General features: G+C 70.4%; 51 protein-coding genes (1 of these 51 running past the window's edge). 26 read left to right on the top strand and 25 right to left on the bottom strand.

What is annotated here, in order from left to right:
- On the bottom strand, window positions 1–841 hold the 5' portion of the coding sequence (locus tag SOM11_RS06905; protein ID WP_192061258.1) for a carbohydrate ABC transporter permease. 194 nt of this gene lie to the left of the window's left edge; only the first 841 of its 1,035 coding nucleotides appear in the window; the start codon lies at window positions 839–841; the stop codon falls past the left edge of the window.
- A gap of 10 nt (window positions 842–851) precedes the next feature.
- A complete protein-coding gene (locus SOM11_RS06910; RefSeq protein WP_243215254.1) occupies window positions 852–2,138 on the bottom strand; it encodes an ABC transporter substrate-binding protein in 1,287 nt (428 codons plus the stop codon).
- Between the two features lie 148 nt (window positions 2,139–2,286).
- Here SOM11_RS06910 and SOM11_RS06915 point away from each other — a divergent pair, with 148 nt between their 5' ends.
- The 5 genes from SOM11_RS06915 to SOM11_RS06935 all read left to right on the top strand — a co-directional run bounded on the left by SOM11_RS06915 (window position 2,287) and on the right by SOM11_RS06935 (window position 8,269).
- A complete protein-coding gene (locus tag SOM11_RS06915) occupies window positions 2,287–3,303 on the top strand; it encodes a LacI family DNA-binding transcriptional regulator (protein ID WP_192061295.1) in 1,017 nt (338 codons plus the stop codon).
- A gap of 246 nt (window positions 3,304–3,549) precedes the next feature.
- Window positions 3,550–4,572, top strand: coding sequence for a LacI family DNA-binding transcriptional regulator (locus tag SOM11_RS06920; protein ID WP_243216458.1), 1,023 nt, complete (start codon window positions 3,550–3,552; stop codon window positions 4,570–4,572).
- Window positions 4,573–4,712: 140 nt separating this feature from the next.
- Window positions 4,713–6,074: an ABC transporter substrate-binding protein gene (locus tag SOM11_RS06925; protein WP_192061255.1), complete on the top strand. Its 1,362-nt coding sequence runs from the start codon at window positions 4,713–4,715 to the stop codon at window positions 6,072–6,074.
- Between the two features lie 75 nt (window positions 6,075–6,149).
- Complete coding sequence (locus tag SOM11_RS06930; protein WP_192061254.1) at window positions 6,150–7,289, top strand: carbohydrate ABC transporter permease; 1,140 nt, start codon at window positions 6,150–6,152, stop codon at window positions 7,287–7,289.
- Window positions 7,286–8,269 (top strand): carbohydrate ABC transporter permease, encoded by a 984-nt coding sequence (locus tag SOM11_RS06935; protein WP_192061253.1) that lies wholly within the window; start codon window positions 7,286–7,288, stop codon window positions 8,267–8,269. Before SOM11_RS06930 ends, SOM11_RS06935 begins: the two co-directional genes overlap by 4 nt.
- A 223-nt stretch (window positions 8,270–8,492) precedes the next feature.
- On the opposite strand, the gene SOM11_RS06940 is transcribed toward SOM11_RS06935, so the two are convergent.
- Window positions 8,493–9,599, bottom strand: a complete 1,107-nt coding sequence (locus SOM11_RS06940) for a LacI family DNA-binding transcriptional regulator (RefSeq protein WP_320477714.1) — start codon at window positions 9,597–9,599, stop codon at window positions 8,493–8,495.
- A 214-nt stretch (window positions 9,600–9,813) separates the two neighbouring features.
- On the opposite strand from SOM11_RS06940, the gene SOM11_RS06945 reads away from it, so the two are divergent.
- From SOM11_RS06945 to SOM11_RS06970, 6 genes are all read left to right on the top strand, one after another.
- Window positions 9,814–11,052: a sugar ABC transporter substrate-binding protein gene (locus tag SOM11_RS06945; protein ID WP_192061252.1), complete on the top strand. Its 1,239-nt coding sequence runs from the start codon at window positions 9,814–9,816 to the stop codon at window positions 11,050–11,052.
- Window position 11,053: 1 nt separating this feature from the next.
- Window positions 11,054–12,055 carry a sugar ABC transporter permease gene (locus SOM11_RS06950; RefSeq protein WP_320477598.1) on the top strand — a complete coding sequence of 334 codons (1,002 nt, stop codon included), beginning with the start codon at window positions 11,054–11,056 and terminating at the stop codon, window positions 12,053–12,055.
- 130 nt (window positions 12,056–12,185) lie between these two features.
- Window positions 12,186–12,938: a carbohydrate ABC transporter permease gene (locus tag SOM11_RS06955; RefSeq protein WP_371740777.1), complete on the top strand. Its 753-nt coding sequence runs from the start codon at window positions 12,186–12,188 to the stop codon at window positions 12,936–12,938.
- A gap of 32 nt (window positions 12,939–12,970) precedes the next feature.
- Window positions 12,971–13,759: a ThuA domain-containing protein gene (locus tag SOM11_RS06960; RefSeq protein ID WP_320477599.1), complete on the top strand. Its 789-nt coding sequence runs from the start codon at window positions 12,971–12,973 to the stop codon at window positions 13,757–13,759.
- On the top strand, window positions 13,756–14,976 hold the full coding sequence (locus SOM11_RS06965) for a Gfo/Idh/MocA family oxidoreductase (RefSeq protein ID WP_320477600.1): 1,221 nt from the start codon (window positions 13,756–13,758) through the stop codon (window positions 14,974–14,976). The genes SOM11_RS06960 and SOM11_RS06965 overlap by 4 nt, the downstream gene beginning before the upstream one ends.
- Complete coding sequence (locus SOM11_RS06970; protein WP_320477601.1) at window positions 14,973–16,145, top strand: Gfo/Idh/MocA family oxidoreductase; 1,173 nt, start codon at window positions 14,973–14,975, stop codon at window positions 16,143–16,145. Before SOM11_RS06965 ends, SOM11_RS06970 begins: the two co-directional genes overlap by 4 nt.
- A gap of 205 nt (window positions 16,146–16,350) precedes the next feature.
- Here SOM11_RS06970 and SOM11_RS06975 read toward each other — a convergent pair whose 3' ends face one another.
- The 5 genes from SOM11_RS06975 to SOM11_RS06995 form a co-directional block, all read right to left on the bottom strand.
- Window positions 16,351–17,316 carry a carbohydrate ABC transporter permease gene (locus SOM11_RS06975; protein WP_374231407.1) on the bottom strand — a complete coding sequence of 322 codons (966 nt, stop codon included), beginning with the start codon at window positions 17,314–17,316 and terminating at the stop codon, window positions 16,351–16,353.
- Window positions 17,313–18,290 carry a sugar ABC transporter permease gene (locus tag SOM11_RS06980; RefSeq protein ID WP_320477602.1) on the bottom strand — a complete coding sequence of 326 codons (978 nt, stop codon included), beginning with the start codon at window positions 18,288–18,290 and terminating at the stop codon, window positions 17,313–17,315. Before SOM11_RS06980 ends, SOM11_RS06975 begins: the two co-directional genes overlap by 4 nt.
- 86 nt (window positions 18,291–18,376) lie before the next feature.
- Entirely contained in the window at window positions 18,377–19,735 is a 1,359-nt protein-coding gene (locus tag SOM11_RS06985) for an ABC transporter substrate-binding protein (RefSeq protein ID WP_320477603.1), read from the bottom strand.
- 46 nt (window positions 19,736–19,781) lie between these two features.
- Window positions 19,782–21,917, bottom strand: coding sequence for a beta-galactosidase (locus tag SOM11_RS06990; protein ID WP_320477604.1), 2,136 nt, complete (start codon window positions 21,915–21,917; stop codon window positions 19,782–19,784).
- A 252-nt stretch (window positions 21,918–22,169) separates the two neighbouring features.
- Window positions 22,170–23,207 (bottom strand): LacI family DNA-binding transcriptional regulator, encoded by a 1,038-nt coding sequence (locus tag SOM11_RS06995; protein WP_320477605.1) that lies wholly within the window; start codon window positions 23,205–23,207, stop codon window positions 22,170–22,172.
- 192 nt (window positions 23,208–23,399) lie between these two features.
- Between SOM11_RS06995 and SOM11_RS07000 the strand changes: the two genes are divergently transcribed.
- Entirely contained in the window at window positions 23,400–24,548 is a 1,149-nt protein-coding gene (locus SOM11_RS07000) for a nuclease-related domain-containing protein (protein WP_320477606.1), read from the top strand.
- Between the two features lie 75 nt (window positions 24,549–24,623).
- Here SOM11_RS07000 and bla read toward each other — a convergent pair whose 3' ends face one another.
- The 8 genes from bla to SOM11_RS07040 form a co-directional block, all read right to left on the bottom strand.
- The gene (bla, locus tag SOM11_RS07005) at window positions 24,624–25,595 is read right to left on the bottom strand and encodes a class A beta-lactamase (protein WP_320477607.1); all 972 of its coding nucleotides are present in this window, start codon (window positions 25,593–25,595) and stop codon (window positions 24,624–24,626) included.
- 111 nt (window positions 25,596–25,706) lie between these two features.
- Entirely contained in the window at window positions 25,707–26,747 is a 1,041-nt protein-coding gene (locus tag SOM11_RS07010) for a LacI family DNA-binding transcriptional regulator (RefSeq protein WP_320477608.1), read from the bottom strand.
- A gap of 35 nt (window positions 26,748–26,782) precedes the next feature.
- On the bottom strand, window positions 26,783–27,697 hold the full coding sequence (locus SOM11_RS07015; RefSeq protein ID WP_243215152.1) for a carbohydrate ABC transporter permease: 915 nt from the start codon (window positions 27,695–27,697) through the stop codon (window positions 26,783–26,785).
- Window positions 27,697–28,638 (bottom strand): carbohydrate ABC transporter permease, encoded by a 942-nt coding sequence (locus SOM11_RS07020; protein WP_243215153.1) that lies wholly within the window; start codon window positions 28,636–28,638, stop codon window positions 27,697–27,699. The genes SOM11_RS07015 and SOM11_RS07020 overlap by 1 nt, the downstream gene beginning before the upstream one ends.
- A 73-nt stretch (window positions 28,639–28,711) precedes the next feature.
- The gene (locus tag SOM11_RS07025; RefSeq protein ID WP_320477609.1) at window positions 28,712–30,040 is read right to left on the bottom strand and encodes an ABC transporter substrate-binding protein; all 1,329 of its coding nucleotides are present in this window, start codon (window positions 30,038–30,040) and stop codon (window positions 28,712–28,714) included.
- 45 nt (window positions 30,041–30,085) lie between these two features.
- Window positions 30,086–32,224: a glycoside hydrolase family 36 protein gene (locus SOM11_RS07030; protein ID WP_320477610.1), complete on the bottom strand. Its 2,139-nt coding sequence runs from the start codon at window positions 32,222–32,224 to the stop codon at window positions 30,086–30,088.
- Between the two features lie 131 nt (window positions 32,225–32,355).
- Window positions 32,356–35,055, bottom strand: a complete 2,700-nt coding sequence (locus tag SOM11_RS07035) for a CBM35 domain-containing protein (RefSeq protein WP_320477611.1) — start codon at window positions 35,053–35,055, stop codon at window positions 32,356–32,358.
- Window positions 35,056–35,800: 745 nt separating this feature from the next.
- Window positions 35,801–36,508 carry a FadR/GntR family transcriptional regulator gene (locus SOM11_RS07040; RefSeq protein ID WP_320477612.1) on the bottom strand — a complete coding sequence of 236 codons (708 nt, stop codon included), beginning with the start codon at window positions 36,506–36,508 and terminating at the stop codon, window positions 35,801–35,803.
- A gap of 179 nt (window positions 36,509–36,687) precedes the next feature.
- Between SOM11_RS07040 and SOM11_RS07045 the strand changes: the two genes are divergently transcribed.
- The 3 genes from SOM11_RS07045 (at window position 36,688) to SOM11_RS07055 (ending at window position 40,061) form a co-directional block, all read left to right on the top strand.
- Window positions 36,688–38,079 (top strand): GntP family permease, encoded by a 1,392-nt coding sequence (locus SOM11_RS07045; protein WP_192061240.1) that lies wholly within the window; start codon window positions 36,688–36,690, stop codon window positions 38,077–38,079.
- A 109-nt stretch (window positions 38,080–38,188) separates the two neighbouring features.
- On the top strand, window positions 38,189–38,959 hold the full coding sequence (locus SOM11_RS07050) for an SDR family oxidoreductase (protein ID WP_192061239.1): 771 nt from the start codon (window positions 38,189–38,191) through the stop codon (window positions 38,957–38,959).
- 88 nt (window positions 38,960–39,047) lie between these two features.
- A complete protein-coding gene (locus SOM11_RS07055; RefSeq protein ID WP_320477613.1) occupies window positions 39,048–40,061 on the top strand; it encodes a zinc-binding dehydrogenase in 1,014 nt (337 codons plus the stop codon).
- A 110-nt stretch (window positions 40,062–40,171) separates the two neighbouring features.
- Here the strand turns inward: SOM11_RS07055 and SOM11_RS07060 are convergent, their stop codons facing one another.
- A complete protein-coding gene (locus SOM11_RS07060; protein ID WP_320477614.1) occupies window positions 40,172–40,591 on the bottom strand; it encodes a low molecular weight phosphatase family protein in 420 nt (139 codons plus the stop codon).
- Between the two features lie 226 nt (window positions 40,592–40,817).
- On the opposite strand from SOM11_RS07060, the gene SOM11_RS07065 reads away from it, so the two are divergent.
- Window positions 40,818–42,104, top strand: a complete 1,287-nt coding sequence (locus SOM11_RS07065; RefSeq protein WP_320477615.1) for an MFS transporter — start codon at window positions 40,818–40,820, stop codon at window positions 42,102–42,104.
- A gap of 51 nt (window positions 42,105–42,155) precedes the next feature.
- Here SOM11_RS07065 and SOM11_RS07070 read toward each other — a convergent pair whose 3' ends face one another.
- Window positions 42,156–42,506: an ABC transporter permease gene (locus tag SOM11_RS07070; protein ID WP_320477616.1), complete on the bottom strand. Its 351-nt coding sequence runs from the start codon at window positions 42,504–42,506 to the stop codon at window positions 42,156–42,158.
- Window positions 42,507–42,863: 357 nt separating this feature from the next.
- On the opposite strand from SOM11_RS07070, the gene SOM11_RS07075 reads away from it, so the two are divergent.
- From SOM11_RS07075 to SOM11_RS07100, 6 genes are all read left to right on the top strand, one after another.
- Entirely contained in the window at window positions 42,864–43,145 is a 282-nt protein-coding gene (locus SOM11_RS07075) for a lactococcin 972 family bacteriocin (protein ID WP_320477617.1), read from the top strand.
- Window positions 43,146–43,147: 2 nt separating this feature from the next.
- Window positions 43,148–45,073, top strand: a complete 1,926-nt coding sequence (locus SOM11_RS07080; protein ID WP_320477618.1) for a hypothetical protein — start codon at window positions 43,148–43,150, stop codon at window positions 45,071–45,073.
- A complete protein-coding gene (locus SOM11_RS07085; RefSeq protein WP_320477619.1) occupies window positions 45,070–45,759 on the top strand; it encodes an ABC transporter ATP-binding protein in 690 nt (229 codons plus the stop codon). Before SOM11_RS07080 ends, SOM11_RS07085 begins: the two co-directional genes overlap by 4 nt.
- 163 nt (window positions 45,760–45,922) lie before the next feature.
- Window positions 45,923–46,234, top strand: coding sequence for a Dabb family protein (locus tag SOM11_RS07090; protein ID WP_320477620.1), 312 nt, complete (start codon window positions 45,923–45,925; stop codon window positions 46,232–46,234).
- A gap of 141 nt (window positions 46,235–46,375) precedes the next feature.
- Window positions 46,376–46,996 carry a hypothetical protein gene (locus SOM11_RS07095; RefSeq protein WP_320477621.1) on the top strand — a complete coding sequence of 207 codons (621 nt, stop codon included), beginning with the start codon at window positions 46,376–46,378 and terminating at the stop codon, window positions 46,994–46,996.
- Between the two features lie 34 nt (window positions 46,997–47,030).
- Entirely contained in the window at window positions 47,031–47,330 is a 300-nt protein-coding gene (locus tag SOM11_RS07100; protein ID WP_320477622.1) for a hypothetical protein, read from the top strand.
- 127 nt (window positions 47,331–47,457) lie between these two features.
- Here the strand turns inward: SOM11_RS07100 and SOM11_RS07105 are convergent, their stop codons facing one another.
- From SOM11_RS07105 to SOM11_RS07120, 4 genes are all read right to left on the bottom strand, one after another.
- Entirely contained in the window at window positions 47,458–48,513 is a 1,056-nt protein-coding gene (locus tag SOM11_RS07105; RefSeq protein ID WP_320477623.1) for a zinc-dependent alcohol dehydrogenase, read from the bottom strand.
- A gap of 86 nt (window positions 48,514–48,599) precedes the next feature.
- Entirely contained in the window at window positions 48,600–48,869 is a 270-nt protein-coding gene (locus SOM11_RS07110; protein WP_243213677.1) for a hypothetical protein, read from the bottom strand.
- 241 nt (window positions 48,870–49,110) lie between these two features.
- The gene (locus tag SOM11_RS07115; protein ID WP_320477624.1) at window positions 49,111–50,142 is read right to left on the bottom strand and encodes a DUF2510 domain-containing protein; all 1,032 of its coding nucleotides are present in this window, start codon (window positions 50,140–50,142) and stop codon (window positions 49,111–49,113) included.
- Window positions 50,143–50,430: 288 nt separating this feature from the next.
- Window positions 50,431–51,249, bottom strand: coding sequence for a hypothetical protein (locus tag SOM11_RS07120; protein ID WP_320477625.1), 819 nt, complete (start codon window positions 51,247–51,249; stop codon window positions 50,431–50,433).
- Window positions 51,250–51,768: 519 nt separating this feature from the next.
- On the opposite strand from SOM11_RS07120, the gene SOM11_RS07125 reads away from it, so the two are divergent.
- Together SOM11_RS07125 and SOM11_RS07130 are read left to right on the top strand one after the other, a co-directional pair.
- Window positions 51,769–52,296, top strand: coding sequence for a PH domain-containing protein (locus tag SOM11_RS07125; RefSeq protein WP_320477626.1), 528 nt, complete (start codon window positions 51,769–51,771; stop codon window positions 52,294–52,296).
- A gap of 112 nt (window positions 52,297–52,408) precedes the next feature.
- Complete coding sequence (locus SOM11_RS07130; RefSeq protein WP_320477627.1) at window positions 52,409–53,179, top strand: DUF6998 domain-containing protein; 771 nt, start codon at window positions 52,409–52,411, stop codon at window positions 53,177–53,179.
- A gap of 218 nt (window positions 53,180–53,397) precedes the next feature.
- Here SOM11_RS07130 and SOM11_RS07135 read toward each other — a convergent pair whose 3' ends face one another.
- From SOM11_RS07135 to SOM11_RS07145, 3 genes are all read right to left on the bottom strand, one after another.
- Window positions 53,398–54,225: a DUF2268 domain-containing putative Zn-dependent protease gene (locus SOM11_RS07135; RefSeq protein WP_320477628.1), complete on the bottom strand. Its 828-nt coding sequence runs from the start codon at window positions 54,223–54,225 to the stop codon at window positions 53,398–53,400.
- Window positions 54,226–54,316: 91 nt separating this feature from the next.
- Window positions 54,317–54,820 (bottom strand): hypothetical protein, encoded by a 504-nt coding sequence (locus SOM11_RS07140; RefSeq protein ID WP_320477629.1) that lies wholly within the window; start codon window positions 54,818–54,820, stop codon window positions 54,317–54,319.
- A gap of 182 nt (window positions 54,821–55,002) precedes the next feature.
- Window positions 55,003–55,404, bottom strand: coding sequence for a RidA family protein (locus SOM11_RS07145; RefSeq protein ID WP_320477630.1), 402 nt, complete (start codon window positions 55,402–55,404; stop codon window positions 55,003–55,005).
- Window positions 55,405–55,490: 86 nt separating this feature from the next.
- Between SOM11_RS07145 and SOM11_RS07150 the strand changes: the two genes are divergently transcribed.
- Entirely contained in the window at window positions 55,491–55,856 is a 366-nt protein-coding gene (locus SOM11_RS07150; protein ID WP_320477631.1) for a helix-turn-helix domain-containing protein, read from the top strand.
- A gap of 205 nt (window positions 55,857–56,061) precedes the next feature.
- Window positions 56,062–56,799, top strand: a complete 738-nt coding sequence (locus SOM11_RS07155; protein WP_320477632.1) for a hypothetical protein — start codon at window positions 56,062–56,064, stop codon at window positions 56,797–56,799.
- Window position 56,800 lies beyond the last annotated feature (1 nt).

Below are 56,800 nucleotides of genomic sequence, written 5' to 3' on the forward strand. Positions count from 1 at the left end.
CGGCGGTGGCCGCGATGTACTGACCCCAGATGATGTAGACGAGGTCGAACAGCTGCAGCGAGCCTATGATCGACAGGAACGCCCAGATGCGCAGCGTCGGGCCGAGCAGCGGCAGCGTGATGCGGCGCTGGATCTGCCACCAGCTGGCGCCGTCGATGGCCGCGGCCTCGCTGAGCTCCTCGGGGACGCCCTGCAGACCGGCGAGGAACAGGATGACGGCGAAGCCGACGTACTTCCAGGTGATGATGACGAGCAGGGTCCAGATGGCGATGCTCGGGTCGGCGAGCCAGTCCTGCGCGAGCGAGCCGAGGCCGATCTTCGTCAGCATGTCGTTGACGGCGCCGCTGCCCTGGAGCATGAGGCTCCAGCCGGTGCCGACGACGACCTCGCTGATGACGTAGGGCACGAAGATCAGCACGCGGATCAGCGACTGACCGCGGAGCTTCCGGTTCAGCAGCAGCGCCAGACCGATCGCGACCGGGCCCTGCAGCACGAGCGAGAGCACCACGATGGTCGCGTTGTGGCGGAGGGCGTCGAGGAACGCGACGTCCTGGAAGATCGTCAGGTAGTTGCGGAACCCGACGAAGTCGGTCGGCGCCCCGAAGCCCGACCAGCTGAAGAAGCCGTAGTAGGCGGCCATGACGATCGGGAACACCACGAACGCCAGGAACACCACGAGGGCGGGCCCGACGAGCAGGGCGATCTCGAGACCCCGGGCGCCACGCCCCTTCCGGGACACGGCCCGGGAGGCCGCCGGGGGCGATGCGAGCGCATCGCCCCCGGCGGTGGCGTGAGCCCGCGAGGGTGCGGCGGGCCGCACGGAGGGTTCGCGGAGACTCACGATGCGACCCCTACGCCTTCTTGGCGGCGGCGTCGACGGCCTCGACGAACTGCTCGGGCGTGCCGTCGCCCGAGAGCAGGTCGACCACGGCGACGTTCATCGCGTTGCCGACGTTCAGGCCGTAGACGGTGTCGAGCCACTGCGACACGAACGGGGCGTCGTTGTAGGCGGTCAGGACGTCCTGCAGGTAGGGCTCGGTGACCGACTCCTGAGCGACCGTGTTGACCGGAGGCGCGTTGAAGGCCTTGTAGTAGGCCGTCTGGACGTCGGGGGTCGCGAGGTAGTTCAGGAAGTCGACGCACGAGTCGGGAGCATCGGTCGAGCACGAGTACCCGTCGACGCCGCCCATGATGGCGCCGGTCTCGCCGTCGCCGCCCTCGATCTCGGGGAACGGGAACCAGCCCAGGTCGGGCAGCGGCTTCTCGTCGGGGGTCAGCGAGGCGATGACGCCGGGGTTCCAGGCGCCCATCAGCTCCATGCCGGCCTGCTTGTTGGCGATGAGGCCGGCCGAGCTGCCGGCGCCCTGCTGGGCGGCGGTGGTGAGGAAGCCCTCGTTGAACGGCTCGGTGTCACGGAAGTCGGCGAGGTCCTGGGCGGCGTCGACCCAGCACTGGTCGCTGAAGTCGCGGTCGGTCGCGGCCTGCTCGAGCACGTCGCTGCTGCAGGCGCGCAGGGCGAAGAAGAAGTACCAGTGCGCGGCGGGCCAGGCGTCCTTGCCGCCGAGCGCGACGGGCTGCACGTCGGCGTCCTTCAGCTTCGAGACCGCGTCGTCGAGCTCGTCGATCGTGGTCGGCGCCGCGTCGATGCCGGCCTCGGAGAAGAGGTCCTGGCTGTACCAGAAGCCACCGGGCAGCACGGCGACGGGCATCGAGTAGACCTTGCCGTCGACCGAGCCGGCGCCGAAGGTGCCCTCGCTGATGTCGGCTCGGGCGTCGTCCGAGATGCCGTCGCTGATGTCCTTCACCTGGCCGGCCTCGACCATCGCCGAGAGCTTGCCGCCGCCGCGCTGGAGGAACACGTCGGGCGCGTCGCCCGAGTTGAGGGCGGTCTGCAGCTTGCTGTCGAAGTCCTCGTTCTGCACGGTCTGGACGTCGATCGTCACGTCGGGGTTGGCCTCCTCGAAGTCGGCCGCGGCCTTCACCCAGAAGTCCTGCCCGGGGCCGGTGGTCGAGTTCTGCCAGAGGGTGAGCGAGCCGTCGTCGTCTCCCCCGCCTCCTCCGGTGCTGCAGCCGGTCAGCAGTCCCGCTCCGATCAGCAGGGCCGCAGACCCGGCCAGGAGCCGTCGAGATGTGGTCATGGTTCCACCTTTTCCTCTTCGTTGAGCGGCCGTGGTCGGCCGAGCGCGCCGTGCTCCGATGCGCGGCGTCGCCTCAGTGTCGAAAACGGCTGCGCAGGTGTCAAACGTTTTCGAAAACCATTTCGACGTGACTAGGCTGCGGGTCGTGATGACGAGTCGGGTGACCATCCACGACGTGGCGAAGGCCGCCGGCGTCTCGACGGCGACCGTGTCGAAGGCCGTCAACGGGCGGTACGGGGTCTCGCCCCAGGCGATCGAGCGCGTCATGGCCGCGGTCGACGAGCTCGGCTACGAGTCGAGCCTCGTCGCGAGCAGCATGCGCGCCCGGCGCACCGGGGTGATCGGCGTGCTCGTCGCCGACTTCGAGCCGTTCAGCTCGGAGGTGCTGAAGGGCGTCGGCGCGGCCGTCCGCTCGCGCGGCTCGGAGTACGACCTGCTCGCCTACAGCGGCGCCCACCACGGCGAGAACAGCGGGTGGGAGCGCCGGTCGCTCAGCCGGTTGAGCGGCACCCTCATCGACGGGGCCATCCTCGTGACGCCGTCGGTGCTGACGACGACCGTGAGCATCCCGGTCGTGGCCGTCGACCCGCACACCGGTCGCACCGACCTGCCCTCCGTCGAGGCCGACAGCCGCGGCGGGGCCCTGCTCGCCGTCGAGCACCTGCTGGCGCTCGGGCACCGCCGCATCGGGTTCCTGTCGGGGCGACCCGACCTGCGCTCGGCGTCGCTGCGCGAGGCCGGCTACGTGCAGGCGCTGCGGGCGGCGGGCATCACGCGCGACCCCTGCCTGACCCGGCACGGCGACTTCGAGCTGACGACGGCGCGGCAGGCCGCCCGCTCGCTGCTGACCCAGGCCGACCGGCCGACCGCCGTGTTCGCGACGAACGACCTGTCGGCGATCGCGCTGCTGCGCACGGCGCTCGAGCTCGGGCTGCGCGTGCCGGACGACCTCAGCATCGTCGGCTTCGACGACATCCCCGAGGCGTCGCGCGAGTCGCCGCCGCTGACCACCGTGCAGCAGCCGATGCAGCGGCTCGGGAGCGCGGCGGCGGGCATGCTCTTCACGATGCTCGACGGGGGCGCGCCGACGACGCCCGAGGTGCAGCTGCCGACGCGCCTGGTCGTGCGCGGCACGACCGCCCCGCCGGCCGCGCGCGGCGCCTGACCCCGCACCGGCCGCGCGCCGCACCTGCCGCCGGCGAACCATGAACCGCGTTCGCGAAGATGAACCGCGATAGAACGCAGTTCATCTTCGCGAACGCGGTTCATCGGCAGGAGGCACCGGCAGGAGGCGCGGTGCCGGGCTCGCGGGCCGCACCGGCTACGATCCACGAAGGGCACCCGGGTGCTCGGACGACGTCGTCCTCTCCTTCGAGCGACGCGTGAGGCGTGACGAGGCGAGGTGCGGGCCGTGGCGGCGACGAGAGACGATGTGGCGCGGCTCGCCGGGGTGTCGGCCAGCACCGTCTCGTACGCGATCAGCGGTCGCCGCACGATCTCGGCCAGCACGCGCCAGCGGGTCGAGCAGGCCATGGCCGATCTCAGCTACACGCCCAACGCGTTCGCCCGCGGGCTCGCCGGGTCGCGCGGCGGGATCCTCGCGCTGCACTACCCGTACAGCCGTCGGGGCGTGACGTCGTCGGAGTTCGAGTACGTCGCCGCGGCCACCGACCGGGCGCGCGAACGCGGCTACCACCTCCTCCTCTGGTCGCATCCGATCAACGACGTCGACGGGCTCGGCAGCCTCGTCAGCGAGGGGCTCGTCGACGGGGTCATCCTGATGGAGCTGACGGCGAGCGACGCTCGGGTCGCGGTGCTGACCGACTCGGGCGTGCCGTTCAGCAACATCGGCCGACCCGACGACGCCGACGGGCTGTGGTTCGTCGACGCCGACTACGAGTCGCTCGGGCGGATGGCCGTCGACCATCTGGCCGATCTCGGGCACGAGCGGGTGTTCTTCCTCAGTCAGATCATCGCGTCGCCCGAGCGGGGCTCGGGTCCGCTCGACCGCGCGACCAGCGCCCTGCAGCGACCCGCCGCCGAGCGCGGGCTGCGACTCGAGACGCATCTCGCCGAGAACTCGGTGCCCGGTGGCCGCGCGGCGTTCGAGGTGTTCGACGGGCTGCCGAGTCGACCGACCGCCGTGCTCGCGTTCAACGAGACGGCCCTCGCCGGCTTCGTGCAGTCGGCCGCCGCGGCCGGGCGGTCGATCCCCCGCGACATCAGCGTCGTCGCGCTCAGCATCGGCGACCTCGCGGCGGAGATGACGTCGCCCCCGCTGACGACGGTCAGCCCGCCCGGCATCCGGATCGCGGCGGCCGCCGTCGACGATCTCGTCGACCGCATCGAGGGGCGCCGGCTCGATGCGCCACACGTGTTGATCGCGCCCCGATTGACGGTGCGAGGCAGCTCCGCACCCGTTACGAGCCCGTGACCTGAGCGACCCTCGATGCGGTTGCGCGCCTCCTGAGGCTGTGTGAAGATCGTCGTCGACGCGCGTCGACGACGACGTGTCGCGGAGACCGGCTGACAGCACGACCGGTCGCCTGTCTTGCACTCAATGAGGAGAAACCAATGCGAGCATCCCTGCACCGTCGGATCACAGGCCCTCTGGCCATCCTGGCGGCATCCAGCTTCCTGATGGTCGGCTGCTCCGGCACCGCCGACCCCAACGACCCGAACGCGGGCGGCAGCGGCGGCGGCGCCGAGGTCGGCACGGCCGACGGCGTCGTGAACATCTACGGCACCATCAACGGCGACGAGGCGACCCTGCTCGAAGAGAGCTGGGCCGACTGGGAGACCGAGAACGACATCGACATCAAGTACACGGGCGACAAGGAGTTCGAGAAGCAGATCGGCATCAAGGTCCAGGGCGGCGACACCCCCGACCTCGCGATCTTCCCGCAGCCCGGTCTGCTCGCCGACACCGTGTCGTCCGGCAAGGTGCAGGAGCTCCCCGAAGAGGCTCTCGCCAACGTGAAGGACGGCTGGTCCGAAGACTGGCAGAAGTACGGCCAGGTCGACGGCACCCAATACGGCGCCCCCCTGATGGCCAGCGTCAAGGGCTACGTCTGGTACTCGCCCGCCAAGTTCGAGGAGTGGGGCGTCGAGGTCCCCAAGACCTACGACGAGCTCGTCGAGGTCTCGAAGACCATCCAGGAGAAGAGCGGCGAAGCACCCTGGTGCGCCGGCTTCAACTCGGGTGAGGCGTCCGGCTGGCCGGGCACCGACTGGATCGAGGACCTCGTGCTGCGCGAGGCCGGCCCCGACGCCTACGACTCGTGGGTCTCGGGCGACACCGAGTTCACCGACCCCGACATCAAGGCCGCGTTCGACTCGGTCGGCACCATCCTGCAGGACCCCTCGATGGTCAACGCCGGCTACGGCGACGTCAAGTCGATCAACTCGACCGCCTTCGGCGACGTCGCGACCAACGTCGCGAACGGCAGCTGCGCACTGACCCACCAGGCCTCGTTCTTCGAGGGCTTCCTGACCGCGGCGAACAACGCCGACGGCCAGCCCGCCACGGTCGCCGAAGACGGCGACGTGTGGGCGTTCCTCACCCCGCCGATGGAGGAGGGCGACCCCGCCGCCGTCACCGGTGGCGGCGAGTTCGTCGCCGCGTTCTCGAACGACGACGACACCGCCAAGGTGCAGGCGTACCTCGCCAGCGCCGACTGGGCCAACAGCCGCGTCTCGCTCGGTGGAGTCATCTCGGCCAACCAGGGCCTCGACCCCGAGAACGCCGGCAGCGACCTGCTGAAGAGCGCCGTCGAGATCCTGCAGGGCACCGACACCACCTTCCGCTTCGACGGCTCCGACCTGATGCCCAAGTCGGTCGGCTCGGACTCGTTCTGGAAGGGCATGGTCGACTGGATCGACGGCTCGGACACCGAGACGGTCCTCGAAGAGATCCAGGCCGGCTACACCTCCTAGTCGCCCGACAGTCAGGGGTCGCCGCTCGTCGGCGGCCCCTGACCCGTACCCTCACCCGTACCCGAAAGGACAGCGATGTCCAGTTTCTTCCAGTGGCTGGCGGGGATCCCGCCGCTCGCTCAGATCCCCCTGATCCTGCTCGCCTTCACGGCCCTGGTCGGCATCGTGCTGGTCTTCGTCGAATTCGCGCCCCGTCGCGGCCGCCTGTACACGATCCTCCGCCTCGCCGTCTGCGTGCTCGTGCCCGTCGGGGTGCTCTTCGCCTTCGGCCTCTACAACTCGGTCATGTGGGTCGCCGTCATCGCCGCCGTCCTCGGCGGCGGGCTGTTCCTGCTCGACTACCGCTCGAAGCGCGGCGCCGGCTACTCGCTGCAGCTCATCGGGTTCATGGCCCCCGCGGTCTTCTTCCTGATCATCGGTCTGATCTACCCGACCATCACGACCGCCGGTCAGGCGTTCATGAAGAACGACGGGTCGGGCTTCGCCGGCATCGACAACTTCATCTGGGTCTTCACCAGCCCCGACGGCCTGACCGCCTTCGGCAACACGCTGATCTGGGTGCTGCTGGCCCCGATCACCGCGACCGCCATCGGTCTCGCCTACGCCGTCTTCATCGACAAGAGCCGCGGCGAGAAGTTCCTCAAGCTGCTGGTCTTCATGCCGATGGCGATCTCGTTCGTCGGTGCGTCGATCATCTTCAAGTTCTTCTACGACATCCGTCAGGGCGAGCAGATCGGTCTGCTGAACGGCATCCTCGTCGCGTTCGGCGGGCAGCCGGTCGACTGGCTCGGGTTCGAGCCGTGGAACACCCTGCTGCTCGTGATCGTGCTCATCTGGACCCAGGCCGGCTTCGCCATGACGGTGCTCTCGGCCGCGATCAAGGGCGTGCCCGCCGAGCAGCTCGAGGCCGCGTCGCTCGACGGGACGAACGGGTTCCAGGCCTTCCGCCACATCACGGTGCCGGGCATCCGGACGACGATCATCGTCGTGCTCACGACGATCTCGATCGCGTCGCTGAAGGTCTACGACATCGTCTCGGCCATGACCGGCGGTCGCAACGATACGACCATCCTCGCGTTCGAGATGGTGCGACAGTTCCAGCTCGGCAGCCGCACCGGCTACAGCTCGGCACTCGCCGTGATCCTGTTCATCCTCGTGCTGCCGATCGTCATCTACAACGCCCGTCAGATCCAGAAGCAGAGGGAGATCCGATGACCGCCACCCCCACCCCGGTCGGTGTCGCCGTCACCCCGGGCACCGAGAGTCAGCTGAAGCGCGGCGTCGCGAAGATCGAGAGCTCGAGCGGCAAGCTGAAGAAGGGCACGACCAGCCGGGGCGCCACCATCGCCGCGCTGATCATCGCCGTGATCTGGACCCTCCCCACCGCCGGTCTGTTCATCTCGTCGTTCCGCCCCGCGAACGACATCAAGACCACCGGCTGGTGGACGGTCTTCGCGAACCCCGGCTTCACGCTCGACAACTACGTCAACGCGCTGAACTCGGGCGACAGCCTCACCCTCGGCAAGGCGTTCCTCAACTCGCTGGTCATCACGCTGCCCGCGGCGCTGATCCCGATCACGATCGCGAGCCTCGCGGCCTACGCCTTCGCCTGGATCGACTTCAAGGGTCGCAACACGATGTTCGTGCTGGTCTTCGCCCTGCAGATCGTGCCGATCCAGATGGCGCTCGTGCCGCTGCTGCGTCTGTTCTCGGACGGTCTGCGGATCGGCGGGCTGTACATCCTGCCGGGGCTCGGGGTGAACGGGCTCGACGGCTCGTTCGCCAAGGTGTGGATCGCGCACACGATCTTCGCCCTGCCGCTGGCGATCTTCATGCTGCACAACTTCATCAGCGAGATCCCGGCCGAGGTCATCGAGGCCGCGCGCATGGACGGTGCGGGGCACGGGCAGGTGTTCTTCCGCATCGTGCTGCCGCTGTCGATGCCGGCCATCGCCTCCTTCGGCATCTTCCAGTTCCTGTGGGTGTGGAACGACCTGCTCGTGGCGACGGTGTTCACGTCGGGGCAGGGGTTGCCGATCACGAAGGCCCTGCAAGACCTGTCCGGGTCGTACGGCCAGTCGTGGGAGCTGCTGACCGCCGGCGCGTTCATCTCGATCATCGTGCCGCTGATCGTGTTCTTCGCGCTGCAGCGCTTCTTCGTGCGCGGGCTGCTGGCCGGGGCGACGAAGGGCTGACCGCCTGCGGGAGCCGAGGAGGCGCGGGTCGACCGACCCGCGCCTCCTGCGTTCCCGGGGCGCGCACCATGAACCGCGTTCGCGAAGATGAACTGCGTTGTATCGCGGTTCATCTTCGCGAACGCGGTTCTTCGCGCGGGCGGACGCGAGGGCGGGGCGGAGGCGGGGCGGGGCGGGTGCGGGGCGCGGCGGAGGCGGGGCCGGGCAGGGCGGGCGCGGGAGCCTAGGAGGCGCGGGGCGCGGGGGCGGGCGCACTCGAGCCCGCGACGTGCAGCACGCACGGCAGCAGCACCTGCGTCAGCTCGCCAGCAGCAATACCAGCACCAGCACCAGCACCAGCAGCAGCCCCAGAACCCGCACCCGTAGCAGCAGCAGCAGCACCGGCACCGGCACCGGCACCGGCGTCGAGCCGCGCGACGAGCGCCTCGACCGCCAAGCGCGCCATCTCGGCTCCCGGCGCGTCGAGCGTCGTCATCGTGGGCTCGGTCGCGGCTCCGGCCGCCCGTGACGACGCCAGCAGCACCACCGAGACGTCGCGCGGCACCTCGCGCCCGGTCGCCGCGAGGCCGCTCTGCAGCCCGCCGGTCGCGTCGTCCTTGAGCATCAGCACCCCGGTGACGTCCGGCAGCGCCTCGACGAGATCGTGGGCGGCCTGCCGCCCGCCGACCGCCGACTGCCCGCTCGTGACGACGGCCGAGCGGAGTCCGCGGCGGGCCGTCGATGCTCGGAACGCGTCCTCCGTGCGGGCGGTGGGTCCGTACCCGACGATCGGGGTCCCCGCGAAGTCCTCGACCACGAGGCCGATGCTGCGGTGCCCCAGCGACTGGAGATGATCGAGGGCCTGTTCCACCGCCTCCTCGAAGTCCATGTCGACGTAGGGCACCCGGTCGTTCTGCGACGTGCGCCCCATCGACACGAACGGCAGATCGAGCTCGAGCAGCGCCTCCACGCGCGAGTCGTGCAGCTGCACCTCCATCACGAGCACCCCGTCGAACAGCCGCCCCGACACGAGCTCGCGCACGTCGTCGTCCGTCTGCCCGGTGGGCCAGAGCACGAGGTGGTAGCCGAGCTCGGAGGCGCGCGTGGCGGCGCTCATGAACATGTGGAGGGCGATGCCGCCGAGACGCTGCTCGAGCGCCGGGAACAGCAGGGCGATGATGCGCGTCCGCTTACTGGCCAGGGCCCGCGCGACGACGTTGTTCGTGTAGCCGAGCTCTCCCATGGCGTCGGTCACCCGCCGGTGCACCCCCGCCGACACGCTGCGCGACCCGTTCACCACGAACGACACCGTGGCGATCGACACCCCCGCCCGTGCGGCCACCTCTCGCATGGTCGCCACGACTCTCCTTCGCTCGACACCAGGCTAGTGCGGCGGACCCGCAGCGCAGACATCGGACGGATCCGTGTTAACCGCTTTACATGTAAAGCGGTTAACTGCTAGCTTCCCTGCAACGGAGCAGCGACGTCGCACTCCGCCTCTCGGGTCGACCCCCGCGTGGCCGACGTCGCCGGCCGCCCACCAGTCACCGAGAGAGAGCTGAGCAATGAAGCCCGCATCGATCCGCACCAGAACCCTCACCGCGACGGCCCTCGTCGCCGTCGTCCCCCTCGTCCTCGCCGGGTGCACCGGCGGCGGAGGCGGAGGCGCGTCCTCCGGAGGCTCGGTCGACAAGATCACCGTCGTCGACTACTACGGCGAGAACGACGAGAAGGTCATCACGACGTTCCTCGACCAGTGCGGCACCGAGAACGGCGTCGAGATCGAGCGCACCATGGTGCCCGGCGGGTCGCTCATCCAGCGGGTGCTGCAGCAGGCGTCGTCGCGCACCCTGCCCGACGTGCTGATGCTCGACAACCCCGACCTCGCGCAGATCGCCGAGACGGGCGCGCTCACCCCGCTGTCGCAGTTCGGGCTCGACGCCGACGGCTACGCCGAGGGCGTCGTGCAGTCGGGCACCTACGACGGCGAGCTCTACGGCCTCGCGCCGACCGTCAACACGATCGCGCTGTTCTACAACAAGCAGGCCCTGGCCGACGCCGGGGTCGAGCCGCCGACCACGTGGGACGAGCTCGAGACCGCCGCCGCGACCCTCACCTCGGGCGACCGGTACGGCATGGCCGTCGACGCCAACGCGACCTACGAGGGCACCTGGCAGTTCCTGCCCTTCATGTGGTCGAACGGCGGCGACGAGAAGGACATCGCGACGCCCGAGACCGCCGAGGCGCTGCAGCTCTGGACGGACCTCGTCGCCGACGGCTCCATGTCGAAGAGCGTCGTCAACTGGACCCAGGCCGACGTGAACGACCAGTTCATGGCCGGCAAGACGGCGATGATGGTGAATGGCCCGTGGCAGCTGCCCGCCCTGAACGCCCAGACCGCCGTCGAGTACGGCGTGACGACGATCCCGGTCAAAGACGCCTCCGACACCGCGGTCGCCCCGCTCGGCGGCGAGGTGTGGACGGTGCCGCAGACCGGCGACGAGGCCCGTCAGGCCGTCGCCGCGAAGGTCGTCGAGTGCATGAACTCCGACGAGAACCAGCTCGCCATGGCCGAGCAGCGCAACACGATCCCCTCGAAGACGAGCGTCGCGGACACCTACGCCGAGCAGCAGCCCGAGCAGGAGGCGTTCGTCACCCTGGTCGCGGGCGCCCGGTCGCGCACGGCGGAGCTCGGTGCCGACTGGCCCGCCGCCGCCACGGCCATCTACACCGCCGTGCAGGCCGCGCTGACCGGCCAGGCCTCACCCGCCGAGGCACTCGACGACGCGCAGCCGAGCGAGTGACATGACCACCGCCTCCTCGATCGGCACCCGCCCGGTCGCCGGCGACGAGACCCCGGTCTCGCGTCGGCGGCCCGGCCGCGGCGATCCCGGCCCCTCGGGCCGCCGCACGACCCGCCGCAGCACGGCCCGCCGCTGGGAGCGCGTCTCGCAGCTGCTGTTCGTGCTGCCGGCCGCGCTGTTCATCGTCCTGTTCTTCGGCTACCCCGTGGTCAAGAACCTGATCATGAGCTTCCAGGCGTACACGACCACCACGTTCTACACGGGCGAGGCGCCCTGGGTCGGCTTCGCCAACTACGCCCAGGTGCTCGGCTCGCAGCTCTTCGGCACGGCCCTGCTCAACACGGCGCTCTTCACGATCGGCTCGATCGTCGGGCAGTTCGTCATCGGGCTGCTGTTCGCCCTGTTCTTCCGCCGGGCCTTCCCGCTGAACGGCGTGCTGCGGTCGCTCCTGCTGCTGCCCTGGCTGCTGCCGCTGATCGTCTCGAGCGCGATCTGGAAGTGGATCCTCGACCAGGACTCGGGCGTGCTGAACCAGTTCCTCGGGACGTTCGGCATCCCGGCCGTGCCGTGGCTGACCAGCCCGAGCGTGGCCCTGCTGACCGTGGTGCTCGTCAACATCTGGATCGGCATCCCGTTCAACACGACCATCCTCTACGGCGGTCTGCAGGACATCCCCACCGAGCTCTACGAGGCGGCATCGCTCGACGGCGCCACCGGCTTCAAGGGCTTCCGTCACGTCACCTGGCCGCTGCTGCGACCGGTGGTCAGCGTGGTGCTCGTGCTCGGGGTCGTCTACACGATCAAGGTGCTCGACATCATCCTCGGGCTGACGAACGGCGGGCCGGCGAACGCGACGCAGACCATCGCGACGCAGTCGTACAGCCTGTCGTTCCAGCAGTTCGACTTCGGGTCGGGGGCGGCGCTCAGCAACGTGCTGATCGTCATCTCGGCCGTGTTCGCCGTCGTGTACCTGCGACTCAACCGGAAGGCCGTCGATGAGTGAGACAGCCCTGCGAGTCCCGAGCACCGGGGCCGTCGATCGTCGCGGCGCCGCACGCCGCCGACCGCTCTCGCGCCCCGAGGGGCCGAAGAAGTACCTGCTCAGCGCGATCGGCGTGCTGCTGCTCGCCGGGATGCTGTTCCCCGTCTACTGGATGGTCAACATCTCGCTGCAACCCGCCGGGTCGGCCATCGAGGCCTCCTGGTTCCCGTTCGAGGCGCAGTTCGGCGGGTACGCCCAGGCGCTGGCCGACCAGGGCGGCAACCTGGTCACGAGCCTCGTGATCGCACTCGGCAGCGTCGTGCTCAGCCTCGCGATCGCGACCCCCGCCTCCTACGCTCTGGCGCAGTTCAAGGTCAGAGGGGTCAACGCGGTGCTGTTCGCGATCCTGATCTCGCAGATGATCCCGGGCATCGTCGTCGCGAACGCGCTCTACGCCGCGTACAACGACGTCGGGCTGCTGAACACGATCCCGGGGCTGATCCTGGCCGACTCGACGGCGGGGGTGCCGTTCGCGATCCTGATCATGCGGGCGTTCATGCTGAACATCCCGCCGTCGGTCATCGAGGCGGCGAAGGTCGACGGGGCCGGCGACTTCAGGGCGTTCCGCAGCATCGTGCTGCCGATCAGCCGCAACGCGATGATCACCGCGGGTCTCTTCACGTTCCTGTTCACCTGGAGCGACTTCCTGATGGCGCTGACCCTGACGACGACCACCGACATCCGGCCGATCACGCTCGGCATCTACCAGTACATCGGCACCTACACGGCCGACTGGTCGACCGTGATGGCCGCCGCCGTGCTCGCGTCGCTGCCCGCCATCGTGCTGCTGCTCGCCGCGCAGAAGTTCATCGCCGCCGGTGCCACCGGCGGGGCCGTCAAGTGACGACGGCGCACATCCGAGAGAGAGGCAACACCATGACCACGAACACCACCGCACCCCTGCGGGTCACCGTCTGGGGCGAGAACGTCCACGAGAAGGTCGAGCAGCACGTCGCCGACCGCTACCCCGACGGGATGCACGGGGCGATCGCCGCCGGCGTCGGCGAGAACCTGCCCGAGGCCGTCGTCCGCATCGCGACGATGGACCAGCCCGAGCACGGCCTCACCGAGGAGCTGCTGGCCGACACCGACGTGCTCACCTGGTGGGGTCACGCGGCGCACGGCGACGTCGACGACGAGATCGTCGAGCGGGTGCACCGCCACGTGCTCGCCGGCATGGGGCTGATCGTGCTGCACTCCGGCCACTGGTCGAAGATCTTCACGAAGCTGATGGGCACGACCTGCACGCTCCGCTGGCGCAGCGAGCACGACCAGGAGCTCGTCTGGACGGTCAACCCGCAGCACCCGATCACCCGCGGCGTGCCGAACCCGATCGTGATCCCCGAACAGGAGATGTACGGCGAGTACTTCGACGTGCCGACGCCCGACGAGCTGATCTTCATCTCGGGCTTCACCGGCGGCGAGGTGTTCCGCAGCGGCATGACCTACCGCCGCGGCTTCGGCAAGATCTTCTTCTTCTCGCCCGGCGACCAGGACTTCCCGGTGTACTTCCACCCCGACGTCCGCCGCGTCATCTCGAACGCCGCCGAGTGGGCCCGCCCCGAGCGCGAACGGGCCACGCCGACGCTGCTCCGCTACGACCTCGGCGAGTACTTCGACGGCAAGGACTACTCGGGCCCGATCGAGGAGCCGGCCGACGCATGAGCGCCCCGATCCCCGTGGACGAGACCACCGCCTCCGGCGGCTTCCGCCGCGTCGACCGCCGAGGAGGCGCGCTGCGGGTCGTGCAGGTCGGCGCCGGCGAGATGGGGCGGGCCTGGCTCCGCACCGTCGCCGACTCCCCCGACGTCGAGCTGGTCGGCATCGTCGACCTCGATCTCGACGCCGCCCGCGCCGGGGCGCAGCACGCCGGTCTGCCCGATCTGCCGGTCGACCGCGACCTCGCCGCCCTCGTGGCCCGGGTCTCGCCCGACGCCGTGCTCGACGTGACCGTGCCGGTGGCGCACCACCCGGTGACGATGCAGGCGCTCCGCCTGGGCCTGCCGGTGCTCGGCGAGAAGCCGGCCGCGCAGAGCGTCGCCGAGGCGCTGTCGCTGACGGCCGCCGCCGAGGTGACGGGCGAGCTGTTCATGGTGTCGCAGTCGCGCCGCTACAACGACCAGCTGGTGGCGCTGAAGGCGCACGCCGAGCTGCTCGGCGACGTGGGCATGGTGTCGACGTCGTTCGCGAAGGCGCCGCACTTCGGCGGGTTCCGCGAGCAGATGGACGACGTGCTGCTGCTCGACATGGCGATCCACGCGTTCGACTCGGCGCGCTACCTGATCGGTCGCGACCCGGTGTCGGTGTGGTGCGACTCGTGGAACCCCTCGTGGTCGTGGTACCGGGGAGACGCGGCGGCGAGCGCCGTGATCGGCTTCGAGGGCGGTGTCCGCTACAGCTACGACGGCTCGTGGTGCAGCCCCGGCGTCGAGACCTCGTGGAACGGCGCCTGGCGCGTCTCGGGCTCGGGCGGCACGGCGCTCTGGTCGGGCGACGACGAGCCGGTCAGCGAGATCGACGGCGCCCCCGGGGCCCCCGAGGCGCGACCGACCGTGGGTGTCGAGATCGCGGGCTCGCTCGCGGCGTTCGCCCGGGCCCTCCGCACCGGCGAGCGCCCCGACGGCGAGGTGCACGGCAACGTGATGAGCCTCGTGATGGTCGAGGCGGCGATCCGGTCGACGCGCACGGGCGAGCGCGTGCTGGTCGACGACGTGCTCGAGCAGGCGCACCGCGAGGCGGTCTCGGTCGAGCGCGACCCCGAGGTGAAGGCGCGTCTCGAGTCGTGGGCGTCGGTGCGCGCGGCCCTGCAGGGCGGGGCGGGCGGGGTCGACGCGACCCGCGCCTCCTCGGCTCCGGAGCGGGAACGGCAGGAGGCGCGGTGACCGGGCAGGGCGCCCTCCGCTTCGCCCTCGTGGGTCACGGGTTCATGGGTGCGGCGCATTCGCAGGCCCTCCGTGTCGCGCCCGCGTTCTTCGACCTGCCGCTGGCGCCCGTGATGGCGACCCTGGTCGGTCGCGACGTCGCGGCCACCCGCGCGGCGGCCGAGCGGTGGGGGTGGGAGTCGACGGCGTCCGACTGGCGCGACGCGGTCGACGACCCCGACATCGACGTGATCGACATCTGCTCGCCCGGCTCGACGCACGTCGACATCGCGGTGGCCGCGCTCGAAGCGGGCAAGCACGTGCTCTGCGAGAAGCCGCTGGCCAACACGGTCGCCGAGGCCGAGCGCATGGCGTCGGCCGCGGCCGCCGCCGCCGAGCGCGGCGTGTTCGCGATGGTCGGCTTCTCGTACCGGCGGGTGCCGGCCGTGACCCTGGCGCGCGACATCGTGGCGGCGGGGCGCATCGGCGAGGTGCGTCAGGTGCGGGCGCAGTACCTGCAGGACTGGCTGATCGACGAGACCGACCCGATGACCTGGCGACTCGACAAGGCGGTCGCGGGCTCGGGCGCCCTCGGCGACATCGGGGCCCACGCGGTCGACGCGGCGCAGTTCGTGACCGGTCGGCGTCTCACCGACGTGTCGGGCACGCTGCACACCTTCGTGACCGAGCGGCCGCTGGTCGACGAGACCGTCGTCACCTCGGGTCTCGGCGGGGTCGCGGGGTCGGAGCGCGGCCGGGTGACGGTCGACGACGCAGCCTGGTTCACGGCCCGACTCGAAGGAGGCGCGATCGCCTCGATCGAGGCCTCCCGGTTCGCGACGGGTCGCAAGAACGCCTTCCGACTCGAGGTCTCGGGCTCGCGGGGCGCCGTGGCGTTCGACCTCGAGCGTCCGAACGAGCTCGAGGTGCTCGAGGTCGACGGGCCCGAGTCCGGGTTCCGCCGCGTGCTCGTGACCGAGCCGCAGCACCCGTACGTGGACGCGTGGTGGCCGGCCGGGCACGGGCTCGGGTGGGAGCACGCGTTCACGCACCAGCTGCGCGATCTCGCGGTGGCGCTGGCCGCCGGCGCGCAGCCGGCCCCGTCGTTCGCCGACGGCCTGCAGGTGCAGCGCGTGCTGGCCGCGGTCGAGGCGTCGGACGCCGCGGACTCCGTCTGGCTGCCTGTCTGACCCGACCCGCGCCTCCTGCGTTCTCGGGGCGGGTGCGCCATGAACCGCGTTCGCGAAGATGAACCGCGTTGTATCGCAGTTCATCTTCGCGAACGCGGTTCTTCGCGTGGGGGGCAGGGCAGGAGGCGCGGGGCGCGGAGCGGGGGGCGCGGAGCGAGGGGCGGGGCAGGAGGGGCGGGGCAGGAGCCTGCCCCGCCGTCCGCCGCTACCCCTTCACCCCGCCGGCGCTCAGGCCCGACTGCCAGAACCGCTGCAGGAACAGGAACGCCACCACGAGCGGCAGGATCGACACGAACGACCCGGTCAGCACCGTCGAGAACAGCACCTGGGCGCCGCCGCCGCCGGTCGCCGCCTGCTGCCACTGCGCCAGGCCGACCGTCGCCGGGAACAGGCTCGGGTCGTTCAGCATGATCAGCGGCAGGAAGTAGTTGTTCCAGGTCGAGACCAGCGCGAACAGCAGCACCGTGACGATGCCCGGGGCGAGCAGTCGCGACGAGATCGTCAGGAAGATCCGCAGCTCGCCGGCCCCGTCGATGCGCGCGGCCTCGAGCAGGCTGTCGTCGACGGCCTCGCTCGCGTAGACGCGCATCAGGTAGACGCCGAACGGGCTGACGAGCGACGGCAGGATGATCGCCCACGGGGTGTCGACCAGGTTCGCCGCGCTGAACAGCAGGTACGTCGGGATGGCGAGCGCCGTCAGCGGCACCATGACCGCCCCGAGGATCAGCCCGAAGACGAACGACCGGCCCCTGAAGACGTACTTCGCCAGCGAGTACCCGCACATGGTGGCGAGCAGCGCCGCCCCCACCGAGCTGACCACGGCGTAGAGCACCGTGTTGCCCATCCACTGCAGGAAGATGCCGTCCTGGAAGGTGAACAGCTGCGCCACGTTGTCGCCGAGCGCGAAGCTGCGTCCGAATGCCAGACCGAACGTGCTGAAGATGTCGCCGTTCGTCTTCGTCGCCTGGATCGCGAGCCAGACCAGCGGCAGCAGGAAGTACGCCAGCGTGATCCAGAGGATCACGGTCAGGATCGGCGTCTTGCGCTGGGAGCGCTCGACGCGACGTCGGGGGCGTCGCCGACCCGCGCCTCCTGCGCTCTGCAGTCGGCGGGCCGGACGGTCGACGGCCGTGGCTCCGGCGGTGTCGACGGGTGCGGGTGCGATCGTCACGACAGTCGCTCCTTGCGTGAGGTGGCGAGCTGCACCACGTAGCTGATGATCATGATGAGGAACCCGAGCAGGAACGCGATGGCCGCCGCGTAGTTGACGTCCTGATTGCGGAACGCGACGTTGTACGCGTAGAGGTTCGGCGTGAAGTCCGAGCCGATCGCGTTCGGGGCGATGCTGTAGAGCAGGTTCGGCTCGTTGAAGAGCTGGAACGACCCGATCACCGAGAAGATCACCGTCAGCAGGATCGCCGAGCGGATCGCGGGGATCTTGATGCTCCACGCCACCCGCCAGGGCCCGGCGCCGTCGATCTCGGCGGCCTCGTACATCTCGGTCGGCACGCTGCGGAGGGCCGCGTACAGCACGATCATGTTGTAGCCGATGAACTCCCAGCTGACGATGTTCATCGTGCTGCCGAGCACGTTCTGCGGCGACAGCAGGTCGGGTGCGGGCAGGCCGACGCCGGTCAGCACCTGGGCGATCAGCCCCGACTCGCGGCCGTAGAGGTAGCCCCACATGAGCGTCGCGACGACGCCGGGCACGGCGTACGGCACGAAGATCGCGAGGCGGACGAACTTGCTGCCCGCGACGCGACCGGTGTCGAGCGCAAGGGCGACGAACAGGGCGATCACGAGCATGATCGGCACCTGCACGAACAGGAACAGCGCGACGCGGCCGAGACCGGCCCAGAAGCTCGGGTCGTTCAGGGCCCGCTCGTAGTTGGCGAGCCCGGAGAAGACCTGCCCGCCGACGAGCTGCGAGGTGAAGGTGCTGAGGTACCCGGCGTAGCCGAGCGGCACGAGGAACATCGCCGCGAAGACGAGCAGGAACGGGATGGCGAGCGCCCAGGCGGCGATCAGCTGGGGTCGGTGCAGCGTGCTGCGACGACGCGGGGTCGGCGTGCGGGCCGAGGAGGCGCGGGTCGCGTCTCGACGAGCACTCGCGGAGGCGGGGGTGGGGGTGACGGAGGTGGACATCGGGGCTCCTTGCCGGGCCGGGGGCACCGCCCGTCGCCGCCGCCCGCCCGGGGGCGGCCGACGTCGACGGACGGTGCCCGTGAGCACTACTGGACGGTGAAGCCCTGCTGCTTCGCGTAGGCGGTGACGTCGTCCTGCCACGCCGTGAGGGCGGCGGACATGTCGTCGTGGTCGGCGATGGCCTTGCCGAGGGTGTCGTTGAAGCTCGAGTAGACGTAGTCCATGAACGGCAGCCACTGGAAGTCGGTGCTGACCGTGTCCGAGACGCCGGCGAAGAGCTCGTTGACCTTCTGGCCGCCGTAGAACTCGCTGGCCGTGCCGGTGAAGTCGCTGCTCGAGAGGGTGTCGGTCGTCGTCGGGAACAGGAACTGCTCGTTCGCGAAGGCGAGGGTCGACTCGGGGTCGCTGTTGAGGAACTTGCTGAACTCGGCGGCCACGATCGGGTTCTGCGTGCCCGTGATCACGGCGTCGGACGATCCGCCCCAGTTGCCCGAGACGTCGTCGCCGGCCTCCCACTGGGGGATCTTCGCGGCGGTCCACTTGCCGCTGGTGTTCGCGGCCGTGCCCTGCAGGAACACCGGCCCCCAGGCGGCGGTCTGCCAGCTGGCGTACTTGCCGGACGAGAAGCCCTGGTACCAGGAGTCCGTGAAGTCGGCGTCGGTCGAGACGAGGTCCTTGTCGATGAGGTCCTGCCAGAACGTGACGACCTTCTGCGTCTCGGCCGAGTCGAGGTCGATGCCGACGGTCTTGTCGCCGTCGTACGAGAACGGCTTGGCGCCGGCCTGCCAGAAGAGCCCGACGACCTGACCGGGGTCGTTGCCCGGCAGGTTCGACATGTACGAGCCGGTCTCGTCCTTCACGGTCTGCGCCTGCTCGGCGAACTCGTCCCAGGTGGCGGGCGGGGCGGTGATGCCGGCCTGCTCGTAGATGTCCGAGCGGTAGAGGTTGCCGAGCGGCCCGGAGTCCTGCGGCACCGACCAGACGCCGCTGTCGTCGGCGACCTGGTTCCAGACCCACTCGACGTACTTCGACTCCAGCTCCGCGCCTCCGTACGGGGTCAGGTCGACGAGGCTGTCCGTCTGACGGAACGACGGGATGTACTGGTACTCGATCTGCGCCACGTCGGGGGCGCCCTTGCCGGCCTTCAGAGCCGTGCGCAGCTTGGGGTACTGCACGGTGCCCGTGCCGACGTTGACGACGTCGACGGTGATCTTCGGGTACTTCGCCTCGAAGAGGTCGACCTCCTTCTGGATGTCGGGCACCCAGGTCCAGAAGGTGATGGTCGTCTCGGTGTCCATCGCCGCGTCGATGTCGGCCTGCGAGACGGGGGCGGTGGTCTCGCCGCCGCCACCGCCTCCTCCGCCGCCGGGGGCGCACGCGGTCAGCGCGAACGCCGACACGAGAGCCAGGGACACGAGCGCCTTTGCTGTGTTCTTCCGCTTCATGGTCTTCTCTTTCGGGGTGTGCGGCGTCTCGGGCGAGACGCCGGGTTCAGGGGGTGGAGGTCGTGGCCACGTGCTCGAACACGTGGGCCGATCGGGGGGTGAGGGTCAGGGTGCGACCGGCCTCGAGCACGTCGCCGGTCTCGAGATCGCGGACGGCGCGGGGTGCGGTCACGGCGGCCTCGTGGGCCGACCAGTTCGACACGAAGGCCAGGTCGGGCCCGTCGGGGCGCGACCCGGTGGTGACGGTGACGGCGTCCGTCGCCGCCCAGTCGCGGGCCGCCGTCCGCGGCACGAGCCAGCGGGCGATGCTCCGCGACAGCTCGGGGTTCGGCACGGTGGCGACGTAGGTGACGCGACCGGCCCCGGAGGCGCGGGTCGTCATCACCGCGTCGGCCCCGATCTCGGTGGCCGGGAACCGCACCAGCACCTCGGCGTCGTCGACCTTCAGCACGTCGGCCCAGCGGGTGCCGGCCGAGCCGGGCTCGAGGGCGAGACCGTCGGCGGGGCCGGCGGTGAGGACCTCGAGGGGCTCGTCGAGGTTCGTGTACTCCTCGTACCAGACGCCTGCGGGGCCCGAGAGCCGGGCGGGGGCGACGTCGCGCCGCGCCCTCGCGAGCTGGTCGCCGTACGCGGTGCGGACGCCGAGCACGAGGTGACCCCCGGCCTCGGCGTAGGCGGAGAGCGCGTCGAGCGTCTCGTCGTCGACGACGTACAGACCGGGCACGACGAGCACGGGGTGCTCGGCCGCGACCGCCGCGGGGCCCGTCGAGTCGGCGGTCATGGCGGCGACGAACTGCTCGACGTGCTGGATGCGCACCTGGGCGCCGGACTCGGCGAGACCCCGGTAGTGCGAGTCGAAGAGGTGCAGGTACGAGTCGGGGTCGGGGTCGCCGTTCGGCAGGGCCAGGGGCGGGTAGCCCTCGAACGACCACTTCGTGTCGGTGGACCAGAGCATGAGCACGTCGGCGGCCGGCGTGAATCCGTCCACCGCGCCTCCTACCGCCCCGAGGGTCGCACCGAGGGCCGCGACCTCGCGGTGGATGCGGCCGGGTCGCTGGCTGTGCGGCAGCACGCCGCCCCAGTAGGTCTCGACGCCGAAGTGCAGCGTGTGCCAGTGCCAGTACTCGACCATGCGGGCTCCGCGGGCGACGAGCGCGAGCGCGGCCTGCTTGATCTGCCCGTCGAACGGCGGGTGGTTCTGCCACGGGCCGCCGATCGACTGCGCGTTGGTCTCGGTCACCAGGAACGACGACTGCGCCGACGAGAACGCCCGGTCGCCCCACTGGTGCAGGGCCCAGACGCCGGTGTGCCACCAGCCGGCCTCGCGGGGGATCTCGACGCCGCGGGTCAGACCGTCCTGCATCTTGTAATAGGGGTTGCCGGCGGTCACGTCGAGGCTCTTCACGAGCCGGTCGTCGGCGACCTGCGGGCGGGCGTACGAGATGCAGGTGGTGACGAACTGGTCGTCGCGGGCGTACTCGCGCACGACGTCGGCCTGCCAGGCGATCAGCTCGTCGGCGAGCTCGCCCTGGAACCGGCGCCACTCGAGGTCGTACTGCGGCTGCACGTTGCCGTCGGGGCGCCAGAGCTGCGACCACTCGGTGATGCGGTGCGACCAGTAGACGAGGCCCCACTCGTCGTTCAGGCTCTCGACCGTGCCGTACCGGCGCTGCAGCCAGGCGACGAACCGCTGGAAGACCTGCTCGTTGCGGGGCAGCTCGTTGCCGGGCTCGTTGTCGACCTGCCAGCCGATCACGGCGGGGTGGTCGGCGTACCGGGCGGCGACGCGACGGACGACGCGCTCGGCGTAGAAGCGGTAGGCGGGGTGGCTTTGGTCCATCTCCTGGCGGGCGCCCCAGCCGGCCCGGACCCCGGAGGTGCGCTCGGCCGCGATCTCGGGGTGCAGCACCTGCAGCCACGGCGGCACGGCGTAGGTGGGCGTGCCGAGCACGACCGAGATGCCGCGGGCGTGGGCGCCGTCGAGCACGGGCTGCAGCCAGTCGAGGTCGAACTCGCCCTCGCGGGGCTCCCACGTCGACCAGACCGACTCGCCCACGCGGATGACGGTGAAGCCGGCCTCGACCATCAGGTCGAGATCGCGGTCGAGGGTGCCCGCCTGCTGGTACTCGGCGTAGTAGGCGGCCCCGAAGAGGACCCCGGAGTGGCGTGGTGCTGACGTCATCGTCGACCTGTCTGCTCGTGCGGATCGGCGTCGATCCGCGGATGCTGGCGTGCTGGTGGTGCATGATGGTCGGCCGATGTTGTCGATAACATCGGCGTTGATGAGGAAGCTAGTCGAGCCGCCGACGTCGCGCAAGTGGCAATCGAGCGGCGTGACCCGACCGTGATGCGGCGGTGGGTGCAAGGGCCGTCAGCGGCCGGCGCGGGGCCGTCTACGGCCGGTGCCGAGGCGTCCGCGGCCGGTGCCGGTGCCTCAGGCGCGGGGCGGAGCCGTGGAGGCGCGGGTCACCAACGCCGGCGTCGGCACGTGGATCACGGGGTCGGTCTCGCGCCCTTCGATGCGGTCGATCAGCGAGGTGACGACGAGCACGCCCTCCTGCGCGAAGTCCAGGTCGACCGTCGTGAGCGGCGGGACCATGTAGCGCGCCTCCGGGGCGTCGTCGTTGCCGACGACGCTGACGTCGCCGGGCACGGAGACGCCGGCCTCGGCGAGCGCCGCGAGCAGACCCATCGCCATGGTGTCGTTCGCGACCGCGACGGCGGTGGCGCCTCCGTCGGGGGCACGACCCGCGCCTCCTCCGCTCTCGAGGGCGCCCTCGGCGAGCAGGAGGCGGGCCGCGGCGAAGCCCGACTCGGCCGACCAGTCGCCCGCGGTGCTCGCGACGACCTCGCCTCCCCCGGCCGTGAAGGCGGCGGTGAAGCCCTCCTGACGCTCCCGGGCGACGAGCCACTGCTCGGGCCCGGCGACGTAGGCGGCCCGGCGGTGCCCGAGCTCGATCAGATGCTCGGCGGCGACGCGGCCGGCCCGGATGCCGAGCGACTCGCCGGTGCCGTCGACGACGAGACCGAAGTCGCGGCCCACGGGCATCGAGATGTCGCGCTGCGCGATGGCGGTGCGGGCGATCGCGGTCTGGGCCATGAGCACGAGCCCGGCGATCTGCTGACTGAGCACGAGGTCGAGGGCTTCGCGGACGCTGCCCTCGTCGCTGCCGTCCATCGTGACGATGTCGGTGACGTAGCCGAGGTCGCGCGCGGCCTCGGTGGCGCTGGCGATCGTGCGGGCAGGGCCCGACAGGTGCATGTTGTCGGCGAGCAGGGCGATGCGGTTGGTGCGCTTTAGCCGGAGGAACCTCGCGGCGCTGTTCGGCCGGTACTCGAGCTCGGCCAGGGCCGACTCGACCTTGGCGCGGGTCTCGGGCCGGATCCCCTCGAAGCCGCGGAGGAACCGGCTGACCGTCTGATGCGACACCCCCGCACGGGACGCCACGTCGTAGATCGTGGCGTCGGGCATGCCCCGAGGTTAGCCTGCGCCGAGACCCCGGGATGTCGCTGAGACCCCCGTGCGCGCGAAGGGGTCTCAGCCACTCCCCGGGGTCTCGCGGCCTACGCGATCAGCAGGCGCGACGACGCGCGAGCAGGCCGACCTCGGTCCGGCCCGGCGAGGGACGACCCGCGCCGCGCCTCCTCGTGATGTGCTGGCCTCATGCTCTCCGATCAGACCCTCCCGTGGATCATCGCCGCCGCACTGCTCGTCGTCGTCATCGCCGTCGTCGTGGTGCTGCTGGTGCTGCGACGCCGCCTCACGCAGGCCCGCAGGGCCGCAGACGAGCAGGCCCGCCAGGCCCGTGCCGAGCAGGACGCCCGCGACGCCCACCACGACACCCGCATGGCGCGCACGACCGCCGAGCACACCCGCGAGAAGGAGGCCCTCGCGACCGAGCTCGGCACCGAGAACAAGCGGCTGGCCGACGAGAAGCAGGCCGCCCTCGACGAGGCCGAGCAGACCCGGGCCATGCTGTCGACGGGCCTGAAGTACGAGGCGACGTCGCGCGAGCTGATCGCCGCGGCCTGCCGTGCGGCCGGCGCGGACGTCGTGCTGCTGACCAACGTGGTGTTCGTGCCCGCCGCGAGCAGCGCCTCCGGCAGGTTCGTCGCGCAGGTCGACCACGTGCTGGTCGGCGAGACCGGGGCGATGGTGGTCGAGAACAAGGGCTGGCGCGGCATCGTGTTCGACGGTCGGCGTCCGAGCAGCGTGTTCCCGGCGTTCGGGGGGCTCTTCGACGAGAGCACGATGTCGCCGCCGTTCGCCCTGCAGGTGGTCGACGACTCGCCCACCGTGCTGACCGTGCGGTCGCACCTCGGCACGAAGTCGCCGGCGTCGCAGGTGCGGCGCCAGGCGAACAGGCTGTCCGACCGGGTGCACGAGTCGATCGACGCGAGGCTGTGGTTCGACACCTGCGTGCTGTACTCGCACCCGAAGGCGACGGTCTTCGCCGTCGATCAGGACCGCAGTGAAGGAGGCGCGGCCACGCAGATCGTGTCGACCCCGACCCAGCTCGAGGCCGTCGTGCGCGAGCTGATCTCGCGTCCGACCAAGAAGCTGTCTCAGGCGCGCGTCGAGGACGTCACGGCGCTGCTCGCCTCGTACGGGGCCGACGTGCTCCGCTTCGGCGCGTTCGCCGAGGAGGCGCGGGTCGCGTCGGCCGCGTCGGCCGCGTCGGCCCCGGCACCGACCCCCGAGCAGGCCCCGGCCATGACCTCGGACCCGGTCTCGGGCACGGCTTCGGACACGGCACCGGCCGCCGACACGGACACGGCCTCCGCTGAGGCCTCCGACCGGACCCAGGCCTAGGCCTAGGCCTAGGCCCGGCGTCTAGCCCAGCTGGTCCGCCTAGCCGAGCTGGTCCAGCTGGTCCAGCTGGCCCAGCTAGCCGAATTCGGCCAGCACCGCGGCGGCGACCCGGGCGACGAGCGCGTCGTCGTAGGCGACCTCGGGGTCGTTCCTCGCCGTCAGGACGGTGAGCACGATGGGGTCGCGGCCCGGGGGCGTGACGACGGCGACGTCGTTGCGGATGCCTCCCGCGCCTCCTGATTTGTCGACGACCGTCCAGCCCTCGGGGGCGCCGGCTCGGACGAGGGCGTCGCCCGTGGCGTTGCCGCTCGCCCAGTCGAGCAGGAGGGCGCGGTCGACGGGCGCCAGATTCTCTTCGCTGGCGAGGGCGGCGAGGTCGGCCGTGAAGGCGCTCGGGGTGGTCGTGTCGTCGGTGCTGCCGGGTTCGATCGTGTTGAGGTCGGGTTCGCGGTTCACGACCTCGGTGGTGCTGTCGCCGAGCTGCTCGAGGGCCTCGTCGAGCCCTGCGGGGCCGCCGATCCGGTCGAGCACGAGGTTGAGCGCGGTGTTGTCGCTCTGGCGCACGGCGGCCTCGGCCAGCGACGACAGGCTCATGCCCTCGTCGACATACTGGCTGGTCACGGGTGAGTAGCCGGCGGCCGAGACATCGGCGGCCGTCCAGGTGACGACCTCGTCGCGCTGATCGGCGGGCACCTGCTGGAGGAACGCCGCGGCCGCGAGCACCTTGATGGTCGACGCGTAGCCGAACCGCTCGTCCGCCCGGTAGTCGAGGGTGGTGCCCGATCCGGTGTCGAGGGCGCTGACGCCGACGCGGGCGTCGAACTCGGTCTCGAGAGCGCCGAGCGCGGCCGAGGCGTCGGCGGTCGGCGCCGTGGCGGCCGTGGTGGCCGTGGGTGCGGGCGTCGCGGATGCCGGAGCCGAGGAGGCGCGGGTCGCCTCCCCCGCATCACCCTGCGTCGCCCCGGTGGTGCAGCCGGTCACCCCGGCGACGACGATCGCGGCGGAGGCGAGCACGGCGGTGGTCGGGGTCGCTGTTCGGCGTCTCATACCCGCCATGGTGCTACACGCCGCTCCCTCCCCGCCCCACGCCCCTGAATCACAACGCGCCGCGGCCCACCCCGCCCCCGCGGCGTGTCGTGACTCCTCGACCCGGGCTCCTCAGCCTCGGGCGGCCCCGCCGCGCGCGGCACCCGGCGCACCGACGCTCTCGCGCAGCACCACCACCGCCTGGTCGGTCGTGAGCCGCGGCGTCTCGCCGCCCGCCATGAGCTGCTGCAGCTGGCCGAAGGCGCGCGACCCGAGGCCGGCGAAGTCCTGGCGAGCGGTCGTGATCGACGGCGAGAACAGCTCGGAGATGGGGTGGTCGTCGAACCCGGCGACGCTGACGTCGTCGGGCACCCGCAGCCCTTCGTCGGCGAGGCCGCGGATGACGCCCATCGCGATCTCGTCGTTGCCGCAGAAGACGGCCGTCACCGTCGGGTCGGCGGCCAGCTCGCGCCCGACCGCGCGACCGGAGAGCGGCTCCCACGACGAGTCGATGATCTCGGGCACCGGCACTCCGGCGTCGATCAGCGCGTTGCGCCACCCGGTGGTGCGGCCGTCCTCCTTGCCCGAGGGCGGCACCCGCACGTGGTGCACGGTCGAGTGCCCCAGCTCGAGCAGGTGCGCGGTCAGCGCGTACGAGCCGGTCATCTCGTCGATGACGGCCTGCGGCACACCGGTCGCGATCTCGCCCGAGATGGCCACCGTCGCGAGCGACGCGGGCACGGCGGCGAGTGCGGCGACGCCCTCGGGGTCGAACTTCAGCACGACGACACCGGCGACGGGCTGCTGCAGCGCGAGGTCGACGGCGGCGTGCACCGACTCGGCCTCGGTCGAGTCGATGACGGTGATGCTGACCAGGTAGCCCGAGGCCCGGGCGCTGACCTCGACGCCGCGGATCGTCTCGGCGTAACCGTAATGAGAGGTGTCGCCGGCCAGGACGGCGATGACCCGCGATCTGCCGTTGACCAGCGCCCGGGCCGACGCGTTGGGCCGGTAGCCGAGCTCGACGATCGCCTGCTCCACCCGTCGCGTCTTGTCGGCGCTGACCTTAGCCGCGCCGGTGAGCACCCGTGACACGGTCGGAGCCGAGACGCCGGCGAGCCGCGCGACGTCGTCGATGTTGGCGGGGCGCTGGTCCGCTGCGGGGCTCGGCATGATCGTCTCACCATAGGGCGATCCGACCAGACCCGTCATTTGACGGCGCCGCTGGTGATGCCCGAGATGATCTTGCGCTGCATCACCATGAACGTGACCAGCAGCGGCAGGCTCATCACGATGATGTAGGCGAAGATCAGGTGCCAGTTCTGCAGGTACAACCCGCTGCTCGCCACCTGGTAGAGGTTCAACGGCAGGGTGTCGAGGCGCCCGCCGATGACGAACAGCGCGTAGAACACGTCGTTCCAGACGTAGAGGCAGATCAGGATCGTCGCCGTCGCGAGAGTCGGTCCGAGCAGCGGCAGGATGATCCGCACGAACACCCGCACCGGCCCGGCGCCGTCGACTCGCGCGGCCTCCTCCAGCTCGACCGGGATGGTGCGCACGAAGCCGGTGACGAAGAACACCACCGTCGACAGGTACATGCCCATGTAGACGCCGATCATGCCGAGCGCGGTGCCGGCGAGGCCGATCTGGCGCAGCAGCAGCACGATGGTGACGACGGCGGGCGGCAGCACGATGCCGCTGATCGCCAACGCGTAGACGATCGCCATCGCCCGGCTCGAGCGTCGGGCGAGCACCCACGAGGCCATCGAGCCGAGCAGCAGCACCCCGAGCACCGACGGCACCATGACGAGCAGGCTGCCGAAGAACGCCGGCACCATGCGGCCGTCGCCGAACACGGTGGCGATGTTCTCGAACAGCTGCCAGTCCGTGGGCAGGGCGAGGTTGGGGCTGAACGCCTCCGCCTGGTCCTTCCCGGCCGTGACGACGACCATCCAGAACGGCACGCCGAGGAGGGCCACGACGAGCGCGAGCGCGACCAGGGGCTGCACCACGCGGCGACGGGGCCGTCGACGACGCGACGCGGGCGGCCTCGAGGAGGTGCGGCGCACCTCCTCGGAGTCCGTGACGGTCGGAGCCGGGGTCGCGATGCTGGAGACGCTCATCAGAGGACGTCCTCTCTCTTGCGGAGGAACCGGATCAGGGGGAACGCCAGCACGGCCACCATGACGAACAGCATCAGGCTCATGGTCGTGGCCTGGGCGAAGAGCCCCTGCCCGAAGGTGCGGAAGATGAAGATGTTGAGCAGCTCGGTCGTGCCGCCGGGGCCGCCCTCGGTGGTCGCCTGCACGACGTCGAAGCCGTTCATGGATCCGAGGAGGGACGTGGCGACGTTGAAGGTCACGGCCGGCGCCAGCAGCGGGAACCGGATCGTGCGGAAGGTCTGCCACCAGCTCGCCCCGTCGAGGCGCGACGCCTCGAGGACGTCCTGGTCGATCGTCTTGAGACCGGCGAGGTAGATGAGCATCGAGAGACCCATCCACTTCCAGGCGTGGATGAGCGCGACGACGACGATCGTCCACGAGGTGCTGCCGAGCCACGCGGTGGTGACCTCGGTGCCCGTGACGGCGCTCAGCACGGCGTTGAGGGCCCCGTCGGGTTTGAGCAGCGCCTGGAAGATGTAGCCGACGGCGAGCGCCGACATCACGACGGGCACGAAGAAGGCGACCCGGGCGAAGCGGTTGACGCGGGTGTCGGCCTCGAGCACGAGAGCGAGGATCAGCCCGAAGACGTTCTGGAAGACCGCGACGAGCACGGCGTAGACGAGCGTCACGCGCAGCCCGGAGACGAGGGCGCCGTTGGCGAAGAGCGAGGTGAAGTTGTCGACGCCGACGAACGAGATCTGCGACGAGAAGCTGGACCAGTTCGTGAAGGCGTAGACGAAGTTGAAGACGGTCGGCACGAAGAAGAAGACGACGAGCACGGCGAGCGCCGGGACGATGAACCATGCGGGGTGGTCCTGTCGCCGGCCGCCGGGGCGGCGGGGCGCGGTTCCGCTGCGCAGCGCCGGGACGGCCGTGCGGCGAGCGGTGATCGGGGCGGTCATGGGGGCTCCAGTCGCGAAGGGGGTGGGGGCCCGGCGGGGCGGCTGGTGAGGCCGCCCCGCCCGGGCGGGTGGGTCAGAAGTCGGTCGAGCCCTGGGCCTTGGCCAGCTCGGCGAACTGCTGCTGCGTGGCTTCGGCGACCTGCTCCGGCGTCTTCGTGCCCTGGATCATGTCGGCCAGGTTGATGTACAGGTCGGGGTTGGCGACCGCGAGGGCCTGCATCGAGCCGACCGCGTCCGGGACGGACTCCGCCGACGCGAGCAGCGCCTCCGGAACCGTCTCGGGGGTGTCGACGCCCTGCATGAGCGAGACCGTCTCCTGGTCGTCGACGAAGCCCTGGTAGCCCTCGCCCATCCAGTACGAGAGGAACTGACGCGAGGCGGCCTCCTGGGCGTCGTCGCCCGTGTCGAAGGCGACGACGGCGTTGGCCTGGTCGGGGATGAACGTGCCGACGTTGCCCGAGGGCGAGATCGGGAAGAACCCGATCTTCTCGTTCAGCTCGGCGGTGTCGGCCTTGGCCTGCAGCTGGCCGAAGAACGAGTTGACCTGCATGACCATCGCGGCGTCGCCGGCGAGCAGGGCGTCGCCCTGGTCCTCGAAGGTGGCCGTGGCGATGTCGTCGTTGAACAGGCCCTCGTCGATGAGGCCCTGGTACTCGTCGATCGCGCCCTGGATGGTCGGGTCGGTGAAGGTCTCCTCGTTGGTGTTCACGCGATCCCAGAGGCCGTCCGCTGCGGCGTCGGCCAGCTGCACCTGCACCCACCACTGCGTGGCCCAGCGGTCGCCGCCCATCTCGTGGAAGGGGGTGACGCCGTCGGCCTTCAGGTCGCGTGCGGTGGCGAGCAGCTCGTCGAGGTCGCCGGGGGTCTCGGTGACGCCGGCCTCGGCGAGCACCTGCTTGTTGTAGTAGACGCCCTCGACCGCGGGCACCGTCACGAGGGCGGCGTACCGGGTGTCGTCGAGGAGGCCGGTGATGTCGGCGTAGTTGGCGTCGTAGTTGCCGAGCCAGGGGGCGCCGTCGAGCGGCTGCAGGTTGGTGCGCGCGTTGAGGGCGGTGAGACTCGACTCGGTCGGCTGCCAGAACGCGATGTCGGGCTTGTCGCCGGTGGCGACGCGGGTCTGCACGCCCTGCTCGTAGGGGTCGGGGATGGTCTCGACCTCGACGGTGGCGCCGGTGAGCGCCTCGAAGCCCTCGATGACGCTGTCGGCCGTCTCGGCGGTGCTCTGGGCGGCCCAGACCGTCAGGGTCGTGCCGGTCAGGTCGGCGTCCTGCTCGGGCCAGCTGACGGGGCCTCCGGCGGACGACCCGCCGCCGGCTCCGGGGTCGCTGCAGCCCGCCAGCGAAAGGGTGAGGGTCGCGACGGCGGCCGCGGCCACCGCGCTCTTCTTCCAGGTGATCTTCATCGGTCGGTCCTTAGGAGAATGGTGCTGTGTGTGTGGGGGAGGGTCTCACGCCGAGGGGCGCGGCGTGAGGGCGAACGTGCGGGCGCCGACGGTCTCGGCGGTCGAACGGACGGTCAGGATGCCCGTGGCGGTGTTCCAGGTGGTCTGCCACGGGGTGAGACTGCGGGGGAACACGACGTCGACGTCGACGTCGGTGCCGCGCAGGGCGGGGAACGCGAGCTCGTGCTCGCCGGCGGTCTCGTCGCGGTCCCAGACCGAGACGAGCACGCGGCGGTCGGCGGTCAGCGCGAGGGCGACCCATCGGTCGTCCCAGGTCGGGAGGCCCTTCGGCCAGGTCGGCACGGCCACGACGAGGTCGGGGCGCACCTCTCGGGCCGCCGCGACGGCCTCTCGGACGAGGTCGAGCCGGGCGTCGTCCATCCGGTTCAGGTAGCCCGACAGGAAGAACCGGCCGAGCAGGCTGGTCACGAGGCAGAAGGCCGACTGCTCGGCCGTCATCGACGGCTGCGGGTAGGCCCAGCTCGCGGCCTGCTCGGGCAGGATCGACAGCGGTGCCGCGGAGGCGATAGGCGGGTAGAGCAGGTAGTCCTGCTGGTCCGAGGTCGACTGGGCCTGCACTCGCGAGAGCATCGCCTGGTCGGCGCGCATGGCCCCCGACGAGCACGCCTCGAGCACGAGGGCGGGGTGCCGGTCGAGCACGCCGTCGAGCCAGTCGAGCACGGCGCGCGAGTGGCCGAGCAGCCCGGCGCCGGCGCTCGGCGCGTCGACGTCGGTGCCCGCCCCGGGGTCGGTGTTGTAGTCGAGCTTGAAGTAGCCGACGCCGAAGTCCCGGACGAGTCGGTCGACGACCTCGTCGAGGTGGGCCCGGGCGGCCGGGTGCCGCAGGTCGAGGTGGAGGCGCTCCTGCTCCTGCACGCGGTGGCCGCGGCGCTGGAGGAACGCCTCGGGCGGCAGCGTCGACGCGACGGGGCTGAGCACGCCGACCGACTCGGGCTCGAGCCAGAGCCCGGGCACCATGCCGTGCGAGCGGATGCGGTCGGTGACCTCGGCGAGGCCGCCCGAGAAGCGCACGGTCGAGGGCTGCCAGGCGCCGACGCTCGGCCACCAGTCGCCGCCGTCGTCGTACCAGCCGGCGTCGATGCAGAACACCTCGGCCCCGGCGGCCGCGGCGGCGTCGACGAGCGGCAGCAGCTTGTCGGTGGTCGGGTCGCCGTCGAGGGTGTTCATGTAGTCGTTGAAGACGATGGCGGGTCGCGCGTCGTCGGGGTGCGCACGGCGGGTGGCCCGTCGGTGACGGGTCAACTCGGCGGTCGCGGCCTCGAGGTCGATTCCGAGGGCGACCGTGGCGGGCACCGTCGTGAACGACTCCCCCGGCGCGAGCGGCTGCACCCACTGGTGGTCGACGTCGGTCGGGCCCGAGAGGGCGACGAACGCGTCGTCGACGTGCTCGCCGACCTCCCAGCGCCACGGGCCGTTGTTCTCGATCTGCCAGAGCCAGGCGACCCCGCGCTCGACCGAGGCGACCCCGCCCAGCGGCAATGCGCCTCCGGTCGACCAGGTGCCCTGCGAGATCTGCTTGACGGCGGATCGCGGGCTGTGCCCGGTCAGCTGCTGGGCCAGCACGGGGAGGTCGTCGCGCAGCCGGGTCTCGGACCAGCGCCCCTCGCCGAGCCAGTCGTTGCGGCCGCGCAGCAGCGTCCAGTCGTCGACTCCCCCGGGCCGCCCGGCGGTGCCGCCGAGCCCCTGCACCCACGAGGTGACCGACTGCAGGTCGAGGGCGCGGTCGCCGGTGTTCTCGACCGTCGTCGTGACCGAGAAGGAGGCGCGGGCCGACGATCGCAGGTGCAGAACGACCCGCAGACCCTCGTCCGACGCCGAGACGAGGTCGAGTCCATCGTCGTCGATGCGTCGGACCTCGATCAGTCGCAGGGTCGACCCGAGCTCGGTGTGCACGAGACGCGACCCGACCAGGGTGCGGCCGCGACCGGCGGCGAGGATCTCGGTGATCGGGACGACCGCCTCCACCCGGGTGTCGACCGTGTCGGTCGTGGCTCGCACCAGGTGCAACGGCTCGTCGCCGTGGGCGAACTCGAGCGTGAGGCCGGGGGTCGCCCAGCGCACGATCGCTTCGGGGGCCGTCGGCACCTCGTCGTCGCGCGACGTCAGGAGGCGGTCGAGAGTCATGGGGTGTCCTTTCGTTCCCGAGTCATCGGGACGGGGCCGGCCGACGACGGGCGGGTCGTCGGCCGGCACGGGCGGTCGTGCTGCGGGGTCGTGCTGCGGGGTGGGGCTGGCGCGCGGGGCTGCGGGGCTGGTCAGCGAGCCGTCGTGGTCGGCGTCCCGACGCTCTGCTTGGCGAGCGTCACGGTGTCGATGTCGGGCGCCCACGCGGTGGTGTTGCCGAGGGTGATGGCACCGCTCGCGGTGGTGAGACGGAGGGGCTGCGCGTAGTCCCAGAAGCTGGTCCAGGCGTAGTTGTGGCGGACCGTGACCCGTTCGCGGGTGCCGCCCGCCTCGGTCACGTCGACGAAACGGCTGATCACCTGCGGGTTGTAGTTGATCGAGGCGCTCTTGTCGGCGTTGGCGGCCGAGAGCGTCAGCACGTAGTCGCCGGCTCCGAGCCCCGCCGGTCGGGCGAGGGTGGCGGTGTTGCCGGCGCCGTTGCCGAGGCTGCCGAGCACGGAGACCGCGCCCTGCGCGTCGGCCGAGCCGTTCGAGCCGGTCGTCGCCGGCAGTGTGCGGACGATCGTGCCGCCGGCCCGGGTCAGCGACTCGGCCTGCACCTTCACGGCGTTGCCCTGCGCCGTGTCGGCCGTGCGCTGGGCTGCGCCGCGGGTGCTGGTCACATCGGTGACGACGGCGCCGGTCGACGACGTGACGCCGATCTCGTTGACGCCCTGGGTCAGCCAGACGCGCACCGTCGTCGTCCACGCCCCGGCTGCCGAGACGCTGCCGGCCGGGATCGCCTTGTCGCCCACGGTCAGGCCGACGGCCGACGCCCTGGTCGTCGTGTACCGGACGGCGACGTCGTGATATCCGCTCTCGGTGGCCGCGACGAAGAACGAGGCGCCGGCCGCGCCCGACAGTCGCGCGCCTCCGTTCCCGGCGGCCGGCGTCTGTCCGTAGACGAGCTGAGCTCCGGAGGTGAGTCGCGCCTCGGTGGCGGGGTAGGTGGTGGGCTCGCCGTCGGTCGCGTCGCGCAGTTCGAACCGGTCGAGGGTGATGTCGCTGCCAGGCAGTCTCGTCTGGCCGTCGCGGCTCGCCCGGAGCGACAGCGAGTGGGTGCCGGCCTTCAGAGGCACGAGCACGTCGGTGCTGCCACGGTAGGTGTGCGAGAGATCGGCCGAGTACTTGACGAGCTGGTCGAAGCCTCCGTCGACGAACAGGGCGTGCTGACCGGGGGCCTGGTCGGCGCCGGCGAGCACCGAGAGCCGGTACGTGCCGTCGCGCGGCACCGTGACGTTCCATGTGGCGCTCGAGCCGACCTGGTTGAAGCTGCCGACGTCGCGTCCGCCCGAGGCCATGAACGACCACTCGCGGGCAGGGTCCTGGGTGTAGGCCGTGGCGTTCGCGAGCGTGGCGTTCTCGGCCTCGACGCTGCTGACGAGACGGGTGTCGACGGCGGGTCGCTGGGCGAGCGGCTTGGTGATCTGCACCTCGTAGGCGGCGTACCGGTCGTTGTTCGGGATCGTCACCGTGGCGGCGCCGGATGCCAAGGAGGCGCGGGTCGACACGATCACGGGGGGCTGGCCCGAGAGACCCTCGGCCCCGTTCAGCCGGGCCGCGCGGACGACCACGTCGACGCTCGAGCCGAACGTGGCCGAGTCGAGGCCGGTCAGGTCGAGCTGCACGTCGGAGGAGCCTCCGCCGACGAGCACGGTGGCCTCGCGGTCGGCGTCGTCGCGGGCGGCGATGGCCTGCACGGTGTCGGCGGCGTCCGCCTGCGGCGGGGTCACCTTGACCGTCTCACTGCCGGCCAGGTCGCCGTACCACTTGAACATCCACCAGCCGCCGTTGGCGCCGTTGCTTCGGGCCGAGTTGTCCGAGAGGTTGCCGGCGTAGTTCCAGTAGGCGGTCTGGGCGTCGACCTTCTGCTCTTCGAACATGGAGAACCACTGGATCAGCTGGCCGGGCACGCCCATGTCGCGGAGCATCCCGTACTCGGTGATGTTGACCGGGATGTCGGCGATGCCGAGGTCGGCGAGGATCCTCTTGTACTCGGCGTTGTGGCCGCGGAAGGTCGCGAGGTTCTGCGTGCCGAGCTCGTGCCAGATGAACACGTCGGGCAGCTGGCGCTTCTGCTTCGCGTAGGCGAGGAAGTCGCGGCTGCGGTCGGCGTGCCAGCCGGCGTCGCCGGGGCCTCCGACCTTCGCCGCGCCGAGGCCGTGGGCGGTGTAGATCTTCTGGATCTCGACGTAGGCCGCCGACCAGTCGGCGAGGAACTGCGTCTTCTGCGTGCTCCAGTTCGGGTACCAGTTGCCGGCGTCGGGCTCGTTGAACGGGATGAACACGTACTTCTCGGGGTGGGCCGAGTTCGACGCGATCGACTCGACGACCTGGCGGAGGATCGGCAGATAGTCCCACTCGCCGTCGCCGTTCGCGTCGGCGGGGCGCTGCCCGCCGTTGTAGGCCCAGTCGGGGTACATGTCCTGTGCGTAGACGTAGAGGTCCTGGCCGCCGGCCGCGAAGAAGTCGGACTCGACGTCGAGGGCGTCGCCGTTCGGGTGCTGGGCGCCCTGCGGGGGTTTCTGCGAGGTGTTCGTGACACGTGCGCCCTCGAGCACGGCGGGCGAGGGCGAGCCGTCGTCGCCGAGGCCGTAGAGGGTTCCGGTGGCGCCGCCGCGGAAGTCGCCGGTCGTGGTGCCGAAGTCGACGGCGACGCGGCTGGTGGCGGCCTCCGCCGAGGTGGGGGCGACGAGCAGCTGAGAGCCCGAGAGGGCGATGGCCACGGCACCGACGGCGGCGGTGCAGCCGAGCAGGGCACGGCGGGCGGGAGTCAGGGAGAAGAGCGACAACGGAGGTACTCCTTCGTACTTCGTCGATACCGCGATCACGTCGGTGTGAAATCGCTATCACGAAGCATGCACGGGCCGTCCGGCGTTTGCAAGCGTTTTCACGAAAACCCTTTCACGTCGATTCCCGTCCGTTGCCGCGCCTCCCCCGCCTCCCCCGCCTCCCCTCCGTCGCCGCGCCTCCCCCGTGTCCCCGCCTCCCCTCCGTCGCCGCGCCTCCCCCGTGTCCCCGCCTCCCCCGTCGCCGCGCCTCCCCCGTGTCCCCGCCTCCCCCGTCGCCTCGGGCTAGCCGGCGGCCGCCCCGGGCCCGCCGCGCAGCCAGCCCGCCCGCACCCGCGCGCACCCCGCCACGCGTTCGACACCCCGCCACCGAATCCCGTGGCGGCGTGTCGACTCGGTGGCGTCAAGCCGCCCGCCCCCACCCCCGCCTGACCCGCCCCCGCGCGGAGCCCCACGCCCCACCACCACGCCAGAAGATGGACACGACGCCACGCTTAAACCGGGCGTCGTGTCCACGTCCTGGCGTCGTACCCGCCCCACACCGCACCCGCCCGCACCCCGCCACACGTTCGACACCCCGCCACCGAATCCCGTGGCGTCGTGTCGAGTCGGTGGCGGCGAGCCGCCCTACGCCCCACCACCCCGCCAGAAGATGGACACGACGCCACGCTTAAACCCGGCGTCGTGTCCACATCCCGGCGTCGTACCCGCCCACCGCCGCCGCCCACCGCCGCAGCCGCGACACCCGTCAGGCGCCCTCGACCTCGTCGCTGACGAGCGACAGGTGGGTGCGCGAGTGCTCCCGCGCCGCGCCTCCTTCGCCTGCGGCGATCGCCCGTGCCGCGGCGAGGTGGGCGTCGAGCGTGCCGGCTGCCGGGACGGCCGGGGTCAGCCCGAGCTCGTGCCGCCCCTGCAGGATCTCGCGCACGGGGGCGGCGAGCTCGCCGTAGAGCACGTTGCCGCTGGCGACGAGCAGCAGGGTGTGGAACCGGATGTCGGCCGCGAGGTACTCCGCCGAGTCTCCGCGGGCGGCGCTGCCGAGGCGGTGCAGCTCGGTCGCGTGCTCCACCAGGGCGATGCGCTGGGCGTCCGAGGCGTGCACCGCCGCGAGCGCCGCGGCGGCCGGTTCGAGCGCCGCGCGCAGCTCCATCAGCTCGACGAGCTGCTGCCGGTGCAGGGGGCCGGCGAGGGTCCAGCGGATGAGCTGCACGTCGAGCACCCGCCAGTCGGCGCGCGGCAGCACGGTGATGCCGACGCGGCGGCGCGACTGCACCATGCTCAGCGATTCGAGCACGCGGACGGCCTCGCGCGCGGTGGTCCGCGAGACGCCGTAGTCGCGTCCGAGGCGGGCGAGCGTCAGCACCGCGCCGGGCTCCAGGCGGCCGGCCGCGATCGTGCCGCCGAGGGCGTGCAGCAGCTGCGCGTGTGCGCCCTCGCGGGCGGGTGGTGACGTCATCGTGACCATCCTGGCGTGCACCTCCTGAGTCGATGGGGTTGCAAAAGTACTACTTTTGGTGGCAACCTACGGACACCGAGGAGGCGCGCGACAGACCCCTCGCAGACGCACCACCCGAAAGACCCCGAGCTCACACCCCGCAGCCGACAGGCGCACCGGATTCGACGGAGAACCCCACCATGGACGACTGGACCCAGACCCTCGACGCGGGACCTCTTCTCGCCATAGCAGCGGGGTCGATCGCACTGATCCTGATCCTGGTGATCAAGTTCAAGCTGCACGCCTTCCTCACGCTGGTCATCGTGGCCGCGCTCACCGCCCTCGTCACCGGCATCCCCACCGGTGCGATCGCCGATCTGCTCGTCACGAGCTTCGGCACGACGCTCGGCTCGGTCGCCCTGCTCGTCGGGCTCGGCGCGATGCTCGGCCGCCTCGTCGAGTCGTCGGGCGGCGCCCGGGTGCTGGCCGACCGCATGGTCGACGTCTTCGGCGAGAAGCGGGCGCCGTTCGCGCTCGGCCTCGCGTCGCTGATCATGGGGTTCCCGATCTTCTTCGACGCGGGTCTGATCGTCATGCTGCCGATCGTGTTCGCCGTCGCCCGCCGCATGGGCGGCAAGTCGATGCTGCTCTACGGCATCAGCGCCGCCGCGGCCTTCTCGGTGATGCACGTGTTCCTGCCGCCGCACCCGGGCCCCGTCTCGGCGACCGAGCTGCTCGGCGCCAACCTCGGCATCGTGCTGCTCGCCGGTCTCGTGATCGTGTTCCCCGTCTGGTACGTCTCGGGTTACCTGTGGGCCAAGGCCGTCAACAAGCGCATCCCGCTGCCCGTGCTGTCGCTCTTCGGCAGCGAGAAGGACGACGTCCAGGCCGCGAACCCGCCCAAGGCCAGCACCGTGATCGCCGTGCTCGCCGTGCCCCTCGTGCTCATCCTGCTCAACACGGGCCTCAGCTCGCTCGGCTCCGTCGGCATCGTCGACCCCGAGGCCGGCTGGGTCCAGGCCCTCGTCCTCGTCGGCACGAGCGGCATCGCGCTGCTCATCTCGGTGCTCGTCGCCGCCATCGTGCTCGGTCGTGCCCGCGGCGTCACCGGCAGCGCCCTCGAGAAGGTGCTCGACAGCGCGCTCGGCCCGATCTGCTCGGTCGTGCTGATCACCGGCGCCGGCGGCATGTTCGGCGGGGTGCTGCGCGCCTCGGGCATCGGCGACGCCCTCGCCGACGTGCTCGGCGACCTCGGTCTGCCGGTCATCGTGGCCGCGTGGGTCATCGCCGCGATCCTGCGACTCGCGCAGGGTTCGGCGACCGTCGCGCTGGTCACCGCCGCCGGCCTGGTGGCGCCCGCCGTCGCCCTCGCCGACCTCAACGCCGTCCAGCTCGCCGCCGTCGTGCTCGCCACCGCGGCCGGTTCGGTCTTCGCCGGTCACGTCAACGACTCGGGCTTCTGGCTCGTCGGTCGCCTGATGGGCATGGACGTCAAGACCACCCTGCGCGTCTGGACCCTGCAGCAGGCCATCGAGTCGGTGCTCGGCTTCGCCGCCGCACTGCTGGTGTTCGCGGTCGGCTCGCTGATCTGACCCGGCCCGTCGGGTCGACCGGACACTCCCGGTCGACCCGGCCCGCGCCTCCTGCGCCGCGCCTCCCGCGCCTCCCGCCCCTCCCGTCGCACCCTCACGAAGGAGTCTCATGTCATCCCCGCTCTTCGACCTCACCGGGCGCCTGGCGCTCGTGACCGGCTCCTCCCGGGGGCTCGGCCGGTCGCTCGCCACCGCGCTGGCCGACTCCGGGGCGCGGGTGATCGTGCACGGCCGCGACGAGTCCGCAGTCGATGCGACGCGAGACGCGATCGAGCAGTCGACGGGCACCCGTCCGGCGGCGGCCGTCTTCGACGTGACCGACGCGAAGGCCGTCGAGGAGGCGGTGGCCGGCATCGTCGCGGAGCACGGCGTCCCCGACATCCTCGTCAACAACGCCGGCGTGCAGAAGCGCGCGCCGTTCACCGAGTTCGCCGTCGAGGACTGGGACGCCGTCATGGCGACCAACCTGTCGAGCGTCTTCTACGTGTCGCGCTTCGTGGCGCCCGGCATGGTCGAGCGCGGCTCGGGCAAGATCATCAACATCGCGAGCGTCCAGTCGATGCTCGCGCGCCAGACCATCGCGCCGTACTCGGCGAGCAAGGGCGGCGTGGCGCAGCTGAGCCGCGGCATGGCCGCCGACCTCGCGCGGCACAACGTGCAGGTCAACACGCTCTCGCCCGGGTACTTCGCGACCGAGATGAACACGGCGCTCTGGCAGGACGAGACCTTCGACGCCTGGCTGCGCCAGCGGACGCCCGCTCAGCGCTGGGGCCGCATCGAAGAGCTGCAGGGCACGCTCATCTACCTGTCGTCGGCCGCGAGCGACTTCGTCTCGGGGCAGAACATCTTCGTCGACGGCGGCATGACCAGCGTCGTCTGAGTCCGGGCCGGGCTGCGGGCGGTCTCGCGCCGCGCCTCCTCGGCTCCTCCCCTGCTCCGTGCCCCCGCAGACCCCAGAGAGAACCAGCATGAAGACCATCCAGATCGATTCCGCCCATGTCCTGACCGAGCGCGAGGTGGCGATGCCCGAGCCCGCCGAGGGGGAGGTGCGGATCCGGGTCGACTACGTCGGCATCTGCGGGTCCGACCTGCACTACTACTTCGAGGGTGCCAACGGTGCGTTCGTCGTCGAGGAGCCTCTCGCCCCCGGCCACGAGCTCTCGGGCCGGGTCGACGTCGACCCGAGCGGGCGTCTCGCGCCGGGCACCCCGGTGACCGTGCACCCCGCCCGCTTCGGCGCGGACGAGCCCGGTCTCGAGAACGCTCCGCACCTGCGGCGCGGGGGGTCGTACCTCGGCAGCGCGTCGACGCATCCGCACACTCAGGGCGCGCTGAGCGAGTACCTCGTGGTCGACGCCGGCATGATCCGCGTGCTGCCCGAGGGTCTGCCGCTGCAGCGTGCGGCGCTGGCCGAGCCGCTGGCGGTGGGGCTGCACGCTCTGACCCGCGTCGGTGATGTGACGGGCGCGCGGGTGCTCGTCTCGGGTGCCGGGCCGATCGGTCTGCTCGCGGCGGCGGCGGCGAAGGCCCGCGGTGCGGCGAGCGTGACCGTGGTCGACCTGCTGCCGGGGCCGCTGAGCCGGGCGCTGGCGATCGGCGCCGACGAGGCCCTGCGACTCGGGGTCGACGAGGTGCCGGCGGACTCGTTCGACGTGGTGCTCGAGTGCTCGGGTGCGGCGAAGGCGGTCAGCGCGGCGTTCGTCGCCGCACGCCGTCAGGGCACGGTGGCGCAGGTCGGCATGATGCCGAACGAGGAGCGCCCGGTGAACCTCGCGCCGGCCATCTCGAAGGAGCTGTCGGTGCTCGGGGTGTTCCGCTTCGTCGACGAGATCGACGAGGCCGTGCGGATCCTGGCGTCGACGCCCTCGCTCGAGGCGGTCGTGACGCACGTGATCGGCACCGATGCCGCCGAGCACGCGTTCGACGTGGCGAAGGACTCGTCGGTGAGCGGCAAGGTGCTGCTCGCCGCCTGGCCCGAGTAGGGCTGTGGGGTGCGCTCCACTCCCCCTCCCCCTCCCGTCTAAGAGTCACGACACGCCGCGAGCCCCCTGAGGCGCGGGGCGTGTCGTGACTCCTCGAGCCGCGGCGCCGCCTACGCGTCGCGCAGAAGCCGCGCGTGCAGCTCCTCGACGCGGCCGCGGATGTCGTCGCGCACCAGCCGCATGCGCTCCATCCCCTCGATGCCGCGGAGCGACGGCTCGTCGGTGATCCAGGTCTCGACGGGGGTGCCGGCGGGGTCCTCGACCCGTGCCTCCTCGCCGAGGACGACGATCAGGTCGGCGTCGCGCACCATCTCGTCGGTGATCGCCTTGGGCTGTTCGCCGTCGAGCGAGATGCCGAGCTCGCCGAGCGACTCGACCGACTGGGCGTTGAGAGCGCTGCCCGGTGCGGTGCCCGCCGACTCGACGTGCACCGCGTCGCCGGCGACGTGTCGCATGAGGCCTGCGGCCATCTGCGACTTGCCGCCGTTCTTCCGGCAGACGAACAGGACCGAGGGAGCCGTCGAAGTCATGAGCTCACAGTAGGCCGCAGCCCCCGAGGAGGCGCGCCCCGCCTCCCCCAGGCCCGCCCCGTCCACGAGTCGAGACACGCCGCGCCTCCCCCACTCCCCGCGGCGAGTCGTGACTCCTCGACGCCCCGGCACCATCCCCTCCCCACCCGGCTAGACAAAAGCGCACGTTATCACTACCGTCGAGGCGGACAGCCCGCCACCGCAGCAGCACAGACGGATACGACGAATGACGACGACGGCAGACCCCCCACGCCCCACCGCCCCTCTCCGCGGCACGGGCTTCTTCCGACTCTGGATCGGCGACTTCGTGTCGAACACGGGCTCCTCGATGATCACGTTCATCGTCCCCGTGATCGGCGTGACGGTGCTGGGTCTCTCGGCTGTCCAGGTCAGCTGGGTCGTGGCGGCGGGTCTCGCCGCCCCCTTGTTCGTCGCGCTCTCGGCAGGCGTCGTGGCCGACCGCGCCGACAGGACGCTCCTGCTGCACCTCTGCAACATCGGTCGCCTGGCGGCGTTCGTCCTGGTGCTGGTCCTCCTGCTGGCCGGGAGCCTGACCTGGCCGATCCTCGCGCTCGTCCTGTTCGTCGTCGGGGCGCTCACCCTGCTGTACGAGAGCGCCATGGCGGCAGCCATCCCGGCGGTGGTGCCCGCGAGGAGTCTCGTCCGCGCGAATTCCTGGATCGAGGGCGGCCTGTCCGTGACGGAGTCCGCCGGGCCCGCAGGAGCCGGTGCGCTCCTGTCCGCGCTCGGCGCGCCGTTCATCGTGGCGATCAACGCGGCCACGTATCTGTTCAGCTCGATCATGCTCGTCGGGCTGCCTCTGGGGCGCCGACCCGACGTCGACGAGGCCGCGACCTCGCAAAGAGGCATCCTCCGCGAGCATCTCGCCGAGATCGCGCTGGGCTTCCGCCTCATCTGGAGGCAGGCCCCGCAGCGTGTCGTGCTCCTGGCGGCGACCGTCTACAACTTCTTCGACTCCTGGATCCTCGCCGTCTTCGCGGTCTACGCCCTGCAGATCCTCGACATGTCCCCGACGCTCCTCGGCCTCGTCTTCGTCCTCCCGGTCGTCGTGGGCATCGTCGGCTCGGTGTTCGCCGATCGCGTCACGCGAGCCGCGGGGCTGGGCAAGACCCTCACCGCCTCATTCGGCCTCATCGCCGTGGCCGGCCTCGCGCTGCCCCTCGCCGGGCTGACATCGGGTGTGCCCGCGGCCGTCATCGTGTCCGTCGTCTTCGCCGTCTTCGAGATCTGCATCGTCATCAACCTGATCATCGGTCGAACGATGCGTCAGGCGCTCTTCCCCGCTCAGCATCTGTCGAAGGTCGCCGGCACGGCTCGCTTCGTGTCGTGGGGCGTCGACCCGGTGGGGGCCCTCGCGGGGGGTGCCGTCGCGGGCCTCCTCGGGCTGCAGGCGTCCGTCGCGATCGGGAGCGCCGGCTTCGTCGTCTGCGCCCTGATCTGCCTGTCGAGCCCCGCGTTGCGAGCCTTCCGGGCGCTGCCGGCCGACGCCTAGCCGAGGAGGCGCGGGTCACCCCGGCGGGCGGCCTCGCCTCCCCGAGACCCGTCAGCCGCGGATCGCGCTGGCAGGGTTCGCCCGAGCGGCCACCAGAGCCGGGTAGGTGGCCGACAGCACGCCGGTGACGCACCCCGCCACGAGTCCGACGACGACGATCCGGATGTCGAGCGTCGGCGTCCACCGCTGTGCCGCGCAGACGATCAGCACGCCGCAGAGTCCCGTCACACCTCCCGCGACGCCGCCGGCCGCCCCGATGATGAGGCCCTCGAGGGTGAACATGCGCCAGACCGACGACCGGCTCGCCCCGAGCGCCCGTCGCAGGGCGATCTCCGGTGCCCTCGCCTGAACGGACAGGTACATCGCGGTCGCGGCGCTGAGCGACGCCAAGGCGAGGAGCACCCACGACGGAGCCCGGTCGGCGCGCGTCCGCGGTACGGACGCGCGGTCAGCGAGTCAGGGCGACTATTCGCCGTGTTCTCGATGATCCGCTCGGAAACGAGGCGCTTCAGGCTCACATCGTCGCAAGGGCTCAAATATCAATTTGTATTTTTCAGACACAGAAGTTATTAATGACGGACGTGCAATTTAATGAGACGATGGTCGGGCTGCTCCAATTCCTGGACAGCTTGATCGAATGGAGTCTCAGTAATGGGTAAATTCGCCACTCGAAAGAGAACGACGGTGCGGCTCGTCGCAGGCCTCGCAGCAGCGTTCACGCTCACGGCTGGCATCGTCACGCCTGCCAATTCAGCTCCGATGGCGCCCGTCGCCGTCTCAGCGGAAAGGTCAGGGTCCGCTGACGCCGACGCTCCCACCACCCGCGCATCCACCTACGTCGGGGGCGGATACTGGCAGTACGGAACGACATCGTCGACCGTCTACTCCAAGTACCAGCACGCATCTCGTTCGCACCACTCGACGGCCTGTACCAAAGACCGCCTGTGCGCGCGCTCGGGCTGGAAGAACCCGGGAGTCCTCGCAACCGCCGCGCGAAGCAAGAGCAAGGGCGGCAACACCGCGTTCTGGGACGTCGGCTGACCATGCGCTTCGCTGCCACGACCGTCCTGGCGGTCGTGGCAGCGATGTTCCTCTCTGGTGCCCTCGCCCTTCAAACTCTCGCCGCGTACGAGAGCTACGGCAGCTCGGCGGCAGGACCGACGTTCGTCATCGGAGGGCTGCCGGCCGGGCCGAACGCGGACGAATCGGCGGCTCGGATCTCCTCTATCGCGCAGCGCCTCGACGTCGACGTGCTCCTCACCGCGGCCGACCCCCAGAACCCCGACACGACGACCAGGCTCATCTCCTTCAGGGGCACGGTCGAACTCCCGGTGACCCCCTGGCTTCGCTACACGATCGAACCGGTCACCGACGCGGCTCCGAGTGACCTCCGCGGCTACTACACGACCAGCGCGACAGGCCCTCTGTACGACAGGCTCCTCGACGAGCTGTCGGCCGCGGGTTTCGAGACCCAGCGCGTCCACATCTCGCTCGCGAGCTCCCTCGCCTTCGTGACCAGCACCTCCTCGGCTCTGCTGCTCCTCGGCACGACACTTGCGATCCTCGTCTCGACCGCTCTGCACGAGAACGCCCGACGCTCGAAAGCCGACGCCCTGCGGGTCCTGACCGGCTGGACGGCGCTGCGGATCAGGCAGCGTCGTCTCGTCGAGATCGCGACGATGACCGCGGTCATCGTCGCGATCCATGTCGTCGTGGCGATCTGCGCGTGGGGATTCATCGGCCGGTTCAGATCGCCCGAGGTCGTCCTTCCACTCATCGCCGGCGCTCTGGTCCCCACCGGCTTCGTCATCGTCGTCCACGCCCTCGTGAGCGCAGCCCCGACTCCCGGTCGGGTCTTCGAGGCGCGGTCAGGAGGCGCGTCTCGTCGAACGGAGCAGATCGCACCGCTCGGTCTCCGACTCGCGGCGGTGGCCCTGCTCACGGTCGCCCTCTCTGTCGGAGCCACCGCTCAGGCGACCTCGCTCCGCATCGAATCGTGGGCCCGCTCGCATCTCGACACGGCCGACCGGTTCGGGATGGGGGTCGGCGTGGCAGGGGTGACCGAACCAGCGTTCGACGACGCTCTCGGACCGCTCGCGCGTGAGGAGCTCGCGGCAGGTCGCGCGACGCTGTCGGACGCCGGAATGCTGCCCGCCGTCCTCATCACCCTGTCAGATCCGCCGTCCACGCTGACGTCCGCGGGCCACTCGACACATGTCGTCTCCCTGGAGACGGGGGCCGAGGAGACCGATGCGGCCGCGATCCAGGCCGCCTTCGATGAGACGCTCGCACCGAGTTGGACGGTGGCCGGCGACGCGCCCCCGCCCTACATCCATGCCAGAGCGACCGTCTCGTCCGCCCCGACGGTCGCCGAGCGTGCGGCGGTCCCGCTGGATGACGGCGAGCTGCCCCTCGAGGCGGTGCTGACAGTGCCCCTCGATCTCCTGCCCGACACGATGCTGGCTATCTCGGCGATGAACGGGTACGTGCTCTTCGATGATCCATCAGAGATCGAATCACGACTGCACGACGCGGGTGCGGGCGGACTGATCACCGCGTGGCAACGATCCGGTGACGAGTTCGCACAGGCCTCGAAGGAGGCCGCCGCCGACGGTCGTCTGGCGTTGACAGCAGCCGCCGGAAGCCTTGCCACGGTCCTCACCGGCGTGGCCGCCTCTGCGTCAGCCTTCTGTCGACGACGGATGAACGAGGTCCGCGTGCTGAAACTCAGCGGAAGACGCCCGTGGATGATCGACCTGCCCTTCACAGCCTCCACCACACTCGCTACGGCAGGGGTCGCGACCCTCGCCGGCCTGGTGTTCCCGAGCGTCACGCCCGGCATCACCGGGCTGATCATCGCCGCTGTCGTCATCGTCGATCTGGCGACGACGACCACGACCATCGCCCTCACGCGAGGTCGCACCTGGTCACGAGTGCTACGGCGCTCCCGAGAGAAGTTGGTCCTATGACACCGTCGACCACGATCGAGAACGACCCCCGGCTCCGGGTGTCCGACCTCTCACTCACGAGAGGCGGGCGACTCCTCTGGACGGATCTGTCGTTCTCGGCCGAGTCCGGCTCCGCTGTCGCCGTGGTCGGGCCGAACGGTAGCGGCAAGTCCTCGTTGCTCGCCTGCCTGACCGGTCTCGTGCGGCCGACCACCGGGTCGGTCGCGTTCGAAGGGAGAGCCGTGAGTGAACACTCGACACGGGACCAGAGGGCGTTCCTGCGGGACGTCTGCGGTGTCCTGCTGCAAGACGGCAACGTCGTCCCCGAGTGGACGGTGACGCAGAACGTGACCGTCGTCCGCCCGACGGGGGTCTCCGCCGCAGAGCGTCGGAGCCGGACGCGGGCCGCCCTCGACACGATGGCCCTCGACCATCAGGCCGACGTCAGGGCGTCGACACTCAGCGGAGGCGAGCGTCAGCGACTCGCCGTCGCGCGCCTCCTGACCCAGCGGCCCGCGCTGGTCGTCGCCGACGAGCCCACGTCCGCCCTCGACACGGCGGGCACCGTGCGGGTGCTCGATGCACTCGACACGCTCCGCGAATCGGGCTCGATCGTGGTGGTCGCCACGCACGATCCAGCCGTCGTCCACTGGTCGACGCGCCGAGTCGAGCTCGGGATGGCGACGCGCTCAGGCGTCGGTGGCTGACGAGCACCGAGCCCGCACCCCGCCCGCCACGACGCCAGGAGATGGACACGACGCCAGCCTTAAACCCGGCGTCGTGTCCACAACCTGGCGTCGTAGCCGGCCCCGCGTGCCAGGATCGACCAGACGTCGCGGTCGGCGGCGTCACCGACGTGAGGATGCGCGCATGACCGTGACGGACGAGCTGGTGCACGTGGTCCTGGTCGAGTGGGCCGACGGGGCGCCGACCGATGTGGCCGAGCAGGCGTCGCGCCTCTCGCGCGAGCACCTCCCCCGCATCGACGGCGTGCTCTCCGTGTCGAGCGGCGAGAGCGTCGGCGGCGAGCGCCTCGAGGCCAGGTTCGAGTGGATGCTCGTCGTGCGGTTCCGCGATCGGGCCGCGCTCGACGGCTATCTGCCGCACCCGTCGCATCAGCCGGTGTCGGCGTACCTGCGCGACGCGTCGGCGCGGGTGGTCGTGTTCGACATCGCGGCGTAGCGTCGTCGACCCGCGGTGCCCCAGCCCAGGAGGCGCAGGTCGCGCCTCCCCCACGGGTGCATGACCCCGCGCGCCGCCTCGCCGGCCTGACAGGATGGGAGGGGTGCGGCGTCCACCGCCGCCCGCTCCGGGGGACCACGAATGCCAGACCTGACGCGAGAAGAACTGGTCGCGCTGCGCGACGCCGAGAAGCTGCGCCTGAAGATCTTCGAGGACCACGGCAACGTGATGGACACGGTCGTCGTGACCGGTGACGACTACGTCGGCTACCGCGTCTGGGCGACCGACGAGCGAGCCGCGGTCTGGGGTGGGACGAGTCTCTACGCGTTCGAGTCCGCCGCCCTGAAGGACGCGCTCACGCGAGCCCGAGCGGGCCGATGGCTCGACTTCTGGCGACTCAGACGCGGGGTCGACCGACGAGCCGAGTCGTTCGCCGAGCGAGGCGGTGCCCTCGAGGCGGGTCTCCGCGGGACCCTGCTCCGCCCGAGCGCCGACTGGCTCGAGAACGACGACGGCCCGACGTTCTACGACGTGTTCACCTCGCCCGCCACCGACGAGCACGGCTTCCTCACCGACCACATCGGCGTCCTCCTGTGCTCGCGCGTCGGGGACTGGACGGCCACCACACCCCGTGAGGTCGACTACGGCCGCTTCCCCACGCGAGACGAGGCCCTCACCGCCCTGCTCGACGCCGCCGGCGGGTCTCCCCCTCGAGGAGTCGACACACGCCGCGTGCCCGACCACCCCCGTGGCGTGTCGTGACTCCTCGACGCACCGACGCCGAGGTGCGGCGATCGTGACCGAGCCCGCGAGCGCCGCTCTCGACGCGCGGCTCGATCAGCAGCGAGACCCCGCGCGGGGGCGGACGCGTCGTCTGATCGCCGGGTTGATCGGCAGCCTGCTGACGGGAGACGGGGCCGCGGCGACCGGGGGCGTCGACCTGGTCGTGACGCGCCGCGACACGGGACGCGAGGTCCTCCGCACCGGGGCGGGCACGCTCGAGGAGGCCGATCGGCTCCTCGCCACGGTGCGGAACGACCTCGAGACCAAGAGCGTCGCCGAGTTCGCGCGCGAGTGGCGCCTCCTCGAGTCCTGAGCCCCAGGGCCCCTCACCCTCGACCCCAGCCGAGGAGGCGCGGGTCACCCCCCGAGGCGATCGAAGTGCCCCGAAACGCGCCCCCAACCCACCTCTACCCCCGCATTGAGTCACCTAGATGACGACGTCACCCGTTCGGCGCGACCAGCACCTTCGCGTGCCGGGTCTTCCCGCCATCGAGCTCCGCCAGCAGCCCCGGCAGCTCGTCGAGCCCGACCGTCCCCGTGATCAGCGGCCCCGCATCGACCGACCCGTCCGCGAGCGCCCGCATCGCGCCGACGAAGTCCGAGTGCGTGTACGCGAGGCTGCCGACGACGGTGAGCTCCCGGCTCTGCCAGTCGCCGTACGAGACCTCCGAGGTGGTCATCGGGTAGCCGAGCAGGGCGAGGGTGCCTCCGCGGCGGACCAGCTCGGCGCTCGGCTGGAAGAGGGGCGCTGCGCCCGTGCATTCGTAGAGCACGTCGGCGCCGAGGCCGTCGGTGAGCGCGAGCACGCGCGACTCGAATGCGGCGCCCGGCTCGTGGACGTCGGTGAATTCGAGCCGGCGGGCGGTCTCGCGCCGCGCCTCCATCGGCTCGACGATCACGACGGCTCCGGCACCCGAGTGGCGGGCGTGCTGCGCGGTGAGCAGGCCGATCGGGCCGGCGCCCTGGATCACGACGACGTCGCCGAGGCGCTGGCCGGCGCGGCGGACGGCGTGGAACGTGACGGCGGTGGGTTCGACGAGTCCGAGCTGCTTGTCGGTGAGGCCGTCGAGGGCGCGCTGCACGCGGCGTTCGTCGACGGTGACGTGCTCGGCGAAGGCGCCGTGCGAGGGGGCGCCGTCCGATACGCCGTTGGCTTCGGCGAAGGCGGTGTCGCAGTGGTCGGGGTGTCCGGCTCGGCACATGGCGCAGCTGCCGCAGGGCGGGCCGACGCTGGCGACGACGCGGTCTCCCCCGGCGACGGTGGTGACGCCGGGGCCGGCGGCGACCACGGTGCCGGTCCATTCGTGGCCGAACACCGCCGGAGGGATCAGCCCGCCCGACGCCCACCCGTGAGTATCGGTCGCGCACACGCCCGTGTACCGGATCCGCACGACGACCTGCCGCTCCCCCGGAGCCTCGAGCTCAGCGTCGGCGAAGGCGACCGATCGCTCGGCATCGACGGTGACGAAACGTGTGCGGGCAGGCAGCTCAGTCATGCCCTCCAAACTATCCCTAGCCGACACCTGTCGCCCTACCCAGGAGGCGCGGGTCGGGCCGACGAGACATCGCCCCGTCCGGGTGGTCACGGTCGAGCATCCTCCCCCACGGCCCGGACGGCCTCGCTGATGGTGGTGCCCGGGTGGGATCGGCGATAGGCCCGGACCGCGGCGGCGTCGACCTCTTGTGCGTGGCCTGTCGACGGGTGTCCCAGGAGGCGCGTGCCGGTCGAGAAGGCGGAGCCCAGTGCGGCCACGATCAGGAGCATCCCCACGGTGCTGTCGCCGGTGAAGAAGACGACCAGGGCGATCGCCGTCAGGGCGACGGGAGCGAGCGCCCGCAGCCAGTTCGTCATGAGAGACTCCCCGGGTGACTGCGGGTGCCCGTCTCGTCACAGGTCATCGTTCTGCGTCCTCCGCGGTGGGATCCGTGTGTCGTTCGGCTCACTCCGAAGACGGTAGAACACGCCCGACGAGCGATGCGACCCGTTGGACCAGATGCTCAGCGATCTCCCCCGGGCGACGGAGTTCCGCGTGAGCGGATCGTGGTCACCGCGTGAAGGCGATCACAGCCGCCTCGGCGGCATTCTCGATCAGCTAGAACGCGACGTACTCGCCGTTGTCGTGGAGCAGGAACGACTGTGCGCTCTCCGGCACGATGTATGCCGTGTACCCGGTGAAGGACGTGCCGGGATACAGCGTGGGGCCATCGTCCATCGACGGCATTCCGTCGCCGAAGATGATGTACTCGCCGTCGTACTGGTTGCCCTCGGGTGTCGCCAGCGAAAGGTCGTACGACGCCAGGGACGGCTCGACGCCGTCGGGGTCGATCCCCGTCATGACGAGTTCTGTGACGACGTACTTGAAGCCTGCCGGAGCTTCGCTGTTGAACATGTTCCACTGCATGACGAGCGCATTGGCGTTCGCGTCGACGATCCGCGCGGTCAGGCTGTACTTCTCGCCGCCGAAGAGCCCCGTGGCGACGTAAGGCTGAGGAGAGGGATTCTCGATGGTGCCGCTGGCGGCGGCTGCCTCGCTCACCGCGGGCTCGGGCTCCGGCTCGGCTGCCTCGGCCACAGGAGCTTCCTCCGCCGATTCCGCCTCCGCCGCTTCGGTGACAGGCGGTTCCTCCGTCGGCTCCGCGGCGGGGCTGACTTCCGACGTGGCGTCGGCGGAGTCGGTCACGTCTGCTGCTGTAGGGGTCGTGCTCGGGCCAGCCAGTCCGACGGTCGTCGCGATGATTCCGGTGAGCAGGGCGACGCTGCCGAGAGCGAGTCCCGTGATCGCCAGGCCCTTCGGCTGCCTTCTCACCAGCGCCAGGATGGCCAAGGTAACGCCTGCCAGAGCCAACAGGAGACCGAGAACGGGAACGAGGCCCGTCAGAAAGGCTGCGATGCCGATGATCAGGGCTGCGATCGCGATGCCCCGGGCTCGAGACCCCAGGGGGGCTTGCGGGGCTTGGATCGGCTCAGCGAGCGTCGTCTGTTCCGCCTGGAGACTCGGCATAGGCGTCGTCGGCGCATCCGCAGCGGTCGGGCCGGCGTCCTGCCAGCCTTGTCCGTCCCAGTAGCGCATCTCGTTGTTGGCGTGGGGTGCTGGATACCATCCGGCGGGAGTTTCCTGGGGCATGGTTCGATCTTTCGGGTCGTGTCGAAGTGGCAATGCCACTACATCGAGCGTGGGGAGATGAAAGACCACGGGGGCACGCGGCGAGTGCACGCGAGAACGTCCCCCCGGAGGTCCGAGACAGCAACGCGGAGGCCTCTGGGTTGACCCGACGCTGTCTGCTCTGCCTAAAGATAAGGCAAACGCGAGCAAATCTCGTGACCCCATTTCGCGCCCCGAGCTGACCGGCCCCGCTGGGGTCACGGGTCGGGTGATCCTTCGACAGGGTCACCCCGTGGCCCGAGGCCCAGATCAGTGCCGCGGCGCCGCCCGCAGCGCCGCGTTCAGCTGAGCAGCCACGTGCGTCGCAGAGGTCTGCATCTTCCAATACAGCCCGCCCTGCGACGACATCTCCAGCTGCCCGTAGAGCATGACCGAGCGCTCGGGGTTGTTCGAGTAGCGACGGTCGGGTCCGCCTTTGACGTTGACGTACTGCCACGTCCGGTCGACCTTCTGCGCGTCGCGGGGCGCCGCCCCGGCCGCCTCGATGAAGCGTGTGGTCGTGGCACCACTGAAGAGGTCGCCGTATGCGACGTCGGCGTAGTGCCGGCCGTCTTTGACGAGTATCCGGTCGGGGAGGAAGTGCAGGCTCGTACTGCCTGCCGTGATGGTCGGCACCGTGATGTTGGTCGCGAGATGACGCGGAGCGTCGAAGCTCACGCCCGCCACGATTCGATTGATCAGATTCGCGGCGCCGGCGTTGGTCTTGTGTTGGCGGGTGGTCACGACCTGCCCCGACTCGAGCACGCGCCAGATCCTCTGCGAGCCGGCGGCGATCTTCGTCGTATCGATCAGCGACTCGAACCAGCGCTCGTCCGCTCCGTCGACGTCGTAGAAGACGACCACGCGGCTCTTGACCTGGTCCCGCAGCAGGAAGAACACGAGCGCCGCCGCTGCGGCAGCCGAGAGCGCCCATCCCCACGGCGCCAGCACGAGCCCTGCCACGAAGAGCAGTGCGGCGATGACCCAGAGCCACGACCGGTGACCGGCGGCGCTGTTGAGCTGCTCGACGATGTCACCCCGCCCCGTCGGCACGAGCTCGTGGATGGTGGCCCCGGTGACGTCCTTCATCTCGACCTGCGCCGGCGCAGTCGACCCCCGAGGAGGCGCGGGTCGCCTCGACCGCTCCGCCCTGGCACGTGTGGTCCGATACGTCAGGCCCCCGGCGTCCATCGTCACGTAGTTGACGCGTGGCGCTGCGCCTGTGCCAGAACCCGGCAAAACTGTGCTGACGCCAACTGCGGTCTTGCGGGCAACGAAGCGGAACGGCCCCGTTCTGATGTCCTCGCGTATGTAGATGCCCACGCGTTCAGACAGCCGGAATCTGGAAGAACGTGCGCCCAGTCTGGATGCCGCACGTCTTGCTGCGTGGTGGTGAGCTCATTGACACCCATCAAGCCTAGGAGCGATCCTCACCTCTTACAGCCCCAGTTCGGGCACGTTCGCTCATCGTCTCGCTTAGTCGCCATCTGCGCGGCCACGCCGGCATGAGCATTCCATCTGACTGAGGGCAGTCCTCCGCGGTCTCACCTCGAGAGCTTGTCCTGGTGTTTGCACGATAAGTTGATCGAAGCCCAAGGGGCTCAAGACATGGGAGTCACGATGGGCAAAGCCGACAAGCTTCTCGAACAAGCAGCACCGCACCTTGAGCAAGGCGAGGAGGTTCGCGCTGCCGTCATGGGAGCATACGAAACCAAGGTCATGGGCTCAGACAGCGTCAGGAATGGCGTGTTGATCGCGACAGATCGACGCGTGGTCTTCTACGCGAAGAAACTAGGTGGATTCGAGCTGGAGTCGTTCCCGTTCGGGAACATCTCGTCTTTTGAGCACGGCAAGTCGATGATGGGCCATCACATTGCTTTCCATGCATCTGGAAATGCCGTGCAGGTGAAATGGCTGCAGCCTGCAACCGACTTCGCTGCATTCATCGATGTCGTCAAGGAAGCTATGAACTCCAAACATCGCACTGCCGAGTCGATGAATACAGTGCCTACCGAGTCTGCGCCCGCCCTTGATGTCATCAAGTTGCTCAAGCAGCTAGGGGGATTGAGGGATGCGGGCGTCATCACCCCCGATGACTTCGAGATCAAGAAGGCGGAACTTCTCTCGCGCCTCTGATTCGCAGTCAGGCTCACGCGATTCCGTCCCCGAGTTCGACCCTCAGTGCCATGCGACTAGACGGGAGCATCCCCAGTGACATGGTTGACCAGGAGGCCATTACGGTTCGAGCATGAGTGACACGCGATCCGTTCCAGAGCTAGCTGCGCAGATCGGTGCCGACCAGAAGGAGATGCGTCGCTGGATGCGAGAGCGAGGTTGGCGGCATCCGATCGAGAAGGGTCAGCCATGGAGTCTGACCGCTGAGCAAGTCGCGATTCTGACCGCACGGTTCGGAGAGACCCGGCCCATTCACTCGCCGGAGCACCTCGAGACGACGGAACCGACGTCCCCGCCATTCTTAAGTTCACAGGGAATCGCTGGTGCCACGTCGCCAGACGCGACGCCACTCGCGCGACTAAGCGTTGGGGAGTTACTCGACACCTACTCCCAAGTGCTGCTAGAACTACGCGCCCGAAACCTGGTCCGGACTAACAACGCTCCCGTCGGCGACCTCGCCGAGTACTGCGCGGCGATGGTCTATGACGGACTCCTGGCGCCCAATTCGGAGAAGTCCTACGACTTGACCTCGGTCGAGGGTCGCAAGGTGCAGGTCAAAGTCCGGCTTATTCGACCGGGAATGGCGAGCGGTGCCGTCTTCTCGCCAGTCCGGTCATTCGATTTCGACATATGTGCCTTTATCGTGATCGACAATGAAGCTGGCAGAGTCATCGCGGCACGGGAATGGACTCCGGTCGAGGTGCGCGAGCATGGGTCCTACAAGAAGCACACCAACGGCACGGTCGTCACTGTCGCCCAGGTGCGCTCGTCAAAGGCCCGCGGGCGCGACCGAACAGCCGACTTCGACGCGGCCTGGGGTGCGATGCTCAGCCAAACTCGCTGACCTGCGGGGATCGGAACCGACTTTGACATGGCTGGCGTGTGTCGACCCCCGCCGGCCAGATCCTCGCGGCCTCTGCAGCCGAGCCGTCCGCTGGAGAAGCGAGCGACCCCTCGCTCGTCGTGCTGCGGGTCCACGAATACACCCAACCCCGTCGTAAGTGCCGCACCGGCCACTCGTAGGTACGATCTTGGTGCGGGCATCGATGACAAATCGCCCGCTCAGAGGAGGCCGGCGAGCCCCCGGACCACGAACCCCTCGGCCTCACCATCCGTCCACAGCATCACGTCCCGCAGCGAAGCCGCAGTCGCCGCAAGCTCTAGAACGATCTGCGCGGCGACCCAGTAACCGGCGCGAGGCGGGACGCCGTCCACAGGCCGCAGGGAGAAGAGCGACTCACGCGCCGCCGAGTCCCCCGATCGCGCATCTCGGACGACCTCCCCGATGCGGTGACGCGCCCGACGGCACCCCTCGACCCAATCGGCGTGCGCCCCGTCGAACCAGAACGTCTGAGACTCGGACGCGTCGGGCACCAGCAGTCGAGACATGACCACGGCGATGCCCTCTGCGACGAGTCGTCCCGTCAGGGTCTCGGTGTCGAAGGTCGGGTTGAGCCGCGCGTGCACGACATGCGACGCCTCGTGGGCGACCAGGGCGGTGTCGCCCAGCGAGTCGTCGAGGTACTCGAGTGCGACGAACAGCGTGGGGGCGCCGTCGAAGTTCGCGACCCATCCGTTCGCACTGCGCCCTCCGACGAGCATGACGAGCGGGATCTCGTCGTCGATCAGGCCCAGCTCCCGCAGTCGCCGGGCCACGGCGTGCACGGCGAGAGACGTAGCGGTCTCGCGGCGTCGGACGACATCCGCCTGCGTCTCGACGAGCGCCGCAGCCTCACCGCGAGCCGATCGGTCGCCCCACGCCGAGTAGTAGACCGAGAACACCTCCGGATGCGCCGCCTCGTACTCGTCGACCCACGCGGCCGCGCGGGCCACCCCCGCCTCGTGTCTCAGCAGGGCGAGGTAATCGGGCACCGTCGATCGGTCGGACATGCCCTCATCACATCACGGCCCGTCCACCGCCCGCCGGTCTCGTTGGAACGGATCCCCAGCCGAGGAGGCGCGGGTCAGCGGCTCACGCCCCTCACCGCGCCCGAGCTTCGGGCGACGGTATCGCCGACAGGGGCGCGCAGTAGATGAGGGCGTCCCAGTCGTTCTCGAGGGTGCACTCGATGGGGACGTCTCGGCCGTCGACGGTCAGGGCCTCGTCCTGGAAGCCGCCGCCGGTATGTCCGCCCGGGTCTCGGAAGGTGAAGACGTGTGATTCGTCGGCCGAGGTGCATTGGAAGGGCCGCTGATTGCGCCACCCGTCGATCCGCACGCATTCGCCGAGAGGGTGCGTCTCGAGGTTCTCATCGAGGTACTCCCACGATCCCGGGCGGCCGTCGTCGGTCTCGAAGATGCTGTGGGGTGTCGATTCGGCGATCTCCTGGGGGAAGTCGGGTTCGTTCCAGATGAGCATCGCCACGAAGAAGAGGCCCATGCCCCCGACGACCACGAGCAGGAAGATCCCCATCGTCTTGAGGTCGCGCTTCTGCCGAGCAGTCAGCGGCTCGATCGGCTTCGGTGGCCGCTTGGGCTTCGACACGTTCCTCCTCCATCACGGTGACGGCGCACACGACACCTCTGCGGCTCGCGCGCCGGCGGCCCAGTCCCCCAGACCCCGACACCCCGCCCAGCAGTCCCCGCTGCACCCCACCCACATCATCGCAGCGAACGCCGGCTCACGCTCACGCTAGCGAGTGCGCCAGACCGCGCCACGCCGCCCGCTCACCCCACAACAGCCGAAGCCTCCACCTCCACCCGAACCCCCGGCTCGAACAGGATCTCCACCCCGATCAGCGACGCCGGAGGCATCGGCGACGGGATCCCCAACTCCCCCGCCACGGCGAGCACCCCGGCCATGAACGAGTCCATCTGATCCACCGACCACTCGGTGACGAAGAACCGCAGCCGGGTGACGTCGGCGAACGACGCGCCGGCCCCGGCCAGCCCCACCGCGGTGTTGTGCAGCGCGAGGGCAACCTGCCCCGCCAGATCCGCCGGAACCCCGTCCGCCCCATGAGCCACCTGCCCCGCGACCTCGACGAACCGGGACCCGGTGGCGACCGAGACGTGGTGGTACGGGGCGGGAGCGAGCATCCCCGCGGGGCTGCTGAGCTGAACGGTCATGTCATCCTCTCGAGGCCGCCACGGTGGAGGCCGTCGCACGACTGTCTACGGGACGCCCTCAAGGCACTTCAACGAAACTAAGTGGCATGCACGACACCGACGCGGCCGTCATCACGCCCGAGCACCGTGAGCTGTTGGGAGAGCTGCTCGACCGCTGGTCGCTGCATGTCATCGATGAGCTCTGTGAGGGTCCGCGTCGCTTCAACGACCTGAGGCGTGCGGTGCCCGACGTCTCCCCCAAGTCGCTGACGACGACCCTCCGCCGTCTCGAGCGCAACGGAATGGTCGAGCGAGCCGTCCTCACCACCCGCCCCGTGGCCGTCGAGTACCGCCTCACCCCTCTGTCCCACTCCGTCCAGACCCTCATCGACGCCCTCTACCGCTGGACCACCACCAGCCTCCCCGCCATCACCGCCGCCCGAACCACCTTCGACGCCCCCGAAACCCCCTAGCCCAGGAGGCGCGGGTCGGCCGATAAGACGCAGGTCGCCTCCCCCAGGAGGCGGTGGTCACGGCCACCCTCTGGCACCGCGCCTCCTGCGGTCACGATTCCGTCACGGCGGTCGATGTCAGCCGCCAGGATGACACCGGTCCTCTGGCGATGGAGATCCGGCCGTCGAGCCGTCGGAGACCGGGCGGCGACGTTACGGTCGACTCATGAGAATTCCTTGGGGAATCACTGCGGCAGCCGCCCTGTCCGTGTCCGTCATGGCCATGCTGGCGGGGTGCACGGCGACCGATTCTGCGGCACCGTCGGCAACGCCCACGTCGTCCGCCGTGGCCTCGCAGACTCCTGCGCCGTTGACGACCGCCGCCGCGGCTCCCGAGCAGGGCGCGGACGCTCTGGACTCGGTCGACACGATCGTGGTCTCCGCGACGCAGCTGTCTCTTCGCGAAGCCGACTCCGAGGTCGCCTCGATCGACCTCGTCGGCACACCTCTCGACGATGCCGTGTCGACCCTGACCGAGGTGCTGGGCGAGCCCCGTCAGAGCGACCTCGAGGCGGCGAGCTGCGTTCGAGCGCAGACCGCCTGGGCCTGGGGGGACACGACCCGGATCGGGACGCCCGACCAGTTCACCGACGACGGGACGCTCAGCTTCGGGACGAACGAGACCGCGGTGGCGACGTCGGACGGGCGGTCGGTTCGAATCGAGACCCTGACCGGTGAGGCCGTCGGGGACTCCGTCGCTCCTCTGGACGGTGCTTTCGACGCCACCGTCAAGGACGACTTCGCGTCGGTGCCCGACCAGGAGCTGCTGTCCATCGTCTACGACCTCGTCAGGAACCCCCAGGTCAAAGACGGCGACTACCGACCGTACGGCGCCTCGGTCTACAGCGAGAAGGGCGTCATCGAGGCGATACAGGGACCGAACGAGATCAAGAGCGACTGCTGAG

Origin of the sequence: Frigoribacterium sp. CFBP9029, assembly GCF_034045305.1 — a bacterium.
Classification (GTDB): Bacteria; Actinomycetota; Actinomycetes; order Actinomycetales; family Microbacteriaceae; genus Frigoribacterium.

Bases quoted from the DNA above. Each gene is read 5' to 3' on its own strand.
- SOM11_RS06910 (WP_243215254.1), bottom strand. From the start codon at position 2,138: ATGACCACATCTCGACGGCTCCTGGCCGGGTCTGCGGCCCTGCTGATC.
- SOM11_RS06915 (WP_192061295.1), top strand. From the start codon at position 2,287: ATGACGAGTCGGGTGACCATCCACGACGTGGCGAAGGCCGCCGGCGTC.
- SOM11_RS06925 (WP_192061255.1), top strand. From the start codon at position 4,713: ATGCGAGCATCCCTGCACCGTCGGATCACAGGCCCTCTGGCCATCCTG.
- SOM11_RS06930 (WP_192061254.1), top strand. From the start codon at position 6,150: ATGTCCAGTTTCTTCCAGTGGCTGGCGGGGATCCCGCCGCTCGCTCAG.
- SOM11_RS06935 (WP_192061253.1), top strand. From the start codon at position 7,286: ATGACCGCCACCCCCACCCCGGTCGGTGTCGCCGTCACCCCGGGCACC.
- SOM11_RS06940 (WP_320477714.1), bottom strand. From the start codon at position 9,599: ATGCGAGAGGTGGCCGCACGGGCGGGGGTGTCGATCGCCACGGTGTCG.
- SOM11_RS06945 (WP_192061252.1), top strand. From the start codon at position 9,814: ATGAAGCCCGCATCGATCCGCACCAGAACCCTCACCGCGACGGCCCTC.
- SOM11_RS06950 (WP_320477598.1), top strand. From the start codon at position 11,054: ATGACCACCGCCTCCTCGATCGGCACCCGCCCGGTCGCCGGCGACGAG.
- SOM11_RS06955 (WP_371740777.1), top strand. From the start codon at position 12,186: ATGCTGTTCCCCGTCTACTGGATGGTCAACATCTCGCTGCAACCCGCC.
- SOM11_RS06960 (WP_320477599.1), top strand. From the start codon at position 12,971: ATGACCACGAACACCACCGCACCCCTGCGGGTCACCGTCTGGGGCGAG.
- SOM11_RS06965 (WP_320477600.1), top strand. From the start codon at position 13,756: ATGAGCGCCCCGATCCCCGTGGACGAGACCACCGCCTCCGGCGGCTTC.
- SOM11_RS06980 (WP_320477602.1), bottom strand. From the start codon at position 18,290: ATGTCCACCTCCGTCACCCCCACCCCCGCCTCCGCGAGTGCTCGTCGA.
- SOM11_RS06985 (WP_320477603.1), bottom strand. From the start codon at position 19,735: ATGAAGCGGAAGAACACAGCAAAGGCGCTCGTGTCCCTGGCTCTCGTG.
- SOM11_RS06990 (WP_320477604.1), bottom strand. From the start codon at position 21,917: ATGACGTCAGCACCACGCCACTCCGGGGTCCTCTTCGGGGCCGCCTAC.
- SOM11_RS06995 (WP_320477605.1), bottom strand. From the start codon at position 23,207: ATGCCCGACGCCACGATCTACGACGTGGCGTCCCGTGCGGGGGTGTCG.
- SOM11_RS07000 (WP_320477606.1), top strand. From the start codon at position 23,400: ATGCTCTCCGATCAGACCCTCCCGTGGATCATCGCCGCCGCACTGCTC.
- bla (WP_320477607.1), bottom strand. From the start codon at position 25,595: ATGAGACGCCGAACAGCGACCCCGACCACCGCCGTGCTCGCCTCCGCC.
- SOM11_RS07010 (WP_320477608.1), bottom strand. From the start codon at position 26,747: ATGCCGAGCCCCGCAGCGGACCAGCGCCCCGCCAACATCGACGACGTC.
- SOM11_RS07015 (WP_243215152.1), bottom strand. From the start codon at position 27,697: ATGAGCGTCTCCAGCATCGCGACCCCGGCTCCGACCGTCACGGACTCC.
- SOM11_RS07020 (WP_243215153.1), bottom strand. From the start codon at position 28,638: ATGACCGCCCCGATCACCGCTCGCCGCACGGCCGTCCCGGCGCTGCGC.
- SOM11_RS07025 (WP_320477609.1), bottom strand. From the start codon at position 30,040: ATGAAGATCACCTGGAAGAAGAGCGCGGTGGCCGCGGCCGCCGTCGCG.
- SOM11_RS07030 (WP_320477610.1), bottom strand. From the start codon at position 32,224: ATGACTCTCGACCGCCTCCTGACGTCGCGCGACGACGAGGTGCCGACG.
- SOM11_RS07040 (WP_320477612.1), bottom strand. From the start codon at position 36,508: ATGACGTCACCACCCGCCCGCGAGGGCGCACACGCGCAGCTGCTGCAC.
- SOM11_RS07045 (WP_192061240.1), top strand. From the start codon at position 36,688: ATGGACGACTGGACCCAGACCCTCGACGCGGGACCTCTTCTCGCCATA.
- SOM11_RS07050 (WP_192061239.1), top strand. From the start codon at position 38,189: ATGTCATCCCCGCTCTTCGACCTCACCGGGCGCCTGGCGCTCGTGACC.
- SOM11_RS07055 (WP_320477613.1), top strand. From the start codon at position 39,048: ATGAAGACCATCCAGATCGATTCCGCCCATGTCCTGACCGAGCGCGAG.
- SOM11_RS07060 (WP_320477614.1), bottom strand. From the start codon at position 40,591: ATGACTTCGACGGCTCCCTCGGTCCTGTTCGTCTGCCGGAAGAACGGC.
- SOM11_RS07065 (WP_320477615.1), top strand. From the start codon at position 40,818: ATGACGACGACGGCAGACCCCCCACGCCCCACCGCCCCTCTCCGCGGC.
- SOM11_RS07075 (WP_320477617.1), top strand. From the start codon at position 42,864: ATGGCGCCCGTCGCCGTCTCAGCGGAAAGGTCAGGGTCCGCTGACGCC.
- SOM11_RS07080 (WP_320477618.1), top strand. From the start codon at position 43,148: ATGCGCTTCGCTGCCACGACCGTCCTGGCGGTCGTGGCAGCGATGTTC.
- SOM11_RS07085 (WP_320477619.1), top strand. From the start codon at position 45,070: ATGACACCGTCGACCACGATCGAGAACGACCCCCGGCTCCGGGTGTCC.
- SOM11_RS07090 (WP_320477620.1), top strand. From the start codon at position 45,923: ATGACCGTGACGGACGAGCTGGTGCACGTGGTCCTGGTCGAGTGGGCC.
- SOM11_RS07095 (WP_320477621.1), top strand. From the start codon at position 46,376: ATGCCAGACCTGACGCGAGAAGAACTGGTCGCGCTGCGCGACGCCGAG.
- SOM11_RS07105 (WP_320477623.1), bottom strand. From the start codon at position 48,513: ATGACTGAGCTGCCTGCCCGCACACGTTTCGTCACCGTCGATGCCGAG.
- SOM11_RS07110 (WP_243213677.1), bottom strand. From the start codon at position 48,869: ATGACGAACTGGCTGCGGGCGCTCGCTCCCGTCGCCCTGACGGCGATC.
- SOM11_RS07115 (WP_320477624.1), bottom strand. From the start codon at position 50,142: ATGCCCCAGGAAACTCCCGCCGGATGGTATCCAGCACCCCACGCCAAC.
- SOM11_RS07120 (WP_320477625.1), bottom strand. From the start codon at position 51,249: ATGAAGGACGTCACCGGGGCCACCATCCACGAGCTCGTGCCGACGGGG.
- SOM11_RS07125 (WP_320477626.1), top strand. From the start codon at position 51,769: ATGGGAGTCACGATGGGCAAAGCCGACAAGCTTCTCGAACAAGCAGCA.
- SOM11_RS07130 (WP_320477627.1), top strand. From the start codon at position 52,409: ATGAGTGACACGCGATCCGTTCCAGAGCTAGCTGCGCAGATCGGTGCC.
- SOM11_RS07135 (WP_320477628.1), bottom strand. From the start codon at position 54,225: ATGTCCGACCGATCGACGGTGCCCGATTACCTCGCCCTGCTGAGACAC.
- SOM11_RS07145 (WP_320477630.1), bottom strand. From the start codon at position 55,404: ATGACCGTTCAGCTCAGCAGCCCCGCGGGGATGCTCGCTCCCGCCCCG.
- SOM11_RS07150 (WP_320477631.1), top strand. From the start codon at position 55,491: ATGCACGACACCGACGCGGCCGTCATCACGCCCGAGCACCGTGAGCTG.
- SOM11_RS07155 (WP_320477632.1), top strand. From the start codon at position 56,062: ATGAGAATTCCTTGGGGAATCACTGCGGCAGCCGCCCTGTCCGTGTCC.